The 57671-nt window shown below is 43.0% G+C and carries 52 protein-coding genes (2 of these 52 cut by a window edge); 29 read left to right on the top strand and 23 right to left on the bottom strand.

What is annotated here, in order from left to right:
- The 5 genes from HJG39_RS12930 to HJG39_RS12910 form a co-directional block, all read right to left on the bottom strand.
- Window positions 1-693: the 5' end (the start) of a M16 family metallopeptidase gene (locus HJG39_RS12930; RefSeq protein WP_268409655.1), read on the bottom strand. It extends 738 nt beyond the left edge of the window; only the first 693 of its 1431 coding nucleotides appear in the window; its start codon is at window positions 691-693; its stop codon lies beyond the left edge, outside the window.
- Window positions 677-2023, bottom strand: a complete 1347-nt coding sequence (locus tag HJG39_RS12925; protein WP_442781025.1) for a M16 family metallopeptidase — start codon at window positions 2021-2023, stop codon at window positions 677-679. Before HJG39_RS12925 ends, HJG39_RS12930 begins: the two co-directional genes overlap by 17 nt.
- A 136-nt stretch (window positions 2024-2159) precedes the next feature.
- Complete coding sequence (locus HJG39_RS12920) at window positions 2160-3047, bottom strand: carbon-nitrogen hydrolase (protein WP_268409654.1); 888 nt, start codon at window positions 3045-3047, stop codon at window positions 2160-2162.
- Window positions 3034-4110, bottom strand: a complete 1077-nt coding sequence (locus HJG39_RS12915) for an agmatine deiminase family protein (protein WP_268409653.1) — start codon at window positions 4108-4110, stop codon at window positions 3034-3036. The genes HJG39_RS12920 and HJG39_RS12915 overlap by 14 nt, the downstream gene beginning before the upstream one ends.
- 55 nt (window positions 4111-4165) lie before the next feature.
- Window positions 4166-5824, bottom strand: coding sequence for an ATP-binding cassette domain-containing protein (locus HJG39_RS12910; RefSeq protein ID WP_268409652.1), 1659 nt, complete (start codon window positions 5822-5824; stop codon window positions 4166-4168).
- Window positions 5825-5978: 154 nt separating this feature from the next.
- Here HJG39_RS12910 and HJG39_RS12905 point away from each other — a divergent pair, with 154 nt between their 5' ends.
- Window positions 5979-6608, top strand: a complete 630-nt coding sequence (locus tag HJG39_RS12905; RefSeq protein WP_268409651.1) for a calcium-binding protein — start codon at window positions 5979-5981, stop codon at window positions 6606-6608.
- A gap of 97 nt (window positions 6609-6705) precedes the next feature.
- Here the strand turns inward: HJG39_RS12905 and HJG39_RS12900 are convergent, their stop codons facing one another.
- Window positions 6706-7155, bottom strand: coding sequence for a hypothetical protein (locus HJG39_RS12900; protein WP_268409650.1), 450 nt, complete (start codon window positions 7153-7155; stop codon window positions 6706-6708).
- Window positions 7156-7714: 559 nt separating this feature from the next.
- On the opposite strand from HJG39_RS12900, the gene HJG39_RS12895 reads away from it, so the two are divergent.
- Window positions 7715-8938 (top strand): NAD(P)/FAD-dependent oxidoreductase, encoded by a 1224-nt coding sequence (locus tag HJG39_RS12895; protein WP_268409649.1) that lies wholly within the window; start codon window positions 7715-7717, stop codon window positions 8936-8938.
- A gap of 66 nt (window positions 8939-9004) precedes the next feature.
- Here HJG39_RS12895 and HJG39_RS12890 read toward each other — a convergent pair whose 3' ends face one another.
- From HJG39_RS12890 to HJG39_RS12865, 6 genes are all read right to left on the bottom strand, one after another.
- A complete protein-coding gene (locus HJG39_RS12890; protein WP_268409648.1) occupies window positions 9005-9439 on the bottom strand; it encodes a hypothetical protein in 435 nt (144 codons plus the stop codon).
- Between the two features lie 211 nt (window positions 9440-9650).
- A complete protein-coding gene (gene prpF, locus HJG39_RS12885) occupies window positions 9651-10832 on the bottom strand; it encodes a 2-methylaconitate cis-trans isomerase PrpF (RefSeq protein WP_268409647.1) in 1182 nt (393 codons plus the stop codon).
- 24 nt (window positions 10833-10856) lie between these two features.
- Window positions 10857-13454, bottom strand: a complete 2598-nt coding sequence (gene acnD, locus HJG39_RS12880; RefSeq protein WP_268409646.1) for a Fe/S-dependent 2-methylisocitrate dehydratase AcnD — start codon at window positions 13452-13454, stop codon at window positions 10857-10859.
- Between the two features lie 251 nt (window positions 13455-13705).
- A complete protein-coding gene (locus tag HJG39_RS12875) occupies window positions 13706-13843 on the bottom strand; it encodes a hypothetical protein (protein WP_268409645.1) in 138 nt (45 codons plus the stop codon).
- A 168-nt stretch (window positions 13844-14011) separates the two neighbouring features.
- Entirely contained in the window at window positions 14012-15025 is a 1014-nt protein-coding gene (locus HJG39_RS12870) for a helix-turn-helix transcriptional regulator (RefSeq protein WP_268409644.1), read from the bottom strand.
- Window positions 15026-15028: 3 nt separating this feature from the next.
- On the bottom strand, window positions 15029-15949 hold the full coding sequence (locus HJG39_RS12865; RefSeq protein WP_268409643.1) for a GGDEF domain-containing protein: 921 nt from the start codon (window positions 15947-15949) through the stop codon (window positions 15029-15031).
- Between the two features lie 379 nt (window positions 15950-16328).
- Between HJG39_RS12865 and HJG39_RS12860 the strand changes: the two genes are divergently transcribed.
- The 4 genes from HJG39_RS12860 (at window position 16329) to HJG39_RS12845 (ending at window position 22972) form a co-directional block, all read left to right on the top strand.
- Entirely contained in the window at window positions 16329-19127 is a 2799-nt protein-coding gene (locus HJG39_RS12860) for a TonB-dependent receptor (protein ID WP_268409642.1), read from the top strand.
- Between the two features lie 11 nt (window positions 19128-19138).
- Complete coding sequence (locus tag HJG39_RS12855) at window positions 19139-21127, top strand: phytase (RefSeq protein ID WP_268409641.1); 1989 nt, start codon at window positions 19139-19141, stop codon at window positions 21125-21127.
- 181 nt (window positions 21128-21308) lie between these two features.
- A complete protein-coding gene (trhP, locus tag HJG39_RS12850) occupies window positions 21309-22709 on the top strand; it encodes a prephenate-dependent tRNA uridine(34) hydroxylase TrhP (RefSeq protein WP_268409640.1) in 1401 nt (466 codons plus the stop codon).
- An 11-nt stretch (window positions 22710-22720) separates the two neighbouring features.
- Window positions 22721-22972, top strand: a complete 252-nt coding sequence (locus HJG39_RS12845; RefSeq protein ID WP_268409678.1) for a YfhL family 4Fe-4S dicluster ferredoxin — start codon at window positions 22721-22723, stop codon at window positions 22970-22972.
- A gap of 36 nt (window positions 22973-23008) precedes the next feature.
- Here the strand turns inward: HJG39_RS12845 and HJG39_RS12840 are convergent, their stop codons facing one another.
- Window positions 23009-23623: a LysE/ArgO family amino acid transporter gene (locus HJG39_RS12840; protein ID WP_268409639.1), complete on the bottom strand. Its 615-nt coding sequence runs from the start codon at window positions 23621-23623 to the stop codon at window positions 23009-23011.
- 154 nt (window positions 23624-23777) lie between these two features.
- Here HJG39_RS12840 and HJG39_RS12835 point away from each other — a divergent pair, with 154 nt between their 5' ends.
- A complete protein-coding gene (locus HJG39_RS12835; RefSeq protein ID WP_268409638.1) occupies window positions 23778-24656 on the top strand; it encodes a LysR family transcriptional regulator ArgP in 879 nt (292 codons plus the stop codon).
- 49 nt (window positions 24657-24705) lie between these two features.
- Here HJG39_RS12835 and HJG39_RS12830 read toward each other — a convergent pair whose 3' ends face one another.
- From HJG39_RS12830 to HJG39_RS12815, 4 genes are all read right to left on the bottom strand, one after another.
- Window positions 24706-26523 carry a peroxidase family protein gene (locus HJG39_RS12830; RefSeq protein ID WP_268409637.1) on the bottom strand — a complete coding sequence of 606 codons (1818 nt, stop codon included), beginning with the start codon at window positions 26521-26523 and terminating at the stop codon, window positions 24706-24708.
- A gap of 576 nt (window positions 26524-27099) precedes the next feature.
- Entirely contained in the window at window positions 27100-28842 is a 1743-nt protein-coding gene (locus tag HJG39_RS12825) for a peroxidase family protein (RefSeq protein ID WP_268409636.1), read from the bottom strand.
- 949 nt (window positions 28843-29791) lie between these two features.
- A complete protein-coding gene (locus HJG39_RS12820) occupies window positions 29792-31000 on the bottom strand; it encodes a DUF819 family protein (protein WP_268409635.1) in 1209 nt (402 codons plus the stop codon).
- 82 nt (window positions 31001-31082) lie between these two features.
- A complete protein-coding gene (locus HJG39_RS12815; RefSeq protein WP_268409634.1) occupies window positions 31083-33305 on the bottom strand; it encodes a GspE/PulE family protein in 2223 nt (740 codons plus the stop codon).
- 409 nt (window positions 33306-33714) lie between these two features.
- Between HJG39_RS12815 and rpsJ the strand changes: the two genes are divergently transcribed.
- From rpsJ to rpsQ, 11 genes are read left to right on the top strand one after another with little or no spacing between them, the layout of a single operon-like run.
- Window positions 33715-34026, top strand: a complete 312-nt coding sequence (gene rpsJ / locus HJG39_RS12810; protein WP_232360004.1) for a 30S ribosomal protein S10 — start codon at window positions 33715-33717, stop codon at window positions 34024-34026.
- 18 nt (window positions 34027-34044) lie between these two features.
- Window positions 34045-34683, top strand: coding sequence for a 50S ribosomal protein L3 (gene rplC, locus HJG39_RS12805; RefSeq protein WP_268409633.1), 639 nt, complete (start codon window positions 34045-34047; stop codon window positions 34681-34683).
- A gap of 16 nt (window positions 34684-34699) precedes the next feature.
- Entirely contained in the window at window positions 34700-35305 is a 606-nt protein-coding gene (gene rplD / locus HJG39_RS12800) for a 50S ribosomal protein L4 (protein ID WP_268409676.1), read from the top strand.
- On the top strand, window positions 35302-35604 hold the full coding sequence (gene rplW, locus HJG39_RS12795) for a 50S ribosomal protein L23 (protein WP_268409632.1): 303 nt from the start codon (window positions 35302-35304) through the stop codon (window positions 35602-35604). The genes rplD and rplW overlap by 4 nt, the downstream gene beginning before the upstream one ends.
- A gap of 15 nt (window positions 35605-35619) precedes the next feature.
- A complete protein-coding gene (gene rplB, locus HJG39_RS12790) occupies window positions 35620-36444 on the top strand; it encodes a 50S ribosomal protein L2 (RefSeq protein ID WP_268409631.1) in 825 nt (274 codons plus the stop codon).
- A gap of 15 nt (window positions 36445-36459) precedes the next feature.
- Entirely contained in the window at window positions 36460-36735 is a 276-nt protein-coding gene (gene rpsS, locus HJG39_RS12785) for a 30S ribosomal protein S19 (protein ID WP_268409630.1), read from the top strand.
- A gap of 9 nt (window positions 36736-36744) precedes the next feature.
- Window positions 36745-37077: a 50S ribosomal protein L22 gene (gene rplV, locus HJG39_RS12780; RefSeq protein WP_268409629.1), complete on the top strand. Its 333-nt coding sequence runs from the start codon at window positions 36745-36747 to the stop codon at window positions 37075-37077.
- A gap of 9 nt (window positions 37078-37086) precedes the next feature.
- Window positions 37087-37785 carry a 30S ribosomal protein S3 gene (gene rpsC / locus HJG39_RS12775; RefSeq protein WP_268409628.1) on the top strand — a complete coding sequence of 233 codons (699 nt, stop codon included), beginning with the start codon at window positions 37087-37089 and terminating at the stop codon, window positions 37783-37785.
- Between the two features lie 2 nt (window positions 37786-37787).
- Window positions 37788-38201 (top strand): 50S ribosomal protein L16, encoded by a 414-nt coding sequence (rplP, locus tag HJG39_RS12770; RefSeq protein WP_268409627.1) that lies wholly within the window; start codon window positions 37788-37790, stop codon window positions 38199-38201.
- Window positions 38201-38392 (top strand): 50S ribosomal protein L29, encoded by a 192-nt coding sequence (gene rpmC, locus HJG39_RS12765; RefSeq protein WP_268409626.1) that lies wholly within the window; start codon window positions 38201-38203, stop codon window positions 38390-38392. The genes rplP and rpmC overlap by 1 nt, the downstream gene beginning before the upstream one ends.
- Window positions 38392-38643 carry a 30S ribosomal protein S17 gene (rpsQ, locus tag HJG39_RS12760; protein ID WP_268409625.1) on the top strand — a complete coding sequence of 84 codons (252 nt, stop codon included), beginning with the start codon at window positions 38392-38394 and terminating at the stop codon, window positions 38641-38643. The genes rpmC and rpsQ overlap by 1 nt, the downstream gene beginning before the upstream one ends.
- Window positions 38644-38705: 62 nt before the next feature.
- On the opposite strand, the gene HJG39_RS12755 is transcribed toward rpsQ, so the two are convergent.
- The 3 genes from HJG39_RS12755 to HJG39_RS12745 form a co-directional block, all read right to left on the bottom strand.
- Window positions 38706-40181: a PAS domain S-box protein gene (locus HJG39_RS12755; RefSeq protein ID WP_268409624.1), complete on the bottom strand. Its 1476-nt coding sequence runs from the start codon at window positions 40179-40181 to the stop codon at window positions 38706-38708.
- Window positions 40182-40526: 345 nt separating this feature from the next.
- Window positions 40527-42356: an ABC transporter ATP-binding protein gene (locus tag HJG39_RS12750; RefSeq protein WP_268409623.1), complete on the bottom strand. Its 1830-nt coding sequence runs from the start codon at window positions 42354-42356 to the stop codon at window positions 40527-40529.
- 45 nt (window positions 42357-42401) lie between these two features.
- Window positions 42402-43952, bottom strand: a complete 1551-nt coding sequence (locus tag HJG39_RS12745) for an amidase (RefSeq protein WP_268409622.1) — start codon at window positions 43950-43952, stop codon at window positions 42402-42404.
- Between the two features lie 204 nt (window positions 43953-44156).
- On the opposite strand from HJG39_RS12745, the gene HJG39_RS12740 reads away from it, so the two are divergent.
- The 5 genes from HJG39_RS12740 (at window position 44157) to HJG39_RS12720 (ending at window position 48073) form a co-directional block, all read left to right on the top strand.
- Complete coding sequence (locus HJG39_RS12740) at window positions 44157-44648, top strand: hypothetical protein (protein WP_268409621.1); 492 nt, start codon at window positions 44157-44159, stop codon at window positions 44646-44648.
- 111 nt (window positions 44649-44759) lie between these two features.
- Window positions 44760-45440, top strand: a complete 681-nt coding sequence (locus tag HJG39_RS12735) for a hypothetical protein (RefSeq protein ID WP_268409620.1) — start codon at window positions 44760-44762, stop codon at window positions 45438-45440.
- Window positions 45441-45525: 85 nt separating this feature from the next.
- On the top strand, window positions 45526-46314 hold the full coding sequence (locus HJG39_RS12730) for a TIGR00266 family protein (RefSeq protein WP_268409619.1): 789 nt from the start codon (window positions 45526-45528) through the stop codon (window positions 46312-46314).
- A 30-nt stretch (window positions 46315-46344) separates the two neighbouring features.
- Complete coding sequence (locus HJG39_RS12725) at window positions 46345-47397, top strand: aldo/keto reductase (RefSeq protein WP_268409618.1); 1053 nt, start codon at window positions 46345-46347, stop codon at window positions 47395-47397.
- 256 nt (window positions 47398-47653) lie between these two features.
- Window positions 47654-48073 (top strand): hypothetical protein, encoded by a 420-nt coding sequence (locus HJG39_RS12720; RefSeq protein WP_268409617.1) that lies wholly within the window; start codon window positions 47654-47656, stop codon window positions 48071-48073.
- 293 nt (window positions 48074-48366) lie between these two features.
- Here HJG39_RS12720 and tolC read toward each other — a convergent pair whose 3' ends face one another.
- Window positions 48367-49671, bottom strand: coding sequence for an outer membrane channel protein TolC (gene tolC / locus HJG39_RS12715; protein WP_268409616.1), 1305 nt, complete (start codon window positions 49669-49671; stop codon window positions 48367-48369).
- A gap of 317 nt (window positions 49672-49988) precedes the next feature.
- Here tolC and HJG39_RS12710 point away from each other — a divergent pair, with 317 nt between their 5' ends.
- From HJG39_RS12710 to parE, 5 genes are all read left to right on the top strand, one after another.
- The gene (locus HJG39_RS12710) at window positions 49989-50606 is read left to right on the top strand and encodes an NUDIX domain-containing protein (RefSeq protein ID WP_268409615.1); all 618 of its coding nucleotides are present in this window, start codon (window positions 49989-49991) and stop codon (window positions 50604-50606) included.
- A gap of 74 nt (window positions 50607-50680) precedes the next feature.
- On the top strand, window positions 50681-51127 hold the full coding sequence (locus tag HJG39_RS12705) for a DUF1249 domain-containing protein (protein ID WP_268409614.1): 447 nt from the start codon (window positions 50681-50683) through the stop codon (window positions 51125-51127).
- Window positions 51128-51159: 32 nt separating this feature from the next.
- Window positions 51160-51930, top strand: a complete 771-nt coding sequence (locus HJG39_RS12700) for a metallophosphoesterase (RefSeq protein ID WP_268409613.1) — start codon at window positions 51160-51162, stop codon at window positions 51928-51930.
- A 2-nt stretch (window positions 51931-51932) separates the two neighbouring features.
- On the top strand, window positions 51933-52508 hold the full coding sequence (locus HJG39_RS12695) for a YqiA/YcfP family alpha/beta fold hydrolase (protein ID WP_268409612.1): 576 nt from the start codon (window positions 51933-51935) through the stop codon (window positions 52506-52508).
- A 138-nt stretch (window positions 52509-52646) separates the two neighbouring features.
- Window positions 52647-54545 (top strand): DNA topoisomerase IV subunit B, encoded by a 1899-nt coding sequence (gene parE, locus HJG39_RS12690; RefSeq protein WP_268409611.1) that lies wholly within the window; start codon window positions 52647-52649, stop codon window positions 54543-54545.
- A gap of 442 nt (window positions 54546-54987) precedes the next feature.
- On the opposite strand, the gene HJG39_RS12685 is transcribed toward parE, so the two are convergent.
- Complete coding sequence (locus HJG39_RS12685; protein ID WP_268409610.1) at window positions 54988-55623, bottom strand: hypothetical protein; 636 nt, start codon at window positions 55621-55623, stop codon at window positions 54988-54990.
- A gap of 982 nt (window positions 55624-56605) precedes the next feature.
- Between HJG39_RS12685 and HJG39_RS12680 the strand changes: the two genes are divergently transcribed.
- Window positions 56606-56965 carry a hypothetical protein gene (locus tag HJG39_RS12680; RefSeq protein ID WP_268409609.1) on the top strand — a complete coding sequence of 120 codons (360 nt, stop codon included), beginning with the start codon at window positions 56606-56608 and terminating at the stop codon, window positions 56963-56965.
- Window positions 56966-57124: 159 nt separating this feature from the next.
- Here the strand turns inward: HJG39_RS12680 and HJG39_RS12675 are convergent, their stop codons facing one another.
- Window positions 57125-57671: the 3' end of an NACHT domain-containing protein gene (locus HJG39_RS12675; RefSeq protein ID WP_268409608.1), read on the bottom strand. 2306 nt of this gene lie beyond the right edge of the window; only the last 547 of its 2853 coding nucleotides appear in the window; its start codon lies off the right edge, out of view; the stop codon is at window positions 57125-57127.

The raw sequence follows: 57671 nt of genomic DNA, 5'->3' as shown, positions 1-57671 counted from the left end.
CAACATAGCGTCAGAAGAAAAGTCCCCTACTGCGATGATTGCAGTGTTTTGTGGAGCATAGTGTTTCCGGTAAAAGCGTGCCACATGTTCCAGTGTCATAGATTCGATACTGTTTTGTGTGCCATCAATAATATTTTGATACGGATGACCGTGCATGACTAACTGCTTAAAGTAGTGAGTCGACACATTACGAGGGCTTTCTTTTAGTTGCTTGAGAGAGTCGATATGACGTTGTTTGAAACCGTTAAACTCGTCTTCATCAAAGCGGGGATGTTGTAACATACTCGCGAGAATGGGCAGTATTTGTTGATCATCTTTAGCTAAAAAGGAGGCACTTATTACGCTGTATTCCATTGACGCTTGAGCGTCCACATCCGCTCCAACCGATTCAAAGGTTTCTTCTAACTGCTCGCGTGTTAACGATTTTGTTCCTAACAACAAACTTTGCGCGGTAGCTTGCGCCTCACCTGCCAACTTAGAGTCTGACACTGCGCCACTGCTGACCACAATGTTAATGTCGAGCATGGGGACTTCGTGTTGTTCCATCAAATAGACTTTAATACCATTATTCAACGTCACGGTGTCGTAGTCTGGTAAAGTAAAGCGGCTTTGAGCGAATATCATGTGGCTCCAAGCCAGCATGATAAGGGTGAATACCGTAGAAGAAAGTGACCAGTTAAAGCGCGATTTCATCTTTGTCCTCCTGAGAATCTAAAACGCCAACGGTGCGATTCTTTTTGGTTAAATAGGTTTGAGCAACGCGTTGAATATCTTCCGTTGTGACCTTGGCATAAGCTTCTGGGGCAGTGAATAAGGCTTTGTAATCGCCATAAAACACTTCAAATGAGCCTAGTAAATTGGCGCGGTCACTGATGGTGGCAATTTGGCGATAGAAGTCGACTTCTTTTTGATTCTTAACGCGTTGTAGTTCAGCTTCAGTAACCCCTTCTTTTTGGATGCGATAAATCTCTTTCAATAACGATTTCTCAAGTGTTGCCGCATCGGTTGATTGGCTCGCCACGGCGTATACATAAAATAGGTTTGGATCGAAGCTATTGGGCAAATAAGAGAACAAGCTGTTAGCCACTTTTTGTTCGAAAATAAGTGCGTCTTTTAGACGAGAACGATTGCCTGAGGTAAGAATGTCCGATAGCAAATCAAGTGCATAACGGTCTTCATGGGTATTGGCTGGAATATGGTAGCCCATTAAAATGTTGGGTGAAGTGGCAGAATCTTTCTGTACATAAACGCGACGTTCACCTTTTTGTTCTGGTTCCACAGTATGGATTTCTTTGGGAGCAGGTTGTTTGGGGATTGGCTCAAAGTATTGCTTGGCGAGTGCTTTTACTTTGCTTGTTTTGACTGCCCCAATCACAACTGCCACTGCATTATTAGGCGCATAGTAGGTTTTGTGGAAGGACTTTAAATCTTCTAAAGACCAGTTGGCGATATCGGATGCATGACCAATAACAGGCCAGCTATAAGGATGCGCTCTGAAAGCTGCATTTTTTACTTCTTCTGCGATGGTGCGAAAGTTAGAGTTTTCTAAACCGGTAATGCGCTCCGACGTCACTACTCCTCGTTCGCTTTCAACGGTGTTTGAGGCAATGTCTAAGTGAGCAATACGGTCAGCCTCTAAATCGAACATCACTTCTAGTTTATCCGCAGGAAACCACTCCATATAAGCGGTAATGTTTTCCGAGGTGTAAGCGTTGTTGGAGCCTCCATTGGCTTCCATCACTTTATCGAACATTTTGGGGCCGTATTTTTTAGCGCCATTAAACATCATGTGTTCAAAAAAATGAGCGATCCCTGTCGTGCCGGGGGCTTCGTTACGCGACCCTACTTTCCAGAAAATATATAGCGTTGCATTGGGGATAGAATCATCTTCCATCACCAAAAATTTCATGTCATTTTTAAGTGTAAAAGTGTTGACGTCCTTTTCCGATATGGCTAGCGCACAGGGTATATACATACTCGCTAACAGCCATAATAAACAGGATCTCAAAGAGGTTAATCGCATGTTTGTTACCTGCTGAATGTGTGAAGAATTGAATGCTTAGCACCCGAATTTTGAGCCTGTATTACAACCGAATTCAGGCTCGATAACTATAGGAAATGTGTAAGAATAACAAAATGCTCAGGCGCTTGGAATTGAGCTAATCTCGCCAGCGCTTTAGCAGATCGTCGTAAGCGTCGATGCGGCGATCTCGGAAATAAGGCCAGATGCGACGAACGGATTCGCATCGTGCCATGTCGAGTTCTACCATTAAGTTTTCTTCTTTATCAGAAGCGGCCAACGCTAATACTTCCCCTTGTGGCCCCGCGATAAAGCTTTGTCCCCAGAACTCAATACCCGGTTCGCCAGCCTGTGGCGATGCTTCAAAGCCCGTGCGGTTGGCCACAATAACAGGCAATGAGTTTGCAACGGCGTGAGCCCGCTGAATGGTAAACCATGCATCATGCTGGCGCTTTTGCTCTTCTGGCGTATCGGTTTTATCCCAGCCAATAGCGGTTGGATAAAGCAGTATTTCTGCGCCAGCCATGGCCATTAAGCGAGCCGCCTCTGGATACCACTGGTCCCAGCACACAAGTAGCCCGAGTTTCCCCACACTTGTTTGGATAGGCTCAAAACCCATGTCTCCGGGCGTAAAATAAAACTTTTCATAAAACCCGGGATCATCAGGAATGTGCATTTTACGGTATTTTCCGACCATGCCTTTATCGCCATCAAATACAACCGCCGTATTGTGATATAAACCTGCGCTGCGTTTTTCAAACAAAGAGGTGACTAATACAATATCGAGCGATTCTGCCAAATGACCGAAAAAGTCTGTTGCTGGGCCGGGAATGGGTTCGGCTAAATCAAAATAGTCAGTATTTTCTTCCTGACAGAAATATAAGGTGCTGTGGAGCTCTTGTAGCATCACTAATTGACAACCTTGTTGTGCAAGCGCTGTCACTTCTTTTGCTGTGCGTTCCCAGCTTATTTGTTTGTCGTTGTTGGCAACCGCTTGTTGCACCAAACCTATTTTAAGCTTGCTCATAAATGCGTATTCCAGATTTAGCGAGAGTGATGACCTCAGATTTTAAGGTGTTGCAGGGTACTTGCATTGTAATGCAGTGTAAACTGCCGAATTGTTGTACTAAAGAGCGACAATTAATGGGAACAATACGAAAGTTAGGATAGGCTTTTTTAAGTGTATCAATGGCGGTTTTATCCTCGCTTTCTTGGTAAATGGGCGCAAAAATATGCTGATTGCAGATCAGAAAGTTCGCATATGAAGCAGGGAGTCGTTCTTTATCGTCATTAAAAATTGAAGGTAATGGCAGTTCAAAAATATGCTCAGGTTTAATGCGAAGCTGACATTCTTCAACCAAGGCTTTTAACCCCGCAAAGTGACTGTCTTCGGGACGATTAGAGCAGGATTGCACTACCACGCTGTTATTCGGTGTGAAGCGTACCAATGTATCTATGTGACCATCAGTATCATCGCCTTCCAAATGCCCGTGTTGCAAAATGCTGATTTTTGTCGCACCAAGATGCTCGGTGAAGATTGATAAATGCTTTTCCGCATCCCAATTACCATTGCGTTCCGGGTTAGACAAACACAGTTGGGTTGACAATAAATGCCCATTGGCGTCGATTTCTAGTGCGCCACCCTCTAATGTAAAGTTGACCTTTATCGGCTCGTGCTGCAATAACGAGGCAAAATAACGAGCCGTCACTTGCGTATCTAACGAGGCATCAAATTTGTTGCCCCACCCGTTGAAATCAAAATCCAGTGCGCGGTTGCCACTGTCAGTTGCACAAGTTAAAAAACCAAAATCACGAAACCAAGTGTCGTTATAGTCAGCGGGAAGAATGAGTAGTTGCGTCACCTGAACGGGTTTAGATTGATTCCACTTGTTAATAAGAGATTGCGCTTCCTCTATAACATACGGCTGCATCAAAATGATAACAGGCACATCAGCCGCGTTAATCTCGCTGATAAGCGAAAGGTAGGTCTGCCTAACCTCATCAAGCCAAGGAGCCCAATCGGTGCTCATGTCTGGCCAAGCAAGCAGAATAGCCTCTTGTTCAGCCCATTCAGGTAAAAGTTGTTGCATCAAGTATCGCTGCGTTGGAATAAATTGCTGAGAATTTTAGCAAGTAATTAAGGGCTCAACCAACAGTGTTCAGTGACTTGCTTTGCTTTAGTTTACTGACAACAGCATTGAACTCTCCTTGAAGTGTTATTTTACCGAGGTTTAATACAACAACAGTATCCATGTTAGCTAACAAGGTCTTTTTGTAGGATGTGACAATTACAATATGACCTGCTTTTTTTAGCTCATTTATTAAGGAGTAAAAGCGCTTTTCGCCAACCTCGTCAAGTGACGAAACAATATTATCAAAGATAAGAATTTTTGGGGGATCTATCACGGCTGTGGCAAGCGCGATAAGGGTTTTTAAATTGGTTGAAATTAAATGTTTGTTTTCATCAATATTGGTTGCGTAAGCTTGGGGTAAGCTCATAATTTCTTGGTGGATTCCTAATTTAATAGCAATATTGATGGCTTGCTGAGGTTTTACTTTCCCAAAATTGGTAATATTTTCAATCACAGTGCCAGAAATAAGGCTGACTTGTTGAGGGACGTAACAGGTGTTGTCAGAGAGTTGTGAGTAACATTCAGCTTTATCTCCGTTTAAGAATAGGTTTTCTGTGGGTAAAGGTTGTACACCGCTTAGGATACGGCACAATAGACTTTTCCCAGCCCCAGATGAGCCTATTATCCCAGTAGCCTTCCCTTCTTCAAAAAGAACGCTGACTTGATGTAATTTATTGAACGTAAGTTCTCTAATTTCAACTGTTTTGATGGAGAGGTCTACTTTACAAGCATAACTAGATTTATTCTGAGGATTTAGCTCTGCTTCTAACCTCCATGTTTTACCTAACATATTGCGCACTACCCCCCATGACAGTGTAAGCGTATCGATTGGTGAGAGTGCCTTGTTAAATAAAATTGTTGCAGCAATTAAAACAATAGGGTCAATGTGTTTTGAGAAGATTAAGCACCCTCCACAGGCTAAAAAAATAATTTGGCTGCTTCCTCGGACATATTTAAGAGCTTTGTTGGTTCTTGCCAAGTAATGAGTTTCCTTATTTGTGCTATTAAATACGTTTTCTACTCTTTGTTTCCAAACAGCGTTTCTACCTAAGTTTAATTTTTTGCTGGTTATCTTATTACTTGTGTTTTCAATGGAGTGAAGTAGGTCATAAAGTGACTTTTCATGTTGGTTTGTTTTTAGACTGTTTTGATGGGATTGGTCGCTTACTTTAAAAGGGACCGAAATTAGTATTGCTAATGTTAATACAGTAGTGATTCCAAAGAGGGGATGAAGAAAGGTTAAAGCAAAAAGGTATATCGGTATAAATGGCAAATCAAAAAAAGATGTTGTTATTTGGCTTCTAGAGAAACTCCATAAAGATCTTACGTCGTTAATAAACTGGTTTTTACTTATATTGATGTTCTTTTTTTGGGTGAATAAATTTGTTTTAGAGGGTATTTTTTTGCTTATGTGATCATTGAAAATAGATGCTCGATAATCTTCTATTCTTGCCATTAAATTAATCGATACTAATGCGATAAATGTTACTCCTATGATACTCTCAATATTGTCTACAGATAAAGATAATCTATATATTTCAATGATATAAAGTGATGGTGTCAGTGCGAGTAAGTTAATGATTAAGCTTATTGATATAAGTTTTATGATTAAAATCTTGTTCTGGTAAATAAGATTTATAAGACTTTTTTTTCTTGGATTATATTTTTCCATTCGGGTAGCTTTAAGTTGTTTTATTCGGCTTTATTGAACTGTTTAATAGTTTGAACTAAATCTTTAATTCGTGTAAATATGTTTTTTAATTCAGGCGATTTAGTTTTACGTTGGATTATTTATTTGGTAATTTAATTTTTATAATGGAGTATTTATGGCTTCTGATACTTTGACATCTGGGAATGATGTATACACTTCTAGCTTGATTCCGACAGGCGGTGAGACTGCAAATAGTATTTATGCTTTAGGTGGAGATGATATCGTCTCTGGTAACCAATATGTTGATTACATTTTTGGTGGAAACGGAAATGATCAGCTGGATGGGAAAGGAAATAATGACATCCTACTTGGTGAGAATGGCAATGATCTGCTCCTAGGTAGTGCTGGAGACGACTTACTTGTTGGAGGACAAGGTAAAGATACACTGTACGGGGGGCCAGGCGATGACAGATTATTTGGCGGTACAGAAGACGATCTTTATTATTCATCTGAAAGTAATATTGGTTTTGACACCATAAACGATGATCTTTCCGCTGCGGCCAATCCAGGCTTTGGTGGTGGAGAAGATACTCTGCAAATGATAGATGTTGCGGGAGCAGAGTTATTTTTATACCGAATTGGTGATAATTTACATGTTACCAGTAATGATGATGTTGCCGATGGCTTTATCAATACCGGAGCGATTATTGAAGATTTCTTTGTGGGCGGAATTGGAAATCCAAACCAAATTGAATTTATTGTTGGCAGCGATGGGGTTTATTACGATACCGATAACTTCTTCTGACGTTCAGCTAGTAATATACTAAGAAATATGATTGTAGAAGCGTGTACCCAGTTTTGGGACACGCTTTCTTAATAAGTCTGATAGCATTTCCATTTCCTTAAGCAAAAGTGTTGACTGGATTGCGGGAAAAGGCTGCTCCATAAGCTTTGTCATATATATCGGCTCGGGAAGGGGCATTAGCTTCGTTGAACTGAGTTATGTCAAGCTTATCTCCATATTTGTCTTTTAACGCTGCAATAATACCTTCCTTATCGTTCGGGTTGAATCTACTGGCTAAAGCACCGTCAGCATTCTTGAAAAAGGTCTTGAACCCATCTGCACCAAATGCAGCAAGAGGTTGACCATTAAATTCAATGAGTGTTTCTACTTTCTCATTGAGTTGTTTCTCACGCAGAGCTTGTTCTTCGGCTTCGCTGAAAAGCTGGAGTTTCTCTAGGGGATTTTTATCGAAACGATCTCCTTGAATTAGTTCACCTTGTGGTGTGACGTTTGTACCGGCTGTGATTGGTACTGCATTCGACAATTGATTTGATTGGATAGTATCCATAGCTCTTCCGTTTTTTATAACTGATAACGATTAAATAGCATTTTTCATGCCAAGATATAAAAGCTAAAAACGACCTTAAATTGAGAGTCTGCGTTAATTTCTACTATTTTGTGTGGTGTTTGGCGGAGGATTAAACGGCAAAGAAGTGTTAAAGCGGCATGCTTTTGCCGATAAATAGATTTTGATGTCCGCGACACCTGAAAATGGAAAAGCATTTCTCGAATTGCTTAATTTTTATACTTTTTATTATGTAAAATTAATTAATATTATATATAAAAATACGCCAATAGTGACATAAATCTCAATATTGTTGTTTTTTTACCCTCGTCAAGATAAATAAATAAGTAATATTTTAACCCATTATCTTCTTTTATTTCTTAAATACTTAATTAACTATTTGATATATATGACTATACTTCGAGTATGGCTTGTTGTTGCAATTAATACGTAGATATAAACATTAGTCTAATAGGCAAAGTTTCCAACCGTTATTAAACTGTTCCTAATTGTATGCTTTTTGCCCATTTTTTGAGGCGAGACATAGCTTGTAGGGAATAACATGAGTAGCGTAAGAAATGAGTCACTATTTGAGCAGCAACATTCATTTGATGAGTGTTCTATTTCGGGCAGTTATGGGCAAGTTATTGAAACTGATATAGCGATTATTGGTGCTGGTATTGGTGGTTGTATTACTGCTTTAGCGCTTGCTCCTCATTATTCCGTAACGCTCGTTGATGTTGAGCGCTCTCAGCCAATATATTTAGGTGAAACACTTCCTTATTCCGCTCGTTATATACTTGAAAAACTTTCTCTTGATGACATTTTAAGCAAACACCTTTGTTCGCGACGAGGTTTGATTTCGGATTGGGGGAATGAAGAAATTCATACGCTGGGATGTCACAGGAACCCGGATGGGTTAGGGTGGATTGTGAATCATCGGATGCTTGAGCAACAACTTAGAGAAAAGGTTGTGTTAAGAGGGATACCGGATTTACGCTCTTTGTCACTTCAACAATCAGCTTTGCATGAAGATAAGTGGCGCTTGTTTTTAAGTGGTGAATCACCAGAACATAAACAAACTGTCAGTGCAAAAGTCGTTGTCGAAGCTACAGGTCGTCAGGCAACCTTTGCAAATCAACAAGGCGCTAGGTATGCACAAGAAGATCAACTAGTTTCTGTCTGGATGACTTATCGCTCTAAAGAAAGTAACGAAATCAGCAGCGTCCATCCAGCAGAGAATGGCTGGTGGTATTGCTCTCCTATTCCTGAAACTTCATTACATCAGCAACCTCAAACTACAGCGCCTAGTGGTAACGGCACACTAATGCTGCTTTCTTATCAAACCGATAGCGATTTGCTTGATACCGGATTGCTGACATCCACGGAGTCTTTAATCAAAGCAGCGCAATTTATTCCTGAGTTGAAAAAGGTTTTGGCAAAACGGATTTCGGGCAGTGAAGCGCATTGTGGTGTTAAAAATGTTAACTCTTCGCGTTTGTTAGCGCCTGATATGAATAATTGGTTCGCTGTGGGCGATGCCGCGATGAGTTTGGATCCATTAAGCTCACAGGCGCTATTTCAGGCGATGGCAAGTGCGATGCAGTTAAGTGAGTTAATTATAAACTTTGGCATTGAATCAGAGGTGAGTAAAACGGCTATATCGTTTGAATTCCAACAGCAATTAGAGCGTATTTGGCATCAGTTTGAAGCTGAAAAACTGTCGTATTACGCACAAGAAAGACGTTGGAGTACGGCTATATTTTGGGAAAGACGCGCCGCCTAATACTAATCAGAGAATAGCCCGTTTTAATGACGGGCTATTTAGTCAATATATCCAAAGTGGTGTTGCTCAAATATAGAGTGTGTGGAATTGAGCTATTTGTTTTCGTACTTTCTGAATTTGCTTCACTTTTCTTTCTTTTAAGACTTCTTCGTAAATATTCAAAATAACTAATTTGATAATATCGCCGGTTGCATTCAGGCAAGATTTGGCTCTAATTAAACTGATGCGTTGACTCAATTCCCAGCCACTAAACGTAATTGTTTTCATCGCTTTTCCTTTAAGGATCCCATGATTTAATTGGCGATTAACAACAAAAGGAGAAAACTGTTGTTTCGATAGCTTATCGAGGAAAAAACTAAGGATGGCAGAGTGATACTCTGGACTATCGTTGCCTAATTCAATGCTTGCAAGTTCAAGTAGGTTAAATAACTGTGGGGCGACTTTTACATTAATAATCTCGGCTTCCGGTCCGATGGTTTGCGGAATAAAACGTAAATCCATTTAACTTCTCCATTAAAAATACGATTTCACCTAATTGGCAAAATTTGTAATCCATTACTTGTTTTTAATCGAGTCTAATGATTCAAATATGAAAGTCAACGGAGTAAAAACTTATCGAAATGACTTTTGTATGAGAGAGAATACGGTTTTAATTTATTAGGAGTGAATAATTAAAACCGTATTGAGTGGTTTATTATGTGACGGTGTGATTTTAGTCTAATGTGTCGCCGGGAACACGAACCCAGCCTTCCATTAATACTCGAGCACTACGACTCATAATCGCTTTGGTTGCTGTCCATTCGCCATTAACTTCTTTGGCCTCTGCGCCTACTTTTAGCGTGCCAGAGGGATGGCCGAAGCGGACTGCGTCACGAGCGCCACCACCAGCCGCTAAGTTAACCAAGGTGCCGGGAATAGCAGCCGCTGTGGCAATGGCGACGGCGGCGGTGCCCATCATGGCGTGATGTAATTTCCCCATCGAAAGCGCACGCACTAACAAATCAATATCGTTTTCTTGTACGGCTTTGCCACTGGATGCCGTGTAGGCTTGTGGTGGGGCAACATAGGCAATTTTAGGGGTATGCTGACGCTGAGCCGCTTCGGATAAGTCGGAGATTAATCCCATCCTTAATGCACCGTGGGCACGAATGGTTTCGAATTTTTCGAGCGCGGCGTTGTCGTTATTGATGTCGTCTTGAAGCTCTTTGCCGGTGTAGCCAATCTCTTCTGCATTCACAAAGATGGTTGGAATACCTGCGTTGATCATGGTCGCTTGGAATGTGCCAACGCCCGGCACCACCAAATCATCCACTAGATTGCCAGTTGGGAACATCGATCCTTCACCATCGGCGGGATCTAAAAACTCAACTTGTACTTCTGCGGCAGGGAAGGTGACGCCATCTAACTCAAAGTCCCCTGTTTCTTGCACTTCGCCGTTGGTGATTGGCACTTGGGCAATAATGGTCTTTTTGATATTGGCTTGCCAAATTCGCACGGTAGCAATGCCATTTTCGGGAATGCGTTCGGCATCAACTAATCCGCTAGCAATAGCAAAGGAGCCCACCGCCGCTGATAAGTTGCCGCAATTGCCGCTCCAATCAACAAAAGGTTTGTCGATGGCAACTTGTCCAAACAAGTAATCGACATCGTGATCCGGTTGTGAGCTTCTCGATAAAATAACGGTTTTGCTGGTGCTTGAAGTTGCGCCGCCCATGCCGTCTGTGTGTTTTCCGTAAGGGTCAGGGCTGCCAATCACGCGCAACAACAGTTTGTCGCGCGGTTCGCCTGCCATTTGCGCTTTATCTGGTAAGTCTGCCAGATTAAAGAAAACGCCTTTACTGGTTCCCCCGCGCATATAGGTCGCAGGGATTTTTACTTGAGGTTTATGAGCCATATTGGTTCTCGCTGTCACCCAAAATTATTTAACTGCTTCTGACTCAAGGAAGTCTTGAGCAAAGCGTTGAAGGACACCACCTGCGCTGTATACAGACACTTCTTCTGCGGTATCCAAACGACATTTCACTTTTGCTTCTGCGGTTTCACCATTGGTACGATGCACGATAAGGGTCAGTTCGGCGCCCGGTGTTAACTCGCCTGTAACTTCGTAAGTTTCGGTTCCGTCTAATGTTAGGGTGTGACGGTTTATACCCGGCAAAAACTCTAGCGGTAATACGCCCATGCCTATAAGGTTGGTACGGTGAATGCGCTCAAAACCTTCAGCGACAATGACTTCCACGCCCGCTAGGCGAACACCTTTTGCTGCCCAGTCGCGTGAACTACCCTGACCGTAATCCGCGCCAGCAACGATAATCAGGTTTTGCTTGCGTTCCATGTAGGTTTCAATGGCTTCCCACATGCGTGTGACTTTACCTTCTGGCTCAACACGCGCAAAAGAACCTTGCTTCACTTCGCCGTTGTCATCCTTCACCATTTCGTTGAACAATTTCGGATTAGCGAAAGTGGCACGTTGCGCAGTTAAGTGATCACCACGGTGCGTTGCATAAGAGTTAAAGTCTTCTTCGGGCAAGCCCATTTTCGCCAAATATTCACCGGCGGCACTGCTCGCCAAAATAGCGTTGGACGGTGATAAATGGTCGGTAGTGATGTTGTCGCCTAAAATCGCAAGAGGGCGCATCCCTTTTAATGTGCGCTCACCAGCTAATGCGCCTTCCCAGTATGGCGGGCGGCGAATGTAAGTTGACTGCGGACGCCAGTCATAAAGCGGGTTAACGTCGTCGCCGTAATCAACCGATAAGTTGAACATAGGATCGTAAACCTTGCGGAAGTGTTCGGGTTTGACACTCTTGGCAACTACCGCATCAATCTCTTCATCGCTTGGCCAGATGTCTTTTAAGGTAACAGGATTGCCGTTTTGGTCTGTGCCTAACACGTCTTTTTCAATGTCGAAACGCACTGTACCCGCAATAGCGTATGCAACGACTAATGGTGGAGATGCCAAAAATGCTTGTTTGGCATAAGGGTGAATACGACCATCGAAGTTACGATTACCGGAAAGCACTGCGGTTGCGTACAAGTCGCGATCAATCACTTCCTGCTGGATTTTTGGATCGAGAGCGCCGCTCATACCGTTACAAGTGGTACAAGCAAAGGCAACCACACCAAAACCTAGTTGTTCTAATTCTGGCAATAAATCGGATTCTTCAAGATATAGTTTTACCGCTTTTGAACCCGGGGCCAGTGATGATTTCACCCAAGGTTTACGAGTTAAGCCTTTGGCGTTGGCGTTACGCGCTAATAAGCCAGCGGCAATTACGTTGCGAGGGTTGCTGGTGTTTGTACAGCTAGTGATAGCCGCAATGATCACCGCGCCATCTGGCATTTTGCCTTCTTCGTTTTCTACTTTGCCTGCAATACCGCGCTCTGCTAATTCTGAAGTGGGTACGCGACGATGCGGATTGGATGGACCGGCAATGTTGCGAACTACAGATGATAAATCAAACTTAAGTACGCGCTCGTATTCGGCATCAACAAGGCTGTCTGCCCAAAGGCCAGTTTCCTTTGCGTAAGTTTCGACCAACTTAATTTGTGATTCTTCACGACCCGTTAAACGTAAGTAATCAATGGTTTGTTGATCGATGTAGAACATCGCAGCCGTGGCGCCGTATTCTGGTGTCATGTTGGAAATAGTAGCGCGGTCGCCAAGAGTTAAGTGAGCCACGCCTTCGCCGTAAAACTCTAAGTAAGAGGACACCACACGTTCTTGACGTAAGAATTCAGTCAGTGCAAGTACGATGTCAGTAGCGGTAATGCCCGGTTGCGGTTTGCCTGTCATTTCTACGCCGATAATATCGGGTAGGCGCATGTAAGAAGCACGACCTAACATCACGTTTTCTGCTTCTAAACCGCCCACACCGATAGCGATAACGCCTAGGGCATCAACGTGCGGTGTGTGTGAGTCTGTACCGACTAAGGTATCTGGGAAGGCAACCCCGTCGCGCGCTTGAATAACCGGCGACATTTTCTCTAGGTTGATTTGGTGCATGATGCCGTTACCGGGCTGGATCACATCCACGTTTTTGAATGCCGTTTTGGTCCAGTTGATAAAGTGGAAACGGTCTTCGTTACGGCGATCTTCAATGGCGCGGTTTTTCTCAAACGCGTCTTTCTCAAAGCCCGCATGTTCAACCGCAAGAGAGTGGTCAACAATCAGTTGCGTAGGCACTACTGGGTTGACTTTCGCGGGGGCGCCGCCCTTTTCTGCAATCGCGTCACGCAGGCCAGCTAAATCAACTAGCGCGGTTTGTCCTAAAATATCATGGCATACCACACGAGCAGGGAACCAAGGAAAATCAAGTTCACGCTTACGCTCAATGATTTGACGAAGTGATGCTTCGAGTTTTTCTGGCTCACAGCGGCGAACAAGGTTTTCCGCTAACACACGAGAAGTGTAAGGAAGCTTTTCAAAGGCGCCTAGGGTAATCGCATTGACTGCCTCTCGCGTATCAAAATAATCTAATGGGGTACCTGCCAAGGGTTTGCGGTATGTAGAGTTCATTTTACCTTCCGTCTTTTAGAATCTAGAAAAGAACAATAGTAAGACTTTGTTTTGAATATTTTGGTCGCGAAGTGTACCACATAATTTACCTGTTTAGATGCAGCAGGCGTTGGGTCTTTGGTCTTATGCAAAGGAAAAGTGACAGTACACAAGCAAGAGAGCTGAATCGTGGTGCAGAATGATTTATGACTTACGTTATATTCAAGTGCTCAACGCTTCTCGTCCATGAGAGTGTTCATAAGCGTTTGGATTTAGCTGGCCGAGGGATTGGGGCAATAATCGACGTAGATTTGCGACGAAACGTTATTTATTTCTGGATTGGCAACGTACTGCCCATCAGTTTCGTAAGTCAGTAAATATAGGGAAAGCGTAAAGAGTATTACATGCATAAACAAACCACCTAGAGTACGGATTTAAAGCAAAGGCTTTATTTAAATCTAATTCAAAATGAAGGTTTTACAAGGTGCGGTGAAGGATATTTTAAGAATGAACAGAGACTCTGAAGTTGAGAGCGTCTAAAGCGAAGTATTAAAACATAAAGCACGAATAGAGAAAGGTTAAACCTGCTTTACTTCTTTGGGCGTCATGCCTGTCCAGCGTTTAAACGCTCTGCGGAAATTGGCAAGGTCGGAAAATCCCAATTTTTGGGCGACGTCTTTATTTCCTAACCCGCGAATTTTTAAATCGAATAACGCGCTTTGCATTCGCACGCGATCTTGTAGCTTTTGAAATTGTGTACCGTGTTGTTTGAGCTTACGTTTTAACGTGGCTGGGCTGATATGCATTTGCTCAGCAATATCTTCAAGACTAGCGCTTGGAGCATGTCTAATACGTTCACAAACATACTGAATTAATCCGCATTTAAACGGCTGCGTGTTACGCAATTGTTGGCTGTGCAAGCGTTTTTGCTGGCGAACTAATTTGCTACTTTCTGGTGTGCTTTTGTATAGCCATTCATTAGGGGCGCTAATCATGCAAAGTGATTGTGAGAAGTGCAGCCGAAAGCCCAAGTTCTCTTCATATTGGTAAATATTGCGAGGCCGAGGAAAGGTGAAGTAAAAATGTAGCGGCACGATCTCCCCCAGTTGCCATTTGCATGCGCTGTGAATCGCTGCGCAAAGCAACTCGATAAAAAAACGAAGTTGATCGTTTTCGGCAATCGCCGGATTCAAAATCAGGTAGGTATGCGCCTCGTGGCGTTCCACATGCGTTTGCAAATAAGGAAACAGCAATATTTGAAAGCACTGCATCATGCGTAACATGTTGTTGAGGTGGCGGGTATTACTGAGCAATAAACCGATGTCGCCTAAATTCGAAGGGAATAGTCGCCGTCCTAATAAAAAGCTTAAATCTTGGGAAGTAACTTGTTTCTCGGCATTCGCTATGAGTTTACTGATTTGTTGATAACTTAATGTGGTTCGGTTGAGCTGCACATCCTGATAAAAAATGCCTGTACCGCGTAACAAGGCATCACAATTCGCGCCCCGCTGAACAGCAAGGTCGATGAGTCGCGCCACAATAGGATGACTATCGAAAATTTTATCATCCAGTTCAAACCAACAACGAGACACTGCCTACGCTTTCCCGTTTTTTTGTTTAATGCTTTCCATTTGCAAGTTAAGCGTGGAAAGCAAGGCGGCAACTGAAGAACATGACTCACTACTGCAAGCGCTAACGCTGATATGTTGATACACCGCTTCATGACTGCGTGCGGGTTTAAACGCCAAATGTGCCACAGATTGCTGTAATTGCTGACTAATATGCTCGGCTTCTGGCAGCGTGGTTTCTGGCAAAATAATAATGAAACGATCGCCGGCATAACGACAAGCGAGGTCAGTTTCCCGAATATTCATTAGCATTAGCTCTGAAAGCTCACGTAAGAATCGGTCGCCTTGGGCATCGCCATAGTGGCGAACAAAAGTGTCGAATTGGTCAATATCTAACATTAATACACTAAAATGCGTTTTACTTTGTTGCTGCACGGCGTCAAGTTCGGTTTGAATTTGCTGCGCCATGTATTCGGCAGAATACAAACCAGTGATGTAGTCAATCAAACCATGCTCACGATAAACCCGCTCTCGCCTAAGCAATTGTGCGTTCATCGATAGTTGTTCTCTGTGCCAGTGATATAAGCCAAGCGTGAGAATAATCATGCCGATAGGAGCCGGGATCGATTCATAAGCACGCAGCCATTCATACTGTGGTTTTTGATTGAAAAACTCGTCTAACAAATCAAGCTGCAATGATGTATGCAAAAAACCTAAGCCCACCACTAATAGGTTAGTTACGCGGCCAGCAGGGCGACTAATTAGCACAAAGAATATCCAAATAAACACCATTAAAGCGGTGCCGCCTTCGCCGGTCACATCAAGCCAATCGATATGTTGAGTGAGTTTAGCTTCGCCCGTAAACCACGTCATAAATAGCGCAAGCGATAGCAAAACAAGATTAAACACAATGAGTTTGCTGTGGAGCCGAAGTAAGTTGAAATTCATGGTTTAGCCAGTGTTGAGACAAATAGAACAAGAATGGGCAAGATTGTATTTTCAATTGCTTAATCAAAGTAGGGTCATTTTAGCTCAGGCAATTGACATTTTTATGGCAATAGGTGGTGAATAAACACGGCGCTTATTGTCTTTGAATTAAAAAGTTCTTATTAAACAAGCAGGTTACTTGTGTCTTGGCGACAACACTAAGAAGCCTATTCTATGTCAAATCAGCTCATCTTTAGTTATGGCGTTATGTTATTGAACTGGCAAAAAGGTTTGTGACAGTGCTTGCCACAAATTAGTCATATTTTTGTCATACCACTTTTCTAGATTGCCCGCCTCGAAACCGCTAATTCATTTGAAGAACTAAAAACAGAGGCAACACATGAACACACATCATCGTTCGCTTGGAGCGCAGTTAAGCCGAGTTAGTGCAGCTTGTTTACTTGTGCTTGCGGCTACAACGGGCAATGCATTGGCACAAGGCGATTTGCAAGGTCGCGTGACTGATAAGCAGCAGTATTTATTTAATGGCGCACAAGTCGAGATAAAAGAGTTAGGGCTAAAGCAAACTACAGCGCGTGATGGAAGCTTTTATTTTAGTCGTCTACAAGATGGCAACTACACACTGAAAATCAGTTATTTAGGTGCTGACTCAGTGGAATACCCCGTTGTGATTAAAAACGGTGAAGTGTTTAAGCAAGATTTTGTGTTAACACAGCAAAGTGCGTTAGAAGAAGTGGTGGTGAAAGGCCAACGTTCCAGTGTGGCGAATGCATTGAACCGTCAGAAAAATGCAAAGCGTTTGGTGTCGATTGTGTCTTCTGATTCTATCGGCCAGTTTCCTGATCAAAACGCTGCTGAAGCATTACAGCGTTTACCCGGCCTTTTCATTCAACGCGACCAAGGTGAAGGGCGTTTTGTTGGTATTCGTGGTATCGACCCTAACTTAAATAATCTCACTATCAATGGCGCAAATATACCCGCACCAGAAAGCGGCGTTAGAAGTGTCGCTTTGGATGTGATTCCTTCGGAGTTAATTGAAGGTTTGGAAGTGACTAAATCGGTGACTTCCGATATGGACGCTGATGCAGTAGGTGGCTCGGTTGAAGTGAAGAGCCTAAGTGCGTTTGACCGCGATTACGATACGTTATCGTTAACCGCACAAGGCAGTTATTCAGAACAAACCGAAGACACCAGCCCTAAACTTTCGGGTAGCTACACCAAAATCTTCGAATTTGAAGGTGAAAAGCGTTTGGGTTTAGCAGCGGCAGTGAGCTGGTTCGAACGCGATTTTGGCTCATTAAATGTGGAAACCGATGGCGGCTGGGGCGACATTGAATTTGAAGATGCGGCAACTGGCGAAGACGTGGCGCAATTCGGTGCGGAAGAAATCGAGCAGCGTTTTTACCGCATTAGCCGTGAGCGATTAGGCGCGGCGTTAAACCTTGATTATCACACAAGTGCTACTGACCAATATTATTTGCGCACCTTATACAGCAAGTTCTCGGACGATGAATTCCGTTTGCGGAACGAATACAAGTTCGATAAAGGTCAAGTGAATGCCGCAACGTGGACCGATACCGCAGCAAATTTCACCGACGCAGAAATGGATCGCGACACCAAAGATCGCTACGAAGAACAGAAGATATTATCGATTGTGGCTGGCGGTGAGAACCGCTTAAATGAATGGCATCTTGATTACAGCTTAGGGTATTCGAAGTCCGAAGAATCCGAACCAAATCGTTTTGATGTGAGCTTTGCTGGAGAAGGTTTCGATTTAGGTTACGTGGCGCGAGGGGCTGTGCCTGAGTTAACACAATCGAACGATGCTCATGACCTAGGTAATTTTGAATTAGATGAAATCGTTCATGAGAACAACTTCTCACAAGACGAAGAACTGAGCGTTAAATTCGATTTAAGCCGTGATTTTGTGTGGAACAACTACAATGGTGAAGTGAAATTCGGTGCTAAATGGCGCGACCGTGAAAAGCTGAACGACAAAAACGTGGCAATTTACGATGGCGGATTTGACGGGGTATTCGCCTCACAATTTGTTGCAACCCGCATTCCAGACTACTCGCTTGGTAATTTTGGTCCGGGATTGAGTCGTCAAAATTTACGTGCTTACTTTAATAGCACTCGTAATCAGTTAGAACTGAATCAAAACGAGTCCACTGTTGAAACCCGTGGCGGTAGCTACAACAGTGAAGAAGATATTGCAGCGGCTTATGCCATGGTGACATTGGATGTCGACAAATGGAGCATTGTGGCGGGACTTCGTTACGAATCCACGGATTTTTCAACGCAAGGTAGTCGTGTAGAACTCATTGTTGATGACGTTAACGATAGTGAAACAGTCGCCGTTACGCCTTGGGAAGTCTCCAAAGACTACGACCATCTGCTGCCCAGTTTAAATGTTCGTTACGACTTCAGTGAAAAGCTACTGGCACGTTTCGCCTTTACGCAAACCATTGCCAGACCCTCTTTTGGCGATTCAGCCGCGTTTCAGCTAATTGAAACCGAAACTGAGGAAGACGATGGTGTTGTGGTTACTGAGCGTAAAGCCGAAGTGGGTAATCCTGATCTCGACCCTTACGAGTCAACCAATTTGGATGTTTCTATTGAGTATTATCCCGGCAAAATTGGTGTGCTTTCAGCGGGTTTCTTCTATAAAGACATCGACAACTTTATTGTGCAAGCCGAAGTTCAAGACAATGGTCAGTGGGATGGGTTTGAAGAAGTCGTTCAGCCAATAAATGGTGGTTCAGCGAAAATAAAAGGGGTGGAACTTGCGTGGACCAAAAGCTTTGATTCGGGTCTGTTGATTGCCACCAATGCAACCTTTACCAACGCCGATGCCGACATGCCGAATCAGGCAGATTCCATTGGCAATATTGCGCTTGGTTATGAAACCCAAAAGCTAAGCACGCGTTTAACCTTAACCCATAAGAGCAAAACCTATCAGTTTGAAGATAGCGGTGCCAGCGTGTATCAAGACGCCCATAATCAGGTGGATTTTAACGCTAAATATTTTGTGTCCGACAACCTCAATATCTATTTCAATGCTATCAACATAAACGATGAGCCCCTGTACCTTTATCATGGCAACACCCAATATAACTATCAATACGAGTCTTATGGCACAACCTACGAGCTAGGCGTGACATGGAATGCGTTTTAATGGAGGCACGTGTGAATAAGAAACAATCGACCTTTTGGGTAATGGCTTGGACGGCGCTAATAAGCGCTGTTCCCATGGTATCACTTGCTTTTGATGATGCCAGCCGCTTAGCCAGCGGTGAGTGGGTAGTCACCGGCAGCGGATTATCGATTCTTGATGCAAACAAAAATACCGTATTTCATCAAGAGGGCGCTTATGATGCTCTCGATGTTCGAACGATAAACGATGGTGCAAGCTTAATTGCTGTTAGCCAAACACAAAACAATCATATTGAGTTGTTTAAATGGCACGAAAATCGTCTAGAAAAGCTAGGTTTTGTCAATGTAGAAAGCGATGCAATTGAAAGTGTGTGCTTACATCAAGATGTGGTTGGCAACGATGTATATGCTTTTATATTGAAAACAAGAGAGCCTGCTGAACAGCGTTTAGTATTTGATGCCAGTACACAACAAGCCAAGGATATTAAGGTGCGTAGCTTGCCGGCTTCTTTTGGTTTAACGGGCTGCGCGGTGGACGACATTCACGCGCGTTTGTATATCGCAGAAGAAAACATCGGCATTTGGCAGTTTGATGCGCATCCAGAGGCAGAATTAGGCAAGACCGCTATTGAGATGCATGCGCCTTTCGGACAACTAACGTCGGATATTAAAGATATTACCTTGCTATCGGATGGCAGCTTGTTGGTGTCTCAGCCGGACGAACAAAAGCTAGCACGACTCTCGTTTGAACGCTCGTCTTCGACCAAAGGCTCGGCTAAAGAGGCAAACAACAGTGTGCAAATTCAGTGGCAAAACATGCCGCAAGAAAAAGATAGAATCGCAGGGTATTGGAGTGATGCGGGTAGGCTTAAGTTGCTGGTGGAAAACCAAGATTCATCCGGGTCTAGCAATGTGGCGCTTGGGGAAATCACTTTTGATGCGGCGACAAATGAAATGGGAAGTGCAATAGGAAGTGCATCTAACAAAGAAAAAGAGAAAAACGCAGCGACAGCATTGAGCAAAAAGCAAGTTGCCCGAACCCAATTTTCTCGTGTGAAACCCAGCGCCGAAACCAAACCTGTTGCACGTTATGGGGATGCCGCAGATGACCCTGCTATTTGGGTGCACCCAACCAAGCCAGAAAAAAGCCTAGTGCTGGGAACCGATAAAAAATCCGGCTTAGGCGTTTACGATTTATCGGGCAACCAAAGGCAGTTTATTGCTTCAGGACGCATCAATAATGTGGATTTGCGTCAGGGTTTTACATTCGGTGATGAAACGTTTGCTCTTGCAGCGGCAAGCCAACGCGACCGTTCTAGCATTGTGCTATACCGCATAGATAACACTGGGTTTGTGACCGAAGTGGGTGAGGTGGCGACCTCTTTAAATGATGTTTACGGTTTGTGCATGTTTACCGACAAGCATCATGCTACCCACTACGTATTCATTAACGATAAAGATGGGCATTATCAGCAGTATTTGATTCAATCGAAAGCGATGCAAAACGGTACAGAATTACAAGGCAAGCTGGTGCGGGAATTCCGTGTACAGGATCAACCCGAAGGTTGTGCCGCAAACGATGAAAACGGTGAACTGTTTGTGGGAGTAGAAGATCATGGCATTTGGGTGACTAGCGCTTATGCTGATATGCCTGCTACTTTGAAGCCTCTCGTTAAAGTGGGTGGTAACTTACAAGATGACGTAGAAGGTATCGACATCTACCAAAACCAAGAAGAGTCCTTGCTGGTGGTATCAAGCCAAGGTAATGATTCTTATGCAATCTTCAGTGCGGTATCGCCTTATTCATACAAAGGCTCGTTTCAGGTTCAAGCTAATGCAGCCTTGGGCATTGATGGTGCATCAGAGACGGATGGCTTAGCTGTAACCAGTGTTAATTTAGGCGCAGGTTATGAGCGCGGGTTATTAGTTGTTCAAGATGGTCGAAACGTGATGCCAGAAGCGCCTCAAAACTTCAAGCTAGTGCCGTTTTCTGCGGTGCTGAAGGTGATTAGTAAACAATAGGCTGTTTAAAAAACGGCTAAAAAAGTAGTTAAAAAAGCATGTCATTATTGGGCTGTATGTCAGGAATATCGCAGCCCAATCTCAAAAATTTGATCTAGATCAACTCCTCGAAAGCCTCACATTGAAGCCTCGCATTGTGCGGATTAGAATCGCGCGCTTTTGTATTTTTTAGGTGAATCTCATGAACGCGCAATTTGTACCCGAACTGCTGTCTCCCGCCGGAAGCTTACGCAATATGCGTTACGCCTTTGCATATGGTGCCGATGCGGTGTATGCCGGTCAGCCACGCTATTCACTTCGTGTACGTAATAACGAGTTCAGTGCTGAAAATTTGAAAATTGGCATTGATGAAGCTCATGCGTTAGGCAAGAAGTTCTATGTGGTCAGTAATATTGCACCCCATAATAAAAAAGTGGATACCTACCTAAAAGACATCAAACCCATTATTAATATGGGACCGGATGCGTTGATTATGTCGGACCCCGGCTTGATTATGTTAGTGCGAGAACATTTTCCACACATGCCAATTCATTTGTCGGTACAGGCAAATGCGGTGAATTACGCATCGGTGCAGTTCTGGGCAAAGCAGGGGGTTGAGCGCGTGATTTTGTCGCGCGAATTGGCGTTAGAAGAAATCCAAGAAATTCGCGAAAAGGCACCCGATACAGAATTAGAAGTGTTCGTTCATGGTGCATTGTGCATGGCTTACTCTGGGCGTTGTTTGCTTTCCGGTTACATGAATAAGCGCGATCCAAACCAAGGTACATGTACCAACGCTTGTCGCTGGAGCTATGATGTTAAGCCAGCGCAAGAAACCGAAACAGGCGACATCGTACATAAGGTGAGCCCTGAAAAAGTGATCCCAACATTAGGCGAAGGCACACCTACCGAGCAAGTATTTATGCTCGAAGAAGCAGAGAAACCCGGCGTGTATATACCTGCTTTTGAAGATGAACATGGCACTTACATTATGAACTCTAAAGACTTACGTGCCGTTCAGCATGTGCCACGTTTAACGCAAATGGGCGTGCATTCACTGAAAATTGAAGGCCGCACGAAGTCGCATTATTACTGTGCTCGCACGGCGCAAGTGTATCGTAAAGCCATTGATGATGCGGTAGCGGGTAAACCGTTCGATGCAACGTTAATGAACACCTTGGAAACCTTAGCACATCGTGGTTATACGGAAGGTTTCCTGCGCCGTCATACACACAACGAATATCAGAATTACGAAACAGGCAACTCGGTAAGCGATAAACAACAATTTGTTGGCGAAATTCTCGGACGTTGTGAAGATACCAGCATGGCGATTGTGGATGTAAAAAACAAATTTTGTATTGGTCACTCCATGGAACTCATGACGCCCTCGGGAAACATACAGTTTGCGCTCGAAAACATGATCGATAGCAAAGGCAATGATATTGATGATGCGAAGGGCTCAGGGCATCAAGTACGTATTCCGGTTCCTGCCGACATCGAACTGGAGTTCGCCTTACTGCTGCGTAATTTAGAAGAAGGGACGAACACGCGAAACCCCTTCCAATTTGTTGAAAGCCAGATTCAAACAGAATCCGTAAATTAAGAGGTGTAATGATGGCACTGTTAATTAAAGATAACTGCATTAATTGCGATATGTGCGAGCCCGAGTGCCCTAACCAGGCTATTTCTATGGGCGCAGAGATATTCGAAATCGATCCTACCCGCTGTACGGAATGCATTGGGCATTACGATAATCCAACTTGCGTCAGTGTGTGTCCCATTCGTTGTATTGTAGTCGATCCGAACAATAGAGAAACACTCGATGAATTAGCGGTAAAGTACGTGGAATTGACAAGCGCCAGCTAAGCAGTGGCGCAAGATTGTATAAGAATTATATTTGAATCAAAGAAAATATTTGATGAGTTCCAGTGCAATCCACCACATCATGATACCAATGCCGGCATCTAACCATTGCCACGTACGCGGCTTAGCGAAAAGTGGCGTCAGCATTCGTGAGCCGTAACCAAGGCTGACAAACCAAACTGACGACGCAACTAATGCTCCAAAAAGAAACCACGGCTTCTCGATAGGTGAAAGCGTGCCACCAATACCACCAACAATGACTAAAGTGTCTAAATACACATGAGGATTAAGCAAGGTAATAGCGAGTGTCATTGCGATAAGCTGGTTGCGTGTTTTCTGTGTGTTGTTTTCATGAAGTGCCAAATGACTCGTTCCCCGCCAAGCGCTCTTAAAAGCATTAAAGCCGTACCACAATAAAAAAGCCGCTCCTAACACTGCTAGAATTTGACTTAAAGAGGGCACTTTTTCTAGAAGGTATCCTAAGCCAAGCACGCCAGAAGAAATCAATAGCACGTCGCATAAGAAGCAAATAAGAATAACGCTACCAATATGTTGCTTTAATAGCCCCTGTTTCAGCACAAAAGCGTTTTGTGTGCCAATAGCCATAATCAGCCCGCCAGACACTAAAAACCCTTTAGTAAAAATTTCAATCATAAACACCTCACTTGAATGTGGACATTGTGTGGTGCGAATTCGCGAATGCACGTGTTGTTTGTTGGCTGTCATACTAGAGTGTTTCGCTTTATAATAAAAATTAAATAAACTAAAGTAATATTAAAAAATCTAATATCACTCGAGGGGGTAACGGATGCTTGATTACAAAACGCTGGAAGCATTTACCAACGTGGTCGAACAAGGTTCGTTTGAACGTGCTGCGGATTACATGGGGCTCACGCAATCAGCGGTTTCTCAGCGAGTCAAATTGTTAGAAAGCCGTTTGGGCAAGCCCGTGTTAATTCGAGGTGCAGAATTGTTAACAACGGAAGTTGGGCAAGCGTTGTTAAATCATGTGTCTAAAGTGCGATTGTTAGAAGAGCAACTATCCACAACCGTTGCCTTGCCAGATGCCGAAGCCGTGAGAATTCGACTTGCGGTGAATGCCGATAGCCTAAGTTGCTGGTGGTTTCCGGCGGTTGCCGATTATCTGGGTCGGCAAAATTTGATGCTTGATATCGTAATTGAAGACCAAAATTACGGGTTGGAGCGCATGAAAAAAGGCGATGTTTCCGCTTGTTTATGTACTTCTCCGAAGCCATTGCAAGGTGCGCGTTGTGCATTTGTGGGGGATTTAGAGTGCGCTTTGTATGCCAGCCCATCGTTTACAGCACGCTATTTTCCACAAGGATTAACAGCGGAAGCGGTGGCAAAAGCGCCAGCGGTAATTTATGGATATAAAGACGAATTACACGATGTTGTGATGAAAGATTTAGCAATAAAAGCGCGTTATCCTTTTCATGTTTGCCCTTCCTCGGACGGGATTGAACAAATGATTAATGCGGGCATGGCGTACGGCATTTTAGCTAGCAAACAAGCGCAACGAAGTGTGGATAGTGGTAAGTGCATCCGTTTAACCGAAATCGCCGATACACCTAGTTTGAATATTCCGTTGTATTGGCATTATTGGCGTCAAGGAACGGAACTGTTTGAAAAGCTCATTACTTTGATGCAAAAAGGGTTAGAGAAATAAAAATGCACGCCGAAGCGTGCATTTTGTATGAGTATTAGCTTTACAAAAACTATTCTACAATGATTGGCTCAACAGGAGGTTGAATGATGATTGGGTCATCAATAACCACTTCCTGTAATTCATCACCAACTTGCATTGCTGATAGACCAATCTCACGACCAATAGTTGTATTGGCACGAAGGATTGAAGCTAAGCTTGAAGACCAAATTAGCTTTCTTTGCTCGTCAGTAAGGTACTTAGAGCTTTCGTACCAGAAGCGGTCTGCATCGCGTAAAGCTTCAAATTGACGCTTCATGATAGTGAAGAATAACTCACCAACCATCGCTTCTTTGAAGTTATCTTCTGCAAGACCACCGGCCCATACGTCTAGGTCGTTGATGTTACCTTGAGAAGCCTTTGCTAAACGCTCTTGTAAATTAGGGTCAGACGTGATTTGTGAGTATTTCTCGTAAGGCTTAAGACCTAACTTCGCACGCATTTCGTTGTACGATAGTAAACCATGGTCACGACCACGTTGGATATTCAATGCCACTAAGTCGAAACCGCCATTTCCAGGGTTGCCGAACAAGAAGTTTTGAACTTCACCAACCACTTTAACGTCAATTTCTTGAGCTTGTTGCATCGCTTGACCACGTAATACTACATCGATGCCTTCGTTAAGAATGTGATTTGGGTTGAAGAACGCATCTCTAATTCTAAGGTGACCAGCAGGGATTTCCTTAAGGTTGCCGTCTAAACGAAGCAATCTTTCGTTTAACAAGCTGTGACCAAGACGGAATGCCGCAGTGGTGAACTCGTTAGACATTGAAGGATCGGCTTTCGGGTTGTATCCAGAATAAGGCGCTAACGCATCTGGACCTAAAAGAAGCGGTAAGAATTCAGTGTAAGTGATTTTCTGAATCTGACCACCAACAACCGCGCGAGCGTATTGGTAAATCTCTTCACCGCTCATGCTTGGGTTTTGAGAGCGTACCCAGTCTGCGATACGGTTATGTTCACGAACAAATAAGGTGTGGATTGCTGTTAAGCCAATTTGCTCGTTTGCACGAACGTCACCCGCTAAGAACAAGTCATCACCAGAGCCACCTGCGTTTGGAAGGCCGTATTTGTTGAATGGTAACAAGTTGCCTTTAGATACTTTCAAGCGACCTGTGCCATCGCCCGTTCTAAGAGCTTTCGCACGCTCATAGTCAGAACCGTAAACGTTTGAACCATCGAGCCAGTGTGTGATCTCGTTGATTTGTTCACGAGGGTTATTAGGTGAAGTACCTGTAGTCTCGTCGTAGATCGAACGGTTGAAAGACATGACCTGTGTGCCCGTTTGGTTCGGGTCAAAGAACGGGTCGCCAGTTGGGATAATGATGTCGTCATGTTCTTCTGGATGTGTACCTTCAGTTAAACCGAAGTCGTGGTCGATGAACTGACCCCACTGCCAGAACAAATCAGACGCTTTTTTGAAGTTAGGCGTGCTGTTTGATTGAGAGAACACAAGTGTACTCACCAAACGTGCTGAGTAACGGTTTTGACCACTTGGCTTTACAATGTCATCCGCGTAATCATTTGGTGTGAAACGAGCAAGATGTGTATGTGTTGCACCAAGCTCAGGAACATTTAAGTTGTTGTTGTAACCGTCGATGCTACGAACATCAACAGCAGTGCTGCCTAATGCTGAGATATTCGACTTTCTTACATTAGTACGGTCGATGTTACGAGCAGGTGAAGAACGGTTTTCTTTTTTCTTCGCCGCTTGTTCTAAAGAAGGTGATGCTTGTTCTTTAACTACTAATTCATTGCTTTGAGCGATTGCGCCAGCAGAAAGTACACCTGCTGCGATAAGCGTTAAGCTAAATTTTACAGTTCTACGCATGATAAACCTCCAAATCCAGGGGAATGTTGTTTGTAAAGGTAAAAAAAATACCTCGAAGAAAGATTTGCATAAATTTTTAGTCTAAACAAATATTAAATTAGGTATAATTTATATCATTTAGTTATTTATATTTATGTCACAATGTTTATTTTTAAAATTGGAGGTAAGGATACGTAAATTAATTTTATTGTTTAACGTTTGGAATAGGCGGTGACTTTGACTGTTAAGGAAGTGTTATAATTTTGTTGTTTGTGTGATAAATAGTTTAATAAACAGTAACTTATTTTGTGTTATTGGGCGTCTTAGGTAGAGGCTATGCTTAGTGCGTTAACGTTTTTTGGTCATTTTATTCAGGAAGGTATTAGTGCTTTTTCATACTTTAGTATATAGCGAAAATTGCAGTGTTATATGTATTTAAGTAAATTGGTAAATTATCGATTACCATGATTTGTTTTTCCTATTGATTGAAAATAAGGCGTAAAAATAGATAATATGGCTAAAAATATTCCTGCCCAATAAAAAAGAGCATGTTAGACATGCTCTTTTTACTTCCTTTATAGAGATTACTAAGCTTTCTTATTCTACGATGAAAGCGCTTGGACCAATCTCGTCACCAACGTTAGTGTTGTTTTTGATAACTTTCGCAAGTGTTGTGTCAGCAATAAGTGCTAACTCATCGTCGCTTAGGTCGTTCAAGTAGAAGAAACGGTCGCCATCACGAAGATCTTTAAATTGTTGAACCATGATGTTGAAGAATGTTTCACCAACCATTGCATCACCAAAGTTATCTTCTGCTAAACCACCAACCCATAAATCGATGTCATCAACTGTTGGGTAAGCTGCTTTCAAACGGTTCTTCACTTTCTGTACAGAAGAAATTTGGTTGAACGCAGTGATACGCGGTAGGCCAATTGCTTCACGAACATCGTTGTAAGTTGGTAGACCGTGGTCACGACCACGATGTAGGTTAAGTGCTACTAGGTCGAAACCGCCATCACCAGGTTGGCCGAACAAGAAGTTACGAACATCAGGAATAACGAATGCATCGATTTCCTGAGCAACTTGCATTGCTTGACCACGTAATACAACGTCGATACCTTTTTTGATGATGTGATCAGGACGGAAGAAAGCTCTTCTTAAACGTAAGCTGCCTACATCGTTAAGATCTTTGTCTAAACGAAGAATCTTCTTGTTCAATAAGCTGTGACCAAGACGGAAAGCAGCCGTTGTGAACTCGTTAGACATCGCAACGTGGATATCAGGATTGTAACCTGTGTATTCAGGAAGCGCGTTCTCACCTAAAAGAATAGGAAGGAACTCTTCGTAAGTGATTTTTTGGATTTCTGCACCAACAAGCTTACGTACTTTTTGGTAAATCTCATCACCACTTAAACTTGGGTTTAGGTATTTAATAGCGATTGCTAAACGGTTGTGCTCACGAACAAACAAGGTGTGCATTGCAGTCAAACCAATTTGCTCGTTTGCACGAACGTCACCTGCTAAGAATAACTCAGCACCAGAGCCACCTGCGTTTGGTAGGCCAGCAGTGTTGAATGGTAGCAAGTTACGGTCAGACACTTTCAACATACCAGTGCCGTCGTTTGCACGGATGAAAGCTTCACGCTGTGCATCAGAACCATATACGTTTGAACCGTCGATCCAAGTTGTGATTTCGTTAATTTGCTCACGAGGATTGTTAGGCGTAGTACCAGTAGTCTCATCGTAGATTGAGCGGTTAAACGCTAATGTAGCTGTACCTGTTGAATCAGGGTCGAACCATTTATCACCCGTTGGGATAATGATGTCTGCTGGTTCTTCAGGGTGTGTACCTTCTGTTAGGCCGAAATCGTGGTCGATGAACTGACCCCATTGCCATAGTAAGTCAGAAGCATTTTTGAAGTTTGGTGTGTCTGCATTTTGGCGACCGAAAATCAAATTACTGATTTCACGAACGTTAGGGCGATCTGCACCATTTACTTCAGAAATACCGTCAGCATAAGCCGCACGGCTTAAACGAGATAGGTGAGTGTGAGTCTCACCCATTTCTGGATCAGAAAGGTTGTTGTTACTACCGTTGATAGTACGGTAGTTAATACTTGTTTGTTCTGCGTCAGTTGCGTTTGTTGTAACAACGTTAGAACGGTCAATGTTACGAGCAGGTGACGCGCGGTTGATTTTTCTTTCTTTAGACGCTTCCTGCAAAGTAGTTGAAGTTGTTGGTTTTACTACTGTATCCAAGGAGTTAGCTGCATTCGCATACGTAGCTGCCAATGTGGCTGCTGCAACTAACGTTAAACTGAATTTTACCGATTTCCTCATGGTCATTCTCCGGTAGTGGTTGTTGTGACGTTGGTAAATATTGCTACCGGGATTGAAGTTGTCATAAACAGGGATTTTCTCGGAAATAACCAGAGGGAATAAAATATAATCTTGGGTTATATATGAAATAGTGTTTATGTTAACTATTTGGTAACGTTATTTCGGGAATTGGTAAATTAAAGTCATAAAAAGGTTGCGACAAAATTTGCTCTTAATTTGGGTGTGTCTATATCCCTTTTATATATCTAAGACCGAAAATATATCTTTGTGGTCAAATTGTCACAATCCGCACAAAATGTAACCGAAACTAACGATTTTGTAGCATTGGGTTATAAGTCAATTAAAATATTTATGCCCAAATCGGTTGCAAAGGTGTCTAGCCTAAACGTATAAGAATCCTCAAACTCTTACGTTTATTCGTTAATTCAAAAAGCAATGGAAATAATAAATAATTTACCGATTAGCTCCATTATATTTTTCGATTAGCATTAATTATGACTTCAAAGTATCCATTTTTAGGGGTTTTGGCTTTTTAAGTGTCTAGCTTGGAATGCTGACCTATTCGAAAACGATATGGGAGTTTTGGTATGAGAAATGATAAATAAAAGACTAAAACTTAACGTTGGTGTCGTCCATATGACATAATTTTGTTGGGCGTGTTTTTTTCTAATTTTCGATAAAATTGGACAAACCGTTCGGCTGGGTGTAAATAAAAATTTACGATGAAATAGTAAAAAAATAATTTTACTTACCTTTTTAATGCAAGTTTTTTTAGTTTTGTCATGTTGAATTGGTAACTTAAATATACCTAATGATCGGGGTTTATACCTTTGCAGAGCAGGTTTTTTAGAAACTAATGAAGATTTCGGTAAAGAAAAGCGTTATGAAAGTAATAAAAAACGCCCCTGTAACCGTTAGTTCAGGGCGTTCTTACAAGGATTTTAGGCGTTTAACTTGAAAAAATCGCGGCTATTGTGATGCCTAAAGGCGTTCCGATTATGTAACCTGCTACTCCAGCTAATACTCCGGGAGTCGCTAAAGCAGGCCAACCTCTTGCCACTGCAAGCGCTGGGGCGGTGGTCGCGCCAAGAATAGCGGCATTAGACGCAGTAACGATTTCTGGTAAAGACAAGGCAAAGAGGTTTTTATCGGGGTTGGATGAAAATCGTTGTGCGGCTTTAGCGATTAGACTGCCAATAACTAAGATGACAAACAAGTGAATGGCCAATAATATAAGTACATAAGCCATTAGTATTGGTGCCGCCGAAATAAGTTTTTTAACATCGGCTCCCGCTGCAATGGCTGCAAAGAAGACAAAAGCAAGAACCAGCCCGAGTGTTTCTGCACCATGCATTTTTGCGGTCTTCTTAGGAAATAAAGACGCGGGAATAATTGCTAAGAGCGTGATGAATATGTAACGCAAGCGGTTCATATCAAATCCGTTGAACGCTGTATTTAACCAAAGTACCAATAAATCGGAAATGGCAACAACGGCAAAGGAAAAGGTTAGTGCGGCTGCAATGCTAAAACCAGTAACGTTGGACTGACCCGTTGGACTACTCGTTTCTTCTTCGGTTTTAATACTATGATCGCGGGTAGCAAACTTCGACATCAGCCACTTCGACGCGGGCATGATTGCCAATCCGGCTAGAAAGACCGCACTCATCAAGTTATCAACAGCGGTTGCCGCAGAAATAATATTGGCATCATCAAATCCAGTCGATTGGATTACCGCAGCATAGTTTACTGAGCCTCCAGTATAAGTTGCTGTAAAGATGCCAGCTAAATCACCTTCCTTACTACCTAAATCTAATAACTGAATACCAACCACTGCACCTAGTGCTGTACCGAATGAGGCTAGAATAAATGCAATCCCAACCCGTCCGCTTTCCACAATGATGCGTTTGATATTGGCATTGACGAGAAAAAGAGGAATAAGTGCAGGGACGAAATAGTTGAAAACAAATCCATAAAAAGGGGCGTCTTTGGGAATGAGGCCGATATTCGATGCAACTATAGCAGCAAGTATTGCCCAAACTGCGCCTGTTACCATGGCCCCCCATTTACGCTTCTCTGCCCAAAAACCAAAAAACGCAATTGAAAATAGTGAAGCTGCAACAGCGAAGTGTTGTTCTGCCGAAATTAAACTGGTATCCATATTTCTTTTCTTATTATAGCTACATCAATTCGGCACATTAGGCCACGGCACGTTGCCATTTTCCAATCTAATTTGTGCTTACTTATTCCGTGCCCGAAATGATCTGTACTTGGGCAATATCTGTGTCGCCTTTAAGCACTTTGTAGATGCCATCTTGAATGAGTGTGCGCATCCCATCTTGAGTGCTTTGTGCTTTAAGTCCTGATACAGAAGCTTCCTTATAGACCAGAGCACGCAATTCCGGTGTCATCGATAACAGTTCATGTACGCCTGTTCTGCCTTTGTAACCCGTGCCGCCACAAGAATCACATCCCTTTCCTTTATATAGGGTTAGTTCTGGAGTGATATTCAGTTCGTGAGATAACGCTTCCCCGTACTGACGTTTAATAAACTCTATTTCCGATTGGTTGGCCTGATAAGGTTCTTTGCAGTTTTTACAAATAGTGCGAATTAGGCGTTGAGCCAAGATACCAACACAGGCGTCTGAGAAGTTAACTGGGTCGAGACCCAAATCGAGTAAACGCGTTATGGTTTCGGGCGCGGAGTTTGTATGAAGGGTTGAGAGCACTAAGTGACCTGTTAACGATGCTTCAATACCAGCGTGTGCGGTTTCTTTATCACGCATCTCGCCTATTAAAATGATGTCGGGGTCGGCACGCAGAAAAGCGCGAAGAGCACTGGCAAAAGTGAATCCTATCTTAGGACTGACTTGTACTTGCTGTAGCCCAGGTTGCGTGATTTCCACGGGATCTTCTGCTGTCCATATCTTTTTCTCGGGCGTGTTCAGATACCCTAAAACGGCGTGAAGTGTTGTCGTTTTCCCCGAGCCGGTTGGTCCCACGACTAGTAAAATACCATGTGGCTTTTTGACCATGGTCTTTAACATTTCCATGTTGCGTGGACTCATATTGAGTTTGTCCATAGGCATAGCGCCACCGGCAGCGAGAATTCGCATCACTACACCTTCTCCGGCAACGGTTGGGATAGTGGCCACCCGAACTTCGACAGATTTACCCTGCATTCTAAATGCAAGCTTGCCATCTTGGGGGATACGCTTCTCTGCAATATTAAGGTTTGCCATGATTTTGATTCTGGCAATAACGGCGCTGTGGTGTGATGCAGGAATTTGCGTAATGTCTCGGCACACACCATCAACCCGCATTCTTACTCGTGTTGGTGCCCCTTTTTCTGCATCTATATGAATATCGGATGCATCCATACGCTTGGCATCATGTAAAATTCGACTGACTAGCCTGACTACGGCTGGAGCATCGTCGGAAAGCTCATCTGTTTGTTCGTCTAAGTCGTCTGTGCTGGTACTGATCTCATCAAGAATGTCGTCCATTTCGCCAGGGCCTTTGTGACTGGCTCCGGCTTCCCCTAAATATTGAAGTATGTCATCTGGCAAACCAACACTGATTTCATAGCTTTCAATGCCAAGTGCCCGTTCGACTTCCATGAGCAAAGCCGCATTATTTGGCTCGGCCATAACCACAAAAGGGGATTCGGCTGCGTCGGCAATAACGGCGACTAAATTGCGTTTAAGATACGAAAGGTTGAGTCGGCTTTCACTCTGAAATAGGTGATATTTGTCGGGGAGGTACGCTAAATAAGGCACTTGATAATGCACAGACAATGCTTGACCAATCTCATTTTCAGGAATGCGATGTTCTGAAATTAGTCGTTGTACGATTTGTTTATGTTCTTTACTTGAACTCATAAGTTGTTCAAGAGCAGACTCACTTATTTGATTTCGATGCACTAGGTATTGAAATGGCTGCTTGGTTCCGCCAAGTTCAAAACGGAATTTATTACCGAGCAAAGCGGCGAGGTCATTAGCAATACCCAAGTCATTGTCATTAAATGTGCCTTGCTTCTTATTAATAAACTGGACAACGCCGAGCAAAACGCCTGCATTTAATATAGGAACACAAAGAATGTCGTGAGTGGTAAATGAGCTGGTTTTATCAAATTTGTTTTCGAACTTTAATCTCGGATGAATTTGCTTTAATTCACCTGCATCGTTTACGTCGGATATGATGAGCGGTTGTTGGCTGAGGGCGACAAATCCTGCAATTGACTGAGGGCTGATGGCGACTTTTATCTCGCGAATCTCATCGCCTGTTTTAAAGCGAGCGACTAAGTCTAGATGCTGTCTGCGTCGTTGGAAAATACTCATACGCTCGGCGTCAAATAAGCCAAGCACCAGAGGCTCGAGCTTTTGATAAGCGTCTAGCAGTGAGTTGTGCTGCTCAAGCAAGTTGTCGATTTGAGACAGTATGATTTTGTTTTGTTCTTTATTCATATCCATTCTTTATATTATGAATGTGACGATAATCCATTATCGCTTGAGTTTGTAACCCAAGGTGAATCGACATACTAAATATTAGTACCTTCAGGCCCTAATAACTTTTGATCTCATATCCTTTTTAAGGGTGAGCTTAGAACTATAACAGGAACCTATATGACTAAACACCTGTTGCTATGCATTATTGAGGATGCCGATTTATAATTAAGTCTTGCATAAAGAATAAACGTGCGTATAATGCGCGCCCACTGCACTGTGAATCAGTGCCTCTTTATTGCGATATGCATTAAGAGATAACAACAGGATCCCGATTGGGGATCACCGTTAAAACGAGCATTCTCACCCCCACTATTGGGTAGGTTGAGGATGTATTTTATTGTTCTTTATTCGGTTGGAGCTTTGGTCGATGGCAAATCAAAGAATTCGTATTCGCTTAAAGGCGTTTGATCACAAGTTGATCGATCAGTCTACAGCAGAGATTGTAGACACTGCCAAACGCACCGGTGCGCAAGTGAGTGGTCCTATCCCATTACCTACGCGCAAAGAGCGCTACACAGTTTTGATTTCTCCTCACGTGAACAAAGATGCACGTGATCAGTATGAAATTCGCACTCACAAGCGTTTGGTAGACATTATTGAGCCTACCGACAAAACCGTAGACGCATTGATGAGATTGGACTTGGCGGCCGGCGTTGATGTTCAAATCAGCTTAGGCTAACGAGAGAGGGTGTAAATAATGGCGATTGGTTTAATCGGTCGTAAAGTGGGCATGACACGTATCTTCACTGAAGATGGTGGTTCTGTTCCAGTAACTGTTATTGAAGCGACACCTAATCGTGTGACTCAGCTTCGTACAGTTGAAACTGACGGATATCGTGCACTACAGGTTACGGCTGGTACTAAAAAAGCAAACCGTGTTAACAAGCCAGCAGCGGGTCACTTCGCTAAAGCGGGTGTTGATGCAGGTCGTGGTTTGTGGGAATTCCGTCTATCTGGTGACGAAGGCGATAGTTTAGAAATTGGCAGTGAAATCACTGTTGAAATCTTCACTGACGCTGCAAAAGTTGATGTTACCGGTACTTCTAAAGGTAAAGGTTTTGCGGGTGCAATTAAACGTTGGAACTTTAGTGGTCAACGTCAAACACACGGTAACTCTTTATCTCACCGTGCTCCTGGTTCAATTGGTCAAAACCAAACGCCAGGTCGCGTGTTTAAAGGTAAGAAGATGGCAGGTCAAATGGGTAACAAACAAGTGACTGTGCAATCTTTAGAAGTCGTTCGCGTTGACGCGGAAAACAACCTTATCTTAGTTAAGGGTGCTATTCCGGGTGCAACTGGCGGTGACGTCATCGTTAAACCTGCTGTTAAGCTGTAACGTCGGGAGATAGATGATGGAATTAGCATTAAAAGATGCGCAAGGCGCACTTGAAGTTTCAGAAGCGACTTTTGGACGTGAGTTTAACGAAGCATTGGTTCACCAAGTAGTTGTTGCGTTTGCAGCAGGTGCTCGTCAAGGTAGCCGTGCACAAAAAACTCGTTCAGAAGTAAGCGGTGGCGGCAAGAAGCCTTGGCGTCAAAAAGGTACTGGCCGTGCTCGTGCTGGTACTATTCGTAGTCCTATTTGGCGCAGTGGTGGCGTAACGTTCGCAGCTAAGCCTCAGGATCACAGCAAAAAAGTAAACCGCAAAATGTATCGCGGTGCTATCAAGAGCATCTTGTCTGAGTTGGTTCGTCAAGAACGTTTAATCGTTGTTGAAAACTTCAGTGTTGAAGAGCCAAAAACAAAAGCGTTGTTAAACAAACTTAATGCGCTTGAGTTGAAAGATGTACTAATCGTAACGCCGGAAGTTGATGAGAACTTGTTCTTGTCTGCTCGCAACTTATATAAAGTTGACTGCCGTGACGTTCAAGGTCTTGACCCGGTTAGCTTGATCGCATTCGAAAAAGTTTTGATGACAAAAGATGCTGTTAAGCAATTAGAGGAGACGTTGGCATGATAAACGAAGAACGTCTACTTAAAGTTATCCTTGCTCCACACATTTCGGAAAAGGCAACGCTTTCTGCTGAAGTTCGCAACACTGTTGTATTCAAAGTATTGAAAGATGCCAACAAAACCGAGATCAAACAAGCTGTTGAAAAACTGTTTGAAGTTGAAGTTGATTCAGTTCGTACAGTTAACGCTAAAGGTAAAACTAAGCGCCACGGTTTGAGAATGGGTAAACGTAGTGATTGGAAAAAAGCTTACGTTTCCTTGAAAGACGGTCATGACATCGACTTCGTCGGTGCTGGCGAGTAATAGGGGGCTACAGAGATGGCATTAGTTAAAACTAAACCAACTTCAGCAGGTCGTCGCCACGTTGTTAAAGTGGTGAACCCTGACCTACACAAAGGCGCCCCTTATGCTCCTTTGTTAGAGAAGAAAAGTAAATCAGGTGGTCGTAACAATAGTGGTCGCATCACTACTCGTCATATCGGCGGTGGTCACAAGCAACACTATCGTGTAGTCGACTTCAAACGTAACAAAGATGGTATTCCTGCTAAAGTTGAGCGTTTGGAATACGATCCTAACCGCTCTGCTAATATCGCATTGGTATTATATGCAGACGGTGAACGTCGTTACGTTTTAGCTGCAAAAGGTTTAAAAGCAGGTGATCAAATCCAATCGGGTTCTGATTCACCAATCAAAGCAGGTAATACTTTGCCAATGCGCAATATTCCTGTTGGTACAGTTGTTCACGCAGTAGAAATGAAGCCGGGCAAAGGCGCTCAAATGGCTCGTTCCGCTGGTGCATATGTACAAATTCTGGCTCGCGAAGGCGCTTATGTAACTTTACGTATGCGTTCTGGCGAAGTTCGAAGAGTTCCTGCTGATTGCCGTGCCACTATTGGTGAAGTTGGTAATGCAGAGCATATGCTTCGTTCATTAGGTAAAGCTGGTGCAAGTCGCTGGCGTGGTATCAAGCCTACTGTTCGTGGTGTTGCAATGAACCCAGTAGATCACCCACACGGTGGTGGTGAAGGTCGTACTTCTGGTGGCCGTCATCCGGTTTCCCCTTGGGGTAAACCTACCAAGGGTGCTAAGACCCGTAAGAACAAGCGTACTGATAAGTTTATCGTACGTCGTCGTAACAAGTAATAGCGAGGATTCACCATGCCACGTTCTCTCAAGAAAGGTCCATTTATTGACCTGCACTTGTTGAAGAAGGTAGAGGCTGCTGTGGAAAAGGGCGACAAGAAACCAATTAAAACTTGGTCTCGTCGCTCAATGATCATCCCAGATATGATTGGGTTGACCATTGCAGTCCATAACGGTCGCCAGCACGTTCCAGTATTCGTTTCTGACGAAATGGTAGGCCACAAATTGGGCGAATTTGCGCCAACGCGTACTTATAAAGGCCATGTGGCCGATAAGAAAGCGAAGCGATAGGGGGAGACAATGGAAGCATTCGCAACACATCGTCACGCTCGAACTTCAGCTCAAAAAGCGCGTTTGGTAGCAGATCAAATTCGCGGTTTACACGTTGAAAAAGCGTTAGAAGTTTTGGCTTATAGCCCACGTAAAGCAGCTTCTCTAGTTAAGAAAGTTCTAGAGTCTGCTATTGCTAACGCCGAGCATAACGAAGGTGCCGACATTGACGAATTAAAAATCGATAAGATTTTTGTCAATGAAGGTCCGACAATGAAACGCATCAAAACCCGTGCTAAGGGCCGTGCTGACCGAGTGTTAAAGCGCACGAGTCATATCACGGTTGTAGTAGCGGATAACTAGGAGTAGATAATGGGACAGAAGGTACATCCTACGGGCATACGCCTGGGTATCAGCAAACCATGGACTTCTACCTGGTACGCTAATACAAAAGAGTATGCGGACAACCTGTACAGTGATCATCAGGTTCGTCAATATTTGACTAAGAAATTGAAAAACGCTTCTCTTTCTAAAATCGTTATCGAACGTCCTGCGAAAAGCATCCGTGTGACTATTCACACTGCTCGTCCAGGTGTTGTTATCGGTAAGAAAGGTGAAGATGTAGAAGTATTGCGTAAGCATGTTTCTAACTTAGCCGGTATTCCAGCGCAAATTAACATTGCTGAAGTACGCAAGCCAGAGTTGGATTCACAACTTGTTGCAGACAGCATTGCTAGCCAATTAGAGCGTCGTGTAATGTTCCGTCGTGCAATGAAGCGCGCAGTACAAAACGCAATGAGACTTGGTGCAAAAGGTATCAAAGTTGAAGTTAGTGGTCGTTTAGGCGGCGCGGAAATCGCACGTACTGAGTGGTATCGTGAAGGTCGTGTACCTTTGCATACATTCCGTGCGGACATCGATTACGCAACTTCTGAAGCACGCACAACTTACGGTATCATCGGTATCAAAGTTTGGATCTTCAAAGGTGAGATCTTGGGTGGTTTACCTACTCAACAAGAGCAACCTGCTCCTCAACCTAAGAAGAAGCCACGTTCTAAGAGAGGTAGCTAATCATGTTACAACCTAAAAGAACGAAATTCCGTAAACAGCATAAAGGTCGCAACCGTGGTCTTGCGGTAGCTGCAAGTAGCGTTAGTTTCGGTACTTTTGGTCTTAAAGCTGTTGACCGTGGTCGTATGACAGCTCGTCAGATTGAGGCAGCTCGTCGTGCGATGACTCGTCACGTTAAGCGTCAAGGTAAAATTTGGATTCGTGTTTTCCCTGATAAGCCAATTACTAGTAAGCCTCTAGAGGTACGTCAAGGTAAAGGTAAGGGTAACGTGGAATACTGGGTTTGCCAGATCCAACCAGGTCGTATGTTATACGAAATGGAAGGTGTACCTGAAGAGTTGGCGCGTGAAGCGTTTGCTCTAGCAGCAGCCAAGTTACCGTTTAAAACCACTTTCGTAACTCGGACGGTGATGTAATGAAGACAGCTGAACTTAAAGAAAAAAGCGTAGAAGAGCTAAACGCAGAGTTAGTGAACTTATTGCGTGAGCAGTTCAACTTACGTATGCAACACTCAACTGGTCAGTTGGAAAAAACTCACCAATTGAAAGTTGTACGTCGTAACATTGCGCGTGTTAAAACCATTCTGACTGAGAAGGCAGGTGCCTAATGACTGAACAAAAGATTCGTACGGTCCAAGGTCGTGTGGTAAGCAACAAGATGGATAAAACCATCACTGTTATGGTTGAGCGTTTTGTTAAGCACCCAATTTATGGGAAGTTCATCAAGCGTTCTACTAAGCTACATGCACACGACGAAAGCAATACAGCTCATGAAGGCGATACAGTTACAATTCGTGAGTGTCGTCCAATTTCCAAGAGCAAAACTTGGACATTAGTTGATGTTGTAGAAAAAGCTTAATTGTTTCTTCTATTAAAAAAAGGCGCTTTTATAGCGCCTTTTTTGTTCCAGTTGACCCTGTCTTAGATTGAGTTTGGCTTTATCGGAATTTCGATTCGAACCCAGTGCCATCCCCGTGTTTCAAATGCTGATATGCTTCCGTGATGATTATGTAAAATATGGCTTAGTGTTGATAATGTTAGGTTTTTATGTGGTTTCCCTAATAGATAAAAGGCGTTGACGTTATCAATATCTTCGGCAGCGATAAAAGCTTTTGAGCAACCGACTTGAATTGCAATGTGTTCTCCCTTTCCTGTTATACCAACTTTTTGCAAATCGATGTGCATTTTCCCCACCTGCTCCCCAAGCGCTTGAATAATAAAGTGAGTTAAATTTAATAAAGCTTGTTGGAGCTGAGAGGCGTTTCCTAATAGCATCGGTTGGATAATCGCTAATTCGCTGGTTAGCGTAATGTTCGGAGGCAAAGCCGCTTGCACAATTTTCAAAGCACGACTCACTGTTTTGAGCATGTCCAACTCTTCGAATTCCGAACCATTCGACTTGTTGAACGAGCTGATTTCACTGATTAGCTTTGACGCTCGGTGTGTAGCAGAAACAATGTTTTGAGTGTGAGACAGTGCTTGTTCGTTTTCTGCACAAGAGAGATCTAACATCTCGGTGTTAGCCAAAATAATCGATAGAATATTATTTAACTCATGAGTTATACCATTAGTCATTTGGCCGATAGATTGTTGCCTTTGGGCTTCTAATGCTTTTTCACTCTCTTCGTTGATCTTATCAAGATCCTTAATAATTGCCCAAGCTGAGGTAATTACGCCATTTTCTTTTATCGCTTTGTATTGAATCTTGGTGTGTTTGCTTGCGCCTGACTTGGTTTCGAAGACTTTCCCTTGTTTACCTGTTAATCCATATAAAGAAAGCTTGCTTTCAAGGGTTTGTTTTTCTTTCTCAATCCAGTTAACAGGGGTGATGTCCCAGAGACTTAAGTGGCGAAGTTGTTTATTGGTATAACCAATAAAATGGCAAAATGATTGATTTGCTTCCCGAATTTGGCCGCTTGGGTAATCGAAAATAACCACTCCTTCAGGAAAAGCTTCAAAGATGGCTTTGTTACAATGTGCGGTTGCTGCGTGTTGCCTAACTCGCTCTTGTTTTACTTGGTGGGAAATGAGTGCCCCAATACTGTTGTCCTTTAGCGTTACTGAGGAAACATCCATTTCAAAGTGGCGCATTTCTAGATTGCAGTAAAATCCCATGGTAAAGCGTTTCTCCTCGCCGTTTAAGACTCTATTTATTCCTTGAAATGCTTCGAATGTATCATTTTGGTTAAGCCTTCTACGTATATCAAAGTAGTCGTCATTGCTTATCGAATGCGAAAAAATATGATTTCTCAGCAACACTTCGTTCCAAGAGGCATTAGCGCGCACCATTCTTCCATGTTTGTTAATGATAACAACGGAACCCGGCATGCTGTTTAAATCTAAATCACTCTCGAAGCTAGGATGTTTGGAAGCTTGTAAAACATCTGCTTTTTCCACGGTCATACTTCCAGTTTATAGCGTTATATAAAGCGTAGATAATTCATCAAATAAAGACCAATATAATTAACCATAATATTTGTATTGAAATGTATTTGTGAGCGTTAAAGTATGCTTAATGGTAGAAAAAATATATGACGCTTTTCTTGTTCACGGATTAGCTTTATAACTATCCACGTAACCTATGAGAAATAGTCTAGTCTGTGAATGGTAAAAATAAAGTTGATAGCTTTAAATAGTGTCTGTGATTGTTATGAAAATGGTAGTCATCGTATCTTTTGAGAAAGGTATTAAGATTGCCCAGAGAAAATAAAAGGGCAACCTGTAGTTTGTACTGTTGACTGGTTACTCGTTACCGAGGAAACCGCCGGTCTGATGCGACCACAATTGTGCGTAAATGCCATTTCCAACTTTAAGTTGATGGTGTGTTCCTTGTTCTACAATAGAGCCCTTATCCATAACTACTAGGCGATCCATGGCGGCAATGGTTGATAAACGGTGTGCAATAGCGATAACGGTTTTCCCTTCCATCAGTTTATAGAGGTTATCCTGAATTGCTGCTTCGGCTTCTGAGTCCAATGCCGATGTCGCTTCATCAAGTACCAGAATCGGGGCATCTTTCAGTAATACTCGAGCAATTGCAATGCGTTGCCTTTGCCCTCCTGACAGCTTTATTCCCCGTTCGCCCACTTGTGCATCTAATCCTTCATTGCCCTGCGGGTCTGTTAAAGTTTGAATGAAGTCCCATGCCTCTGCTTTTTTGCAGGCTGCAATTACTTCATCTTCATTGGCGCCGGGTTTTGCATAGAGAATATTTTCTCTTACTGAGCGATGCAAAAGCATTGTGTCTTGTGTCACCATGCCAATGTTTTCCCTAAGTGATTCTTGCTGTACATCTGAAATAATATTGGCATCAATTTTTATGTTGCCTTTTTCTACATCGTAGAAGCGCATTAGTAAGTTAACGAGGGTTGATTTCCCTGCTCCTGAACGTCCTACAACACCGACTTTTTCACCGGGACGAATGTCTAGATTCAAATTTTCGATAACACCTGAACCTTTACCATAATGGAAACTGACATGATCAAAGTGAATGTGACCTTTAGGTCTGGGCAACGTTGGTGCATTGGGTTTGTCTAGAACTTCCCTTGGTTGACTAATAGTTTCCATACCATCCAGCGTTGTACCAATGTTTTCGAAAAGTGAACTGACTTCCCAAATAATCCAATGACTCATACCATTGAGTCGAAGTGCTAAGCTGATGGCAATGGCTATCGAGCCAATAGTCACGAGCGTCTGTGACCAGAGGTAGATACATAACAAACCCACCATAAACACTAACAAATAGTTAGCAAGCTCAAGTGACACCTCTATCCCCGTAACTAGGCGCATTTGTTTATGCACAGTTTTGAGGAAACCCTTCATACTTTCTTGTGCATATTCCACCTCTTGTTCGGTATGAGCAAACAATTTAACGGTTTGAATATTGGTATAACTATCGACGACTCGGCCCGTCATAATTGAGCGGGCATCGGCTTGTTCTTGGGAAACTCGGCGCATTTTGGGCACAAAATACAACTGTATACCGATGTAGGCGATTAACCAAAATAGCATGGGAATCATTAATAATGGGTCTGCCATGGCTACGAGTACCACTATCGACACAAAATATATGCTGACGTAAACAAACACATTCACCAACTTCATGACGGTTTCTCTGACGGAGAGAGACGTTTGCATGACTTTAGTGGCAACCCTGCCAGCAAAATCATTTTGGTAAAACGCCATACTTTGTTTCAGTAGGTACCGATGTGCCTTCCAACGGATTGTCATTGGATAATTGCCCAGCATGGTTTGATGAACAAGCGTGGAATGTAGCAGCGTAAGTGCGGGCAATATAACGAGTAAAGCGATGCCAAAGAAGATTATGGATTGTTTTTCTTCTTGTAAAATTGTGCTTGGTTCTTTTGTCGATAACCAATCTACAAGCTGCCCCATAGCACCGAATAAAGCGACTTCAGCAGTCGCTAGAATTGCGGTTAACAACCCAACCACTAGAATGGGGCGCCACATGCCGCGAGTATAATGTAAGCAAAAAGCGACTAATGTAGCCGGTGGTCTCTCAGGCTCATTTTTCGGAAACGGATTGAGTAATTTCTCAAAGAAAGTCAGCATTCAGTAGTGGTCCTTTATTGGCTTAATGCCAGCATTTTTGTTGTGTTATCGTGTTTCTAGCTGAGGAGCGCGTCTTGCCTTAGTAATTTGCTCAAAGTGATACGCTGCCTCAACCAACGAACCTTCGCTATTCTTGCCTGCGAAAAAGGACATTCCGACCGGTAAATGCAAAACATAACCCATTGGCACAGTAATATGTGGATAACCGGATACAGCCGCTGGCGAGGTTGCTGAACCTTGGAAGTGATCGCCATTAACAATATCAATTTTCCACGCAGGGCCCGATGTCGGAGCAATAAGCATATCAAGGTTGTACTTTTCGAGTGTTGCATCAATGCCTTGTTCTCTCGCTAAGGACAACATTTCTTCCAGATTGCTTTGATAATTAGGCTCTTGTTTACCTTTAGAGCTGTTAGCTGTGTCAAAAATTTCCTGATCAAAGTAGGGCATTTCTGATAGTGAGTGTTTTAAGTTAAATTCCATGACATCAGCTAGTGTTTTAGCTGAGCTCTTTGTGGTTGCTAAGTAATCAGCAAGTTCGTCTTTAAAGTCCCACAATAAAGTGTTGTATTGTTGTTGTCCCCAATCCCCCTTTGTTTTAATGGGGGTTGAATCAACGATGACTGCGCCAGCTTTTTTCATCGTATCAACCGCCTGATAGAAAATTTCATTGACCTTTGGGTTGGGGTTTAGGTAGTTGCTAACAATACCAATTCGCTTACCTTTCAGGCCGTCCGTCTTTAAATGATTGATTAAGTTATTTTCGGTGTAGGGGCTCTCAAAACCTAGTCTATCTTCCTTATCCTTCCCTAAGATAGCTTGTAATAAATAGACTGCATCCGTAACACTGCGCGCCATAGGACCTGCGGTATCGTGGTTGCTTGAAATCGGGATGATACCTGTGCGGCTCACACTTCCGACTGTGGGCTTAATCCCCACAATGCCATTAATTGCAGAAGGGCAGGTAATCGAACCATCTGTTTCAGTGCCGATGGCGACAGCGCTCATGGCAGCCGCTACTGCTGCACCCGACCCAGAACTCGAACCACAAGGTGTGCGAGTAACATCATAGGGATTTTTGGTTTGTCCGCCGATTGCGCTCCAGCCACTTAGGGAGCGAGTGGAACGAAAGTTAGCCCATTCACTTAAATTAGCTTTGCCCAGAATAATGGCACCGGCTTGACGTAGCTGTGTGACGATAAAGGCGTCCTTTTCAGGAAAGTTGTCTTTTAGAAGCAGTGAACCTGCGGTATTTGCCATTCCGTCAGCCGTATCAATATTGTCTTTTAATAACACGGGAATACCATGCAATATTCCTAATGATGCCGCCTTTTCTCGGTGTTTGTCGGCTGCTTTAGCATCCGTTAAAGCATTTGGATTGACAGTAATCACCGCGTTTAGGATGGGATTCAACGTTTTGATTTGGTCAATGTAATATTGTGTTAGCTGGGCTGAAGTCAAATTTCCCGAGGCCATTTCTTTGTGAATTTCAGGAATGCTTAGCTGATGATACTCGTTATCTTTCATGGCTTGGGTTTGACCTAACGTCATGAACGAAAGGGAAAGGATAGAAGCTAACTTAAATCGTAGTGTCATTGTTTTACCCGCTAAATCGTATTAAGGGTGAATGGATCTGCTTGGTTATCTTATCAGAGCTTAATTGAGGATGCGTACCAAACACTTACGCTACTTTATTGACCCAATGGTATGGGATAAACAGCGATTCTTATCCGACCAGTTCGAGAGGTAGTTAACAAACTGCTATAAGTTGAAGTGAGGATAATCTACGAGGGTCGGCTTATGCAAAGTGGTCTGTCACGAAAGTTACGCGTGGTAACGGTGATGTTGTCATCATTCTTAAGTGCTTGTGCGAGTCAAGGGAGTTATGTTGTCACCGAATATAAGTCCTCATTGTCGGATGATAAAAAAGCGTTGAGAGAGGGATTTATCGGACGTTGGCGTTCAGAGCAACCTAATGATAAAGGTGGCACCAATATTACAACGGTGCACCGTAGCCAAGATGGACGTTACCTAACGGAATATACTATTTTGGATAATCAGTCTCAGGTTAAAGGTTATCAAGAAGAATTCGGATTTTGGGGAGTGGCAGGAGGTGTGTATTTTACCTTGTTCAAAGGCTGGGTTGAAAATGATGAGTTTTATCCCGCTGATCCTACCAATGCATACCATTATGATGCCTATCAAATTTTAGCGGTGGAGCCAGAAGCCATCACATATAAGAATCTTGCTTCAGGGAATAAGTTTTACTATTCAAAGGTGGAAGTAAAATAACGCGAATCGGTTCTTTGAATAAAACACTTTCTTTACTCGAAAGAGAGATAAATTCAAAGGATCACTATGTGCAGAGACCATCGATTTCTTTCCCTACTAATAGGGGTAGCCTTGCTTGCTTTTCACGCGAACTCAAAGACGCTTCAAGAACAGATTTTAGCGGATAAAAACATACAACAGCCCATGACTCGAGGGAAGGAGTCAGCGGCAGACTTTACTCAGCGTCTTAAGCAGATCATAGAATTAGCAGAGCAAGGAAGTTGGCAGGAAATCCTAACTATTGCTGCATATTTTGACGCTCGAAGCGCGGATTCTTTGGACTACATCCTTTTTCAATCAATTTCCCATAATGCCCCGTTGAGCGTGGTCAAAAGGCTATTGCAGCAAGGGGCCACTTTACAACCGCATTTTATTAATATTCTTGCCCAGAAAAACAATGTTAAGTTAGCGAAGAAACTGGTTCCTTTGGGGTTAGATCTTCATGGGGCAGATTTGTTTGGACGTAATGCATTGCATCATGTATTAACGGATTTTCAATCTAAGGAAATGTTCGATTATTTACTGAGTAAAAACGTCGCGGTAGACGCCAAAATGGGTGATAAGGACCCGTTGTACCTTGCTCTAAAACGTGCGCTGACCCATCAAGATGCAGTGTATTACATCAATGCATTAATTGGTAAAGGCGCCCCTATTCTTGACGCTCACAACACTTTGCTTGAGCAAATTAGGCACGACAATCCGAGGGTCTATCAATCAATAAGTTTGCCTTCGTCGATAAATTCTCGCAATTGACGTTTCGTTACAACTCCTAGAGTGTGTCTATTCTTGAAATTGGCATATGATTAACACTGTAAATAACGTCATAAAGGATAGGATTATGCAGTGCCATGAAATTGACTATGAAATCATTGGTAATTCAATGCAAATGGTGGAGATCGAGCTAGACCCGAACGAAACCGTCATTGCAGAAGCAGGGGCAATGAATTACATGGATGAGCACATTTCTTTTGAAGCGAAAATGGGTGATGGTTCAGATGTAAATCAAGGTTTCATGAGTAAACTTTTCTCTGCTGGCAAGCGAGTGGTGACAGGAGAGTCATTATTTATGACCCACTTTACCAATGCAGGTCATGGGAAGCGCCGGGTGGCGTTTGCTTCTCCTTTTCCGGGTACAATCGTACCACTGGATATGGCAAAGCTTGGAAATGAAATTACCTGTCAAAAGGACTCATTTTTGTGCGCAGCATTAGGCACTAAAGTGGATATTGCTTTTAATCGCCGCTTAGGGAGTGGTTTTTTCGGTGGTGAAGGTTTTATTTTGGAGCGTTTACAAGGTGACGGTATGGCGTTTGTTCATGCCGGCGGTACCGTAATTGAGAAAGAACTCAAAGGAGAAACGCTACGTTTGGATACCGGTTGTTTAGTTGCATTTACTGCCGGTATTGAATACGACATCGAAATCCAAAAGAGCCTGAAAAGCATGTTCTTTGGCGGCGAAGGAATGTTTATGGCCACCCTACGAGGGCGTGGGAAAGTGTGGATTCAGAGCTTGCCTTTCTCTCGTTTAGCAGATCGAATTATTCAGCATGCACCAAGTCATGGAGGCAGTCGACAAGGCGAAGGCTCCATCTTGGGTCGCATTGGCGATATGGTCGGGGGCGATTAGCCCCGCCCAAAAGTATTTTAGGAATTAATAATGCATTATCGAAAATTAGGCAGTAGTGATTTAAATGTTTCCAGCGTATGTTTAGGGTCAATGACATGGGGAGAGCAAAATACGCAGTCAGACGCCAACGAGCAAATCGAATACGCATTATCGCAAGGCGTGAATTTCATTGATACAGCGGAAATGTACCCTGTTCCTCCGAGCGCTGATACTTACGCTCAAACTGAGGTACTTATTGGGAATTGGCTAGCGCAACATCCTGAGAAAAGAAAAGACATTGTTCTTGCTTCAAAAATAGCTGGCCCGGGCGTTGACTGGATTCGTAATGGAGAAAAGCTGACTCCTAAAACCATAGTCGACGCGCTGGATAATTCGTTGCAGCGTTTGCAAACTGATTACATCGATTTATATCAGATTCACTGGCCTAACCGTAATATCCCTCATTTCTCACGTCAGTGGCCGGGCTATCTAGATTATGCCAGCATTGATGTAGAAAAAGAGAAGTCGGAAATGCTCGCCTTATTACACGCTCTAGATGACTGTGTTAAAGCAGGAAAAATTCGACACTGTGGCCTCTCCGATGAGACCCCTTGGGGAGTTCAGCATTATTTAAAGTTAAGTGAAAAATACGCCATTCCTAGAATGGTATCCATTCAAAATGAATTTAATCTGCTGAAATGGAGTGATTGGCCGTTTTTAATTGAAACTTGTATCAATGAAAATGTAGCCTATTTGCCTTGGTCGCCCTTAGGTGGAGGTTTACTAACAGGTAAATATCTAAACGGGGCAAGGCCGCAAGGAACACGTTGGAGCATGTTGCAGCGTAATGGCTTATTCCGAGATACAACCACTTCTGAAGAGGCTGTAAAGGCGCTAGTTGCACTTGCTGATAGCTTTGGTATGTCATCTGCTACCTTATCTTTAGCATGGGTGAATCAGGTACAAGGCGTGACCTCTACCATCATTGGTGCAACCTCTTTGGCGCAATTACAAGCGAATCTTGCGGCATTTGAAATTGAGTTAAATAACGAGCAAAAAGAGTTGCTTAGCCAATTTAACCGTCGTTTTCCCATGGCTTACTAAGCACTTTTCCAGCGAAGAATGATAGGGCTAATAATAGCGTTATCATTCTCCCTTCTTCATTGACAAATCATTCTTTTCGTATTTTTTAGCATACCTAAGTGTTGTCTATTATCTCTACAAGAGAAAATTATTGATCTAGGATGTAGTCACTTTCGGTAACAAGTTCTCAGTTTTTAAGCAATTACAGAGTCAGATGAGCTCATTTACCGGTGGTGGAAATTTGGTCTGTAATTGATAGGTATAGAAAGAGATAGCTATGTATACGAATTGCGTTACAACTTTTGGTCACACTCAACAGTTCTTGGAGCAAGTCTCCGAGTTTATCGTGATAAAGCGTCTTGATGCATGTAAACCATTGGCGTTCTCTTTCTATCTTGAGTTTTCTTCGCATGAGGGTGCGCAAGCAGTTACTGATTGGTTAATGGATGAAGGGTTTTCAGTGGTGATGGAACAAGAATATGAATCCAATAAGTGGTTATGTTGGTGTCATTGCACATCAATTCCTAAGCCTCTAAAGTTGGAAGAAATGGGTGGCAAGATATTGGATGCCGTTAAGACATGGAGTGGGACATTAAAACGTTGGGAAACTAACCCATATAATTCAGGACAAGAGTTAGGCCAGTTACTTGCTGCGTTCGAACTCCAGTATATGCAGGAGCATGGGCACTACGCCTGATAACAAAAATGCCAAGATAAGGTATTTGTATAATAAATGGGTTCTCGGTCAGATTGGTTTGCGATAGCCCCTATATCTTCACATTTTAGTCTGAATTAAGCCTCCAGACTGTGTGTTTTCATGAGCAAGGATGCTAGCTTCTTTCCAATAGCGTAGCTTTTCGTTACTTCCCTTTCTTTCCGAAGACTTCCTTAACGCAAATTTCAAAAACCTATTTTCGTTGCACACTCCATTACAGATATAAAAAAACGGGCAAAGAAGCCCGTTTTTGAAGTGTATTTAACGAGGGAGGCTTAATCAATTAGGCCAGTATTAATCTCGTTAATATCTTGTTCTGACAATGTTCCCGCAGACAACTTAAGCGACAATATACTTGTAATATAATTGTATCGAGCAACTGAAAGGTTACGTTTGGCATCGTATAAATTCCGAGTGCTATTAAGTACGTCGACGATGGTACGTGTACCCACTTCAAAACCCGCTTCCGTCGCTTTTAAAGCACTTTCTGCTGAAACAACAGCTTGTTCAAGCGCTCTTACTCGTGAAATGGAAGACGTAACATCAAAGAAATTTGAGCGAACATCTTTCACTATAGAGCGGTATACACGCTCACGTTCTTCACTTAGCGATACAAAGTTATGACGTGCTTGTTCTGTCCGCGCAACGACCGAGCCACCTTGAAAAATCGGAATGCTCAAACGTAATGACGCTCGTGTTGAATCAACGCGATCTGTTGACTCACCGATGGCCGCATCCGATGATTGACCTTCTGTGTCATTTGAGCTGTAGTCTACTTGCAGACCTAAGGTTGGTAAGTGGCCTGCTTTTGCAATCTCAATATCTTTCTTGGCAATATCCACAGCAATTTTACTTGAACTTAGTTGTAAGTTCTTTTCAGAAGCTCTTTTTGACCAAGTGTTAATGTCATTCGGCGCTGGCATATTCGCACTGAATTTTTCTGTATCAAGTTTAGAAAGCTTTTCGTAATAGTTACCGGTAATTTCCCAAAGTAACTCTTTGGTTTTTTCTACCTCATACTGAGCACTAATTTCACTGGCTTCAGCATTGTCATACAAAGCTTGAGCTTCATGCACATCGGTAATCGCAGTTAGCCCAACCTCAAAACGTTGTTTAGTTTGCTCTAATTGGCGAGCAATAGCGCGTTTTTCCGCTTTAGAAAACTCTAAATCATCCTGCGCTCGCAATACTCCGAAATAAGCTTGCGTGGCGCGCAAAATAAGATCTTGCATTGCCAAGCCATAGTCAGCATCGGCTTGAGAAGCTGTTAGTTCAGCTCGTCCTAAATTTTTCCACAAGGAATGGTCATAAACCGACTGCTGAAGGCTTGCGCCATATACATTAATGTCACTGAAAATATCACCACGAGTTTGTGACTCCGTTACCGTTAAAGATAATTGAGGAAGCAAACTAGCCCGACTAATATCAATGCCTGAATAGGCGGAGTCTTTATTTGCTTTCGCTCGTAGTGTTGCAGGATCATTTCTGAGTGCTTCTTGATAGATTTGTTGCAGGTCTGCTGCGAAGGCCTGAGTGGAGACCGTTAAGCCAACCACTAAAGACAGTAATGTTTTTTTCATTTGCTTTCCTAGAGTTCCGAACAACCTCGAGGGCTTCATTAATACTAATTTTTAATAATCAATGAGATAGCTGAACTTCTTGCTGCTCGTGAGATTGATTATCAAGACTTCCCTACGGGACATCCATGAGCGCAAAGTCTAAATGAATGATGGATAAGGTAGTACCTCATTCTAGTAACAGCTTAGCCTAAAGTGTAACCGAATATTTTCTTCTTATTTAATGAAGTGTTCATGATAGGCTAACTCGCATGAATTGAGAACCATCGAAATGTGATATTTGAAAAAAAATTCACATTAAACAGTTCTATGGGAACGTCATGAAGTTTGTTCAAAAATTAAATAAAAGTGATGTCGTTATCGAGTCTATCACTCCGCTCTACAAAGGATTTTTCACCTTTAACCAATATCGACTCAAGCACAAATTGCATGAAGGAGGTTGGAGTGAAGAAATTACTCGAGAAATTTTTGAGCGAGGCGATGCCATTGCCGTGCTGCCTTATGATCCAAACACGAAAGAGTTTATTCTGATTGAGCAATTTCGGGTTGCGGCTATGCGTACCTCTGATCAACCTTGGTTATTGGAAGTGATTGCAGGCATGATCGAGGATAATGAAGCGCCGGATGATGTTTGTCGTCGAGAAGCGCGAGAGGAAGCCGGAATAGAGATCACCGAGCTACAGTACATTATGCGTTATCTACCGAGCCCCGGAGCGTGTACCGAACAACTGACGCTTTATTTCGCATTAGTCGATAGCACGAATGTTGGTGGAGTACACGGGTTGGCAAGTGAGCATGAAGATATCTTAGTGCATAAAATTCATGAAGATGAGGTTATGCAGTGGCTACATGAGGGGCGGTTTATCAACTCCGCCACCATAATCGCGTTACAGTGGTTTGCCATAAATCGAGATAATATTCTTGGCAGTGACGATTAAACCCATCTTGTGTTAGATTGAGTTTAATACATTCAGCCGCATAAATTAGGTATTAAGAGGAACAGGCATTCACGATGACAACACGCAATTCAAAACGTTACTATCCAGATCTACGCACATTGCATTCTGTTTGTGACGTTAACTATGTGCGCTTGTTAAAGTTATTGCCAGATTGCGATACAGAACAACTTCAATATGAGTTTGGCGCGAAGAACGCTCTTCAGTATCGCATTACTATTGAAGAAGTATCACGTTACACCAGCACTGTCGTAATGAGCCAAATTAACCCTGAAATGCCAAATTATCTTAAGCCATCAATGCGTATTCGTTTGTATCATGATGCGCGTATGGCGGAAGTCATTGCTTCCCAAAATATCGCGCGCTTTGAGGCTAGCTACGAATATCCCAATAAAAATATGCACCAGAGAAATGAAAAAGAAATGGTGAATCACTTCTTAAGTGAGTGGTTGTCGTTTTGTTTGAATCATTATTCTCCAGCACAATCAACTTCCGCAACTTAGTGTAAAAACGAACCGATTAATCCGAGAAGTACGTGACAATTAGACTCTTGCAAATTAGCGACTGCCATCTATTTGCAGACACGCAAAAGTGTGGCTATGCCGACATTAACCCTCTGCTCACCTTAAATGCCGTTTTAGACAGTGCCAAAAAAGAACGTCCAGATCGCATTTTATTGACGGGAGATGTTAGTGGTGACGGCAGCGTTAAAAGCTACCAACATTTGTATAACGCGTTAGATAGCCGAGGATGGTTAGCAAATACCAGAATGATCCCCGGTAATCATGATGATCCTAACCTAATGATGAGGCAGTTCAACGATAAGATTTGCCGGGTCAATGGTTTTGAAGATGTAGGTCAATGGCGTTTTCATTATCTAAACAGTCACCATGAAGGTACAAAAGGCTTGGTTGAAAAGTCACGGCTCGACGAGTTGGAGCAAGATATATCCCAAGCGTCTGAAAAACATCAAATTGTAGCTGTACACCATCATCCACTGGATTGCATTCATTGGATGGACAAGCATGATTGGGTCAACCGTGATGAATTTCTTCAACTCATGCATTTTATGCCAAAGCCAGTGCGAGTATTGTATGGACATGTGCATCACGCGGTTAACCGTACCTTTAATGCTCAAGAATATTACGCTTGCCCTTCAACATGCTGGCAGTGGGCGCAAACAGAGCAGTTTGGTGTGTCCGATGTCGCGCCGGGTTATCGGATGATTGAGCTTGGTAATAATGGTGAATGGTTAACGTGGATTAACCGTATAGAGTGGTCTGTCGACTTGCAAACAGAGGCATAACGTTGAAAAAAGTTCTGGTTTATTTACATGGTTTTTTAAGTTCACCGCAGTCGGTGAAGTGTCAGGCAACGCTTAATTATATGGCGCAGCATCATCCCGACATCAGCATCATTTCTCCGCAAATACCGTATTATCCTAGCGAAGCGATTACGCATTTAACGACATTAATTGAACCATTTAAAGATGCCCAAATCGGCTATATCGGCAGTTCAATGGGCGGCTTCATGTCAACACATCTAATGCAATTGTTTCCCGGAAAAGCGGCGCTCATCAACCCTGCGGTCACGCCACATATTTTGCTTAAAAACTTTTTGGGTGAGCATATCCATCCGTACACAAATGAACCTTTTACACTTGTTGATACGCATATGTCGGAACTTGAAAACTTACTGGTTAGCGACATGAAACAACCTGAAAACTTTTGGGTGTTTTTGCAAGAAGGCGATGAAACCTTGGATTATCGTGAAGCCGTAGAAAAATACAAGCACAGCAAGCTAACGGTGGAAGCTGGTGGGGACCATAGTTTTCAAGGTTATGAGAATCATCTTCCTAATATTGTCTCGTTCCTTTTCGATTAAGTTTAAAATGCTGGGCGAGTGTGGGTAATGCCACTCAGAAATGCGCCGAGCATTGCTGAAAATTCCTCGAATTGCTACTATCTGAGAGGTGCGCGCTGTGCGCCGAAGTTTGTATCACACACATAAAATAAGCTGCTCATGACCAATCAAAGCTATAACGCAGAAGCCATTGAAGTCCTCAACGGACTGGAACCGGTACGTCGTCGTCCGGGCATGTACACAGACACGCAACGCCCAAATCATTTGAGCCAAGAGGTTATTGATAATAGCGTTGATGAAGCGTTGGCGGGATTTGCCTCCTCAATTAAAGTTGTCTTGCATGAAGATAATTCAATGGAGGTGATTGATGATGGTCGTGGGATGCCTGTTGATATTCACCCCGAGGAAGGCATTCCGGGCGTTGAACTTATCATGACCAAGTTGCATGCTGGCGGTAAATTCTCTAACAAAAACTATGAATTTTCTGGGGGGTTGCACGGGGTAGGGATTTCCGTTGTTAACGCGTTATCCACCCGCGTTGAAGTGACCGTGCGCCGTGACAGCAAAGTCTACCAAATGGCGTTTGAAAGCGGCGACAAAGTAGAAGACTTAGCCGTGATTGATGCCTGTGGCAAACGCAATACAGGAACGCGTGTACACTTTTGGCCGGATGCCAGCTATTTCGATTCCGCTAAATTTTCCGTTAGCAAATTAATGCATATTCTTCGAGCTAAAGCCGTGCTTTGCCCGGGGTTGAAAATCCGCTTCGACAATAAAATTGCCAAAGAAAGTCACGAATGGCACTACGAAGATGGCCTCCGTGATTACCTGATGCAACATGCACAGCAGTATGAAACCTTGCCAGAAAACGAACCCTTTGTTGGTGTGTTTGCGGGTAAAACTGAGGCCGCTGATTGGGCGGTTATTTGGTTGCCAGAAGGCGGAGAAATTGTTGCCGAAAGCTATGTAAATCTTATTCCAACGGCGCAAGGCGGCACCCATGTTAACGGGTTACGACAAGGCTTGTTAGAAGCCATGCGTGAGTTTTGTGAATTCCGTAACTTGCTCCCTCGTGGTGTTAAGCTCACACCGGAAGATATTTGGGAACGATGCAGCTATATTTTGTCGACCAAAATGCAGGATCCACAATTTGCAGGGCAAACTAAAGAACGTTTGTCCTCTCGCCAAGCGTCAGCCTTTGTTTCTGGCGTAGTAAAAGATGCGTTCAGTTTGTGGCTTAACCAACATATTGATATTTCCGACCAGCTGGCGCAAATGTGTATCAATAATGCACAGCGCCGCTTGCGTCAAAGCAAAAAAGTCGCGCGTAAAAAAGTGACTCAAGGCCCCGCATTACCGGGCAAGCTTACTGATTGCACTACGCAAGACCCTTCTCGTTCGGAGCTTTTCTTAGTGGAAGGGGACTCTGCGGGAGGCTCAGCTAAACAAGCTCGAGACAGAGACTTTCAAGCTATCATGCCGTTACGCGGTAAAATCTTGAATAGCTGGGAAGTCGATTCTTCACAAGTATTAGCCTCACAAGAAATTCACGATATTTCCGTTGCCCTTGGTATTGACCCAGATAACGAGGATATATCCAGCTTACGCTACGGAAAAGTGTGCATCCTAGCGGACGCCGACTCAGACGGGTTGCACATTGCTACGCTACTTTGCGCGCTTTTTGTAAAGCATTTCAGGACGCTTGTGAACGCGGGTCATGTTTACGTGGCAATGCCGCCGTTATACCGCGTCGATGTGGGTAAAGAAGTCTTTTATGCATTAGATGAAGCAGAAAAAGCAGGCATTTTAGAACGCATTGAAGCCGAGAAGAAACGTGGCAAAGTTAACGTACAGCGCTTCAAAGGCTTGGGGGAAATGAACCCGCTGCAACTGCGTGAAACCACAATGGACCCAAATACACGTCGTTTAGTGCAACTGACCGTGGATGACGACACCTCCATGTTGGAATTGATGGACATGCTACTCGCTAAGAAGCGCTCGCCCGATCGCAAAGAATGGCTCGAAAACAAAGGCAATTTAGCGGAAGTTGAGGTTTAAACGCAAATTGTAGGATAACGTTATAGGGCTTTGTTAGAGATAATAACTTGTGCGTACCTGACGTGCCTGTTGAAGAAGACAACGCAAAGTTTGAATTGCGTCTCGTCACAAACTTAAGTGGCGACTTGAGCCTAAGAGTAAGGAATATTTGTCCAGCCAGAAACACCGTGTAAACGGTTGTCACTGCCCCAAACCGCACCGGTTATAAATTCACGACTAATGATGCTATCGAAAACATAACGGCTTGACGTAGTTGAATCGGAGCTGGTGCTACCATAACTCCTAGTAGTACAAGAAACCGTATCGCTGTGTGAAAGGTAGACTTTTCAGGATAGAAAAGTCGGAGTCAGGCATACCGGATTTCACCGATATGCCTGAAGTATAAGTTTGGAGTAAGTACGTCAATAAACCGTGTGAACTTACTCTACATTTACACTAAGTGTTATGGGCATAACTCGTCTCTACCACGACGGCCACAGTCATCAAAGTCGCCTGGAACGACTCTAATTGAGCGTGTTGATTCATCGGTGTAACCGTCGTTGTCAGTCACTCTTTGGCGAATGCTGTAGGTTCTAGTTACATAAGTGGCTAACGAAGGTTTGGTTGTGCCTTTATATGTGCCATCAACCCACCATTCTGTTTTTACAATGCTGCCATCACGGTCAGAAGCATTGTCGACAATGTTTACACGGCCAATGCCGTTAAAGCCGTTGGCATGCGGTGTGAAGCTAGACTTAGGCGTGTAGTCACAAACGGTTGTACTAATCTGCTCGTTATGTGAGAAAGGTACGGTTGCTTGACATTGAGCAAAGTAAAGGTTGCCATCATAACCGTAGAAGTTCGAGTAAACGGTGCGATATTGTACTGGAGCGGCATTAAAGTGACCGCCTAAAAGCTGCGTTCTGAAAGACCCATTGTTTTCGACGTAGTACGCAGTACAAAAGGCTGTTCCTTCATAAATTGCTTGAGTTGATGTTTCACTACGGCAGTTTACTTGTTCATCACCAGCAAACGATGTTGTCGAACCGAATAAAGCCGCAAGAGGTAATAAGACTTTTGCTAAAGTTTTAAATTTCATTCTCTTTTTCCTTTTTTTTATTTATCACAAACTCGATTAATAGTATCAAGCGCAGGTAAATATATTCTCAAAAAGGTAATTTCACAATAGTAAAAATGATGGGATTCGATGTGTCTATATTGCGCTAATTTTGTATGTTGTGTGTAGATGATTTACCGTAAACACTAAAAAATTTTCTAATATGAGAAATATTAATCAGCAATGATTTTGATTTTCACATTTGTGTGATTTTTGGGGTCAATGGTTCCGTTAAAAAAGTTAACTAATTCACAAAAAATTAGCCTATTTAATTTAAAATAATATTTCAGGTGGTAATGCCATGTACCTTATTCCCGTTTGTTTTTGCCTCATTGGTATTGAATCAGGCGCGAAGATTAATGATGAGCGGAGTTGTTGGATAGCCAGTAGATTTTTGCGCTACTGAAGAAAAAAGCAACCACGTAAGTGGGCCGCGAGGTTTAATAAAGACGGGTTACTTACAGATTGCAGAAACAATGGCGTGCTTTTCCATATTAATCAAATTACGCCTGTTAAAAAGAGAAGTTTCAAACGTTAAATTTATCTTTTGCCTGCCCCTGAACCCTTTCTTTCTCAGATTGCATACCAAGCTGAGCAGTTATAACGCTAGTACATATTTATGGCCTTTTTATTCTAATTTTGTCTGGGTTTATTGCATTTCCTGCATGCTGTTTCTCAAAGAACTATGATAAGTTTCAATTGAGATATTTAATTGTCTTTCTTGTTTTTGAATTCAAAGCGCTGGTTTGTTCTGGTGAGCATAACTTGTTTGGATGAATTCAACTCATTTTGGCTAAAGCAGTACACATAAAGCTTGTGTAAATAGGCTTGGTTCTGAGTAAAGCTAAAAAGATAGTCAGGTGATGGAAAGAAGCGAGCTATTTAAATGTCTAATCGCTGAGTTAAAGGGGCGCAACCCTAAAACTCAGCTAATCAAACAACCTAGAACAGAGGCTCTTTGACTATGAGTGATGGTACACAAAACCCCGCGAATGAGGGTAGTGTTAATTTATTAAATGCGGACGCTGATGTGTTTCACATTGAGCATTTTGAAATTGGCGAAAATGGTCTTCAAATTGATGCCGCCTTATTAAATACCTTTGGCTTTACATCATTGATGCCAGTGTCGATGATGATTTGCGAAGGGCAGTTGGTTATCACCAATCATAGTGCAAAGTGCGCATTAATGAGTTCGGCAGAAGAATTACAGTTGCGCCAAGACGAAACCAAAGCGGATCATAATCAAGCAATTCGAAGCTTACTAGGCATCGCTTGTGCTTTGCCTCCCGTGCCAAATTCGGGGTTTTATAAGCACCGTAGGTAGGCGGTTTTACTGCATTTGCCATTCAATCTGCCATTAAAGCGGTTACTAACTGCTATTTCAAAACCTACTGCTAAACTCATCGCCTCTTGTGTTTTATAAGAGGCGTTTTTTGTGGGTTTGGTGTTATGAAATTCAGCTCTCCTCAGCAATCTACTTTTCCTAAAACGGTATTTCATCTCTATCTACAATTTCTAACTCTGTTAAATGTTGGGTGAGTACGGAGGTGTCTAGTCTCTCAAGTTGTTCTTCATCCAAAAACAATCGTTTTAGGTTTTGGCAATGCACCAATGGGGAAAGATCCGTTATTGGATTACTTCTGAGATAAAGCCATGTCAGATTTTTTAGTCCGGTTAGAGGGCGTAGGTCGGAAATCTCGTTGTCTTCAAGATCAAGATATTCAAGTGAGGTTGAGCTGGCTAATGCAGATAGATCTGTAAGGTCATTGGAATGTATATTGAATCGTTTAAGTGAAAGTAAGTTGGATAAAGATGGCAGTTCAGCGATACTGCAAAAGCTCAAATCTAGTCGTTCTAAGTTTATTAACTGGGTTAGCACCTCTGTGCTGGTTAATGTTGCACCCTCTAAACTTAGCGTTTTTAAGTTTGTTAGCTTGCCAAGGTATTCACAGTGTAAAATTGTGTTGTGCTCGCACATTAGCTCTTCCAGTTGTGTCAAACCTGCTATATCACGACAGTCAATCCAATCA

The organism is Alteromonas sp. a30, from assembly GCF_026788005.1.
Taxonomy (GTDB): domain Bacteria; phylum Pseudomonadota; class Gammaproteobacteria; order Enterobacterales; family Alteromonadaceae; genus Paraneptunicella.
This window is presented reverse-complemented; position numbering and strand designations above follow the sequence as displayed.

Excerpts from the sequence above, each read along its gene's own strand:
- HJG39_RS12925 (WP_442781025.1), bottom strand. The coding sequence starts at position 2,023 with ATGCGATTAACCTCTTTGAGATCCTGTTTATTATGGCTGTTAGCGAGT.
- HJG39_RS12920 (WP_268409654.1), bottom strand. The coding sequence starts at position 3,047 with ATGAGCAAGCTTAAAATAGGTTTGGTGCAACAAGCGGTTGCCAACAAC.
- HJG39_RS12915 (WP_268409653.1), bottom strand. The coding sequence starts at position 4,110 with ATGCAACAACTTTTACCTGAATGGGCTGAACAAGAGGCTATTCTGCTT.
- HJG39_RS12910 (WP_268409652.1), bottom strand. The coding sequence starts at position 5,824 with ATGGAAAAATATAATCCAAGAAAAAAAAGTCTTATAAATCTTATTTAC.
- HJG39_RS12905 (WP_268409651.1), top strand. The coding sequence starts at position 5,979 with ATGGCTTCTGATACTTTGACATCTGGGAATGATGTATACACTTCTAGC.
- HJG39_RS12900 (WP_268409650.1), bottom strand. The coding sequence starts at position 7,155 with ATGGATACTATCCAATCAAATCAATTGTCGAATGCAGTACCAATCACA.
- HJG39_RS12895 (WP_268409649.1), top strand. The coding sequence starts at position 7,715 with ATGAGTAGCGTAAGAAATGAGTCACTATTTGAGCAGCAACATTCATTT.
- HJG39_RS12890 (WP_268409648.1), bottom strand. The coding sequence starts at position 9,439 with ATGGATTTACGTTTTATTCCGCAAACCATCGGACCGGAAGCCGAGATT.
- prpF (WP_268409647.1), bottom strand. The coding sequence starts at position 10,832 with ATGGCTCATAAACCTCAAGTAAAAATCCCTGCGACCTATATGCGCGGG.
- acnD (WP_268409646.1), bottom strand. The coding sequence starts at position 13,454 with ATGAACTCTACATACCGCAAACCCTTGGCAGGTACCCCATTAGATTAT.
- HJG39_RS12875 (WP_268409645.1), bottom strand. The coding sequence starts at position 13,843 with ATGCATGTAATACTCTTTACGCTTTCCCTATATTTACTGACTTACGAA.
- HJG39_RS12865 (WP_268409643.1), bottom strand. The coding sequence starts at position 15,949 with ATGAATTTCAACTTACTTCGGCTCCACAGCAAACTCATTGTGTTTAAT.
- HJG39_RS12860 (WP_268409642.1), top strand. The coding sequence starts at position 16,329 with ATGAACACACATCATCGTTCGCTTGGAGCGCAGTTAAGCCGAGTTAGT.
- trhP (WP_268409640.1), top strand. The coding sequence starts at position 21,309 with ATGAACGCGCAATTTGTACCCGAACTGCTGTCTCCCGCCGGAAGCTTA.
- HJG39_RS12845 (WP_268409678.1), top strand. The coding sequence starts at position 22,721 with ATGGCACTGTTAATTAAAGATAACTGCATTAATTGCGATATGTGCGAG.
- HJG39_RS12840 (WP_268409639.1), bottom strand. The coding sequence starts at position 23,623 with ATGATTGAAATTTTTACTAAAGGGTTTTTAGTGTCTGGCGGGCTGATT.
- HJG39_RS12835 (WP_268409638.1), top strand. The coding sequence starts at position 23,778 with ATGCTTGATTACAAAACGCTGGAAGCATTTACCAACGTGGTCGAACAA.
- HJG39_RS12830 (WP_268409637.1), bottom strand. The coding sequence starts at position 26,523 with ATGCGTAGAACTGTAAAATTTAGCTTAACGCTTATCGCAGCAGGTGTA.
- HJG39_RS12825 (WP_268409636.1), bottom strand. The coding sequence starts at position 28,842 with ATGAGGAAATCGGTAAAATTCAGTTTAACGTTAGTTGCAGCAGCCACA.
- HJG39_RS12820 (WP_268409635.1), bottom strand. The coding sequence starts at position 31,000 with ATGGATACCAGTTTAATTTCGGCAGAACAACACTTCGCTGTTGCAGCT.
- HJG39_RS12815 (WP_268409634.1), bottom strand. The coding sequence starts at position 33,305 with ATGAATAAAGAACAAAACAAAATCATACTGTCTCAAATCGACAACTTG.
- rpsJ (WP_232360004.1), top strand. The coding sequence starts at position 33,715 with ATGGCAAATCAAAGAATTCGTATTCGCTTAAAGGCGTTTGATCACAAG.
- rplC (WP_268409633.1), top strand. The coding sequence starts at position 34,045 with ATGGCGATTGGTTTAATCGGTCGTAAAGTGGGCATGACACGTATCTTC.
- rplD (WP_268409676.1), top strand. The coding sequence starts at position 34,700 with ATGGAATTAGCATTAAAAGATGCGCAAGGCGCACTTGAAGTTTCAGAA.
- rplW (WP_268409632.1), top strand. The coding sequence starts at position 35,302 with ATGATAAACGAAGAACGTCTACTTAAAGTTATCCTTGCTCCACACATT.
- rplB (WP_268409631.1), top strand. The coding sequence starts at position 35,620 with ATGGCATTAGTTAAAACTAAACCAACTTCAGCAGGTCGTCGCCACGTT.
- rpsS (WP_268409630.1), top strand. The coding sequence starts at position 36,460 with ATGCCACGTTCTCTCAAGAAAGGTCCATTTATTGACCTGCACTTGTTG.
- rplV (WP_268409629.1), top strand. The coding sequence starts at position 36,745 with ATGGAAGCATTCGCAACACATCGTCACGCTCGAACTTCAGCTCAAAAA.
- rpsC (WP_268409628.1), top strand. The coding sequence starts at position 37,087 with ATGGGACAGAAGGTACATCCTACGGGCATACGCCTGGGTATCAGCAAA.
- rplP (WP_268409627.1), top strand. The coding sequence starts at position 37,788 with ATGTTACAACCTAAAAGAACGAAATTCCGTAAACAGCATAAAGGTCGC.
- rpmC (WP_268409626.1), top strand. The coding sequence starts at position 38,201 with ATGAAGACAGCTGAACTTAAAGAAAAAAGCGTAGAAGAGCTAAACGCA.
- rpsQ (WP_268409625.1), top strand. The coding sequence starts at position 38,392 with ATGACTGAACAAAAGATTCGTACGGTCCAAGGTCGTGTGGTAAGCAAC.
- HJG39_RS12750 (WP_268409623.1), bottom strand. The coding sequence starts at position 42,356 with ATGCTGACTTTCTTTGAGAAATTACTCAATCCGTTTCCGAAAAATGAG.
- HJG39_RS12745 (WP_268409622.1), bottom strand. The coding sequence starts at position 43,952 with ATGACACTACGATTTAAGTTAGCTTCTATCCTTTCCCTTTCGTTCATG.
- HJG39_RS12740 (WP_268409621.1), top strand. The coding sequence starts at position 44,157 with ATGCAAAGTGGTCTGTCACGAAAGTTACGCGTGGTAACGGTGATGTTG.
- HJG39_RS12730 (WP_268409619.1), top strand. The coding sequence starts at position 45,526 with ATGCAGTGCCATGAAATTGACTATGAAATCATTGGTAATTCAATGCAA.
- HJG39_RS12725 (WP_268409618.1), top strand. The coding sequence starts at position 46,345 with ATGCATTATCGAAAATTAGGCAGTAGTGATTTAAATGTTTCCAGCGTA.
- HJG39_RS12720 (WP_268409617.1), top strand. The coding sequence starts at position 47,654 with ATGTATACGAATTGCGTTACAACTTTTGGTCACACTCAACAGTTCTTG.
- tolC (WP_268409616.1), bottom strand. The coding sequence starts at position 49,671 with ATGAAAAAAACATTACTGTCTTTAGTGGTTGGCTTAACGGTCTCCACT.
- HJG39_RS12710 (WP_268409615.1), top strand. The coding sequence starts at position 49,989 with ATGAAGTTTGTTCAAAAATTAAATAAAAGTGATGTCGTTATCGAGTCT.
- HJG39_RS12705 (WP_268409614.1), top strand. The coding sequence starts at position 50,681 with ATGACAACACGCAATTCAAAACGTTACTATCCAGATCTACGCACATTG.
- parE (WP_268409611.1), top strand. The coding sequence starts at position 52,647 with ATGACCAATCAAAGCTATAACGCAGAAGCCATTGAAGTCCTCAACGGA.
- HJG39_RS12685 (WP_268409610.1), bottom strand. The coding sequence starts at position 55,623 with ATGAAATTTAAAACTTTAGCAAAAGTCTTATTACCTCTTGCGGCTTTA.
- HJG39_RS12680 (WP_268409609.1), top strand. The coding sequence starts at position 56,606 with ATGAGTGATGGTACACAAAACCCCGCGAATGAGGGTAGTGTTAATTTA.